Source organism: Pseudomonas sp. B111, from assembly GCF_026428275.1.
Lineage (GTDB): Bacteria > Pseudomonadota > Gammaproteobacteria > Pseudomonadales > Pseudomonadaceae > Pseudomonas > Pseudomonas aeruginosa.
Map to the genome: position 1 here is coordinate 6,467,011 of NZ_CP097857.1, position 57,355 is coordinate 6,524,365.

Annotated in this window: 48 protein-coding genes and 1 tRNA gene (2 of these 49 running past the window's edge); 18 read left to right on the top strand and 31 right to left on the bottom strand. The window is 66.1% G+C overall.

The features are described 5' to 3' along the window. The 6 genes from ispH to murJ form a co-directional block, all read right to left on the bottom strand. On the bottom strand, positions 1-886 hold the 5' portion of the coding sequence (gene ispH / locus M6E97_RS30015; RefSeq protein ID WP_003094724.1) for a 4-hydroxy-3-methylbut-2-enyl diphosphate reductase. It extends 59 nt beyond the left edge of the window; the window shows 886 of its 945 coding nt (coding positions 1-886); it begins with the start codon at positions 884-886; its stop codon lies off the left edge, out of view. 85 nt (positions 887-971) lie between these two features. Next, entirely contained in the window at positions 972-1,412 is a 441-nt protein-coding gene (fkpB, locus tag M6E97_RS30020) for an FKBP-type peptidyl-prolyl cis-trans isomerase (RefSeq protein WP_003102613.1), read from the bottom strand. After that, a complete protein-coding gene (gene lspA, locus M6E97_RS30025; protein ID WP_003110420.1) occupies positions 1,405-1,914 on the bottom strand; it encodes a signal peptidase II in 510 nt (169 codons plus the stop codon). The genes fkpB and lspA overlap by 8 nt, the downstream gene beginning before the upstream one ends. Next, the gene (gene ileS, locus M6E97_RS30030; RefSeq protein WP_003094730.1) at positions 1,907-4,738 is read right to left on the bottom strand and encodes an isoleucine--tRNA ligase; all 2,832 of its coding nucleotides are present in this window, start codon (positions 4,736-4,738) and stop codon (positions 1,907-1,909) included. The genes lspA and ileS overlap by 8 nt, the downstream gene beginning before the upstream one ends. A 23-nt stretch (positions 4,739-4,761) precedes the next feature. After that, positions 4,762-5,700, bottom strand: a complete 939-nt coding sequence (gene ribF / locus M6E97_RS30035; protein ID WP_003110419.1) for a bifunctional riboflavin kinase/FAD synthetase — start codon at positions 5,698-5,700, stop codon at positions 4,762-4,764. 96 nt (positions 5,701-5,796) lie between these two features. Further along, the gene (gene murJ, locus M6E97_RS30040; protein ID WP_003102622.1) at positions 5,797-7,335 is read right to left on the bottom strand and encodes a murein biosynthesis integral membrane protein MurJ; all 1,539 of its coding nucleotides are present in this window, start codon (positions 7,333-7,335) and stop codon (positions 5,797-5,799) included. Between the two features lie 283 nt (positions 7,336-7,618). Between murJ and rpsT the strand changes: the two genes are divergently transcribed. Further along, entirely contained in the window at positions 7,619-7,894 is a 276-nt protein-coding gene (gene rpsT, locus M6E97_RS30045) for a 30S ribosomal protein S20 (RefSeq protein WP_003094744.1), read from the top strand. Positions 7,895-7,960: 66 nt separating this feature from the next. Here the strand turns inward: rpsT and M6E97_RS30050 are convergent, their stop codons facing one another. The 5 genes from M6E97_RS30050 to rplU all read right to left on the bottom strand — a co-directional run bounded on the left by M6E97_RS30050 (position 7,961) and on the right by rplU (position 11,579). After that, positions 7,961-8,425 (bottom strand): CreA family protein, encoded by a 465-nt coding sequence (locus M6E97_RS30050; protein ID WP_003094746.1) that lies wholly within the window; start codon positions 8,423-8,425, stop codon positions 7,961-7,963. An 11-nt stretch (positions 8,426-8,436) separates the two neighbouring features. Continuing rightward, positions 8,437-9,555, bottom strand: coding sequence for a glutamate 5-kinase (gene proB, locus M6E97_RS30055; protein ID WP_003094756.1), 1,119 nt, complete (start codon positions 9,553-9,555; stop codon positions 8,437-8,439). A gap of 70 nt (positions 9,556-9,625) precedes the next feature. Beyond that, the gene (cgtA, locus tag M6E97_RS30060; protein ID WP_003094758.1) at positions 9,626-10,846 is read right to left on the bottom strand and encodes an Obg family GTPase CgtA; all 1,221 of its coding nucleotides are present in this window, start codon (positions 10,844-10,846) and stop codon (positions 9,626-9,628) included. A gap of 140 nt (positions 10,847-10,986) precedes the next feature. Next, a complete protein-coding gene (gene rpmA, locus M6E97_RS30065) occupies positions 10,987-11,244 on the bottom strand; it encodes a 50S ribosomal protein L27 (RefSeq protein WP_003094760.1) in 258 nt (85 codons plus the stop codon). A 23-nt stretch (positions 11,245-11,267) separates the two neighbouring features. Continuing rightward, positions 11,268-11,579, bottom strand: a complete 312-nt coding sequence (gene rplU, locus M6E97_RS30070) for a 50S ribosomal protein L21 (RefSeq protein WP_003094761.1) — start codon at positions 11,577-11,579, stop codon at positions 11,268-11,270. Between the two features lie 240 nt (positions 11,580-11,819). Here rplU and M6E97_RS30075 point away from each other — a divergent pair, with 240 nt between their 5' ends. From M6E97_RS30075 to M6E97_RS30085, 3 genes are all read left to right on the top strand, one after another. Continuing rightward, positions 11,820-12,788, top strand: a complete 969-nt coding sequence (locus M6E97_RS30075; protein ID WP_003094763.1) for a polyprenyl synthetase family protein — start codon at positions 11,820-11,822, stop codon at positions 12,786-12,788. Between the two features lie 137 nt (positions 12,789-12,925). Next, entirely contained in the window at positions 12,926-13,150 is a 225-nt protein-coding gene (locus M6E97_RS30080; protein WP_003094765.1) for a hypothetical protein, read from the top strand. A 342-nt stretch (positions 13,151-13,492) separates the two neighbouring features. After that, positions 13,493-15,520: a c-type cytochrome gene (locus M6E97_RS30085; protein ID WP_033938450.1), complete on the top strand. Its 2,028-nt coding sequence runs from the start codon at positions 13,493-13,495 to the stop codon at positions 15,518-15,520. Between the two features lie 69 nt (positions 15,521-15,589). On the opposite strand, the gene M6E97_RS30090 is transcribed toward M6E97_RS30085, so the two are convergent. The 6 genes from M6E97_RS30090 to M6E97_RS30115 all read right to left on the bottom strand — a co-directional run bounded on the left by M6E97_RS30090 (position 15,590) and on the right by M6E97_RS30115 (position 20,886). Beyond that, complete coding sequence (locus M6E97_RS30090) at positions 15,590-16,207, bottom strand: FKBP-type peptidyl-prolyl cis-trans isomerase (protein ID WP_033938449.1); 618 nt, start codon at positions 16,205-16,207, stop codon at positions 15,590-15,592. Positions 16,208-16,291: 84 nt separating this feature from the next. Beyond that, entirely contained in the window at positions 16,292-16,597 is a 306-nt protein-coding gene (locus tag M6E97_RS30095) for a DUF6482 family protein (protein WP_003105116.1), read from the bottom strand. Positions 16,598-16,853: 256 nt separating this feature from the next. After that, positions 16,854-17,342 (bottom strand): TIGR00645 family protein, encoded by a 489-nt coding sequence (locus M6E97_RS30100; RefSeq protein WP_003111135.1) that lies wholly within the window; start codon positions 17,340-17,342, stop codon positions 16,854-16,856. 173 nt (positions 17,343-17,515) lie between these two features. Continuing rightward, entirely contained in the window at positions 17,516-17,857 is a 342-nt protein-coding gene (locus M6E97_RS30105) for a hypothetical protein (RefSeq protein WP_003094775.1), read from the bottom strand. Between the two features lie 150 nt (positions 17,858-18,007). Continuing rightward, the gene (locus tag M6E97_RS30110; protein ID WP_003094777.1) at positions 18,008-20,461 is read right to left on the bottom strand and encodes a Lon protease family protein; all 2,454 of its coding nucleotides are present in this window, start codon (positions 20,459-20,461) and stop codon (positions 18,008-18,010) included. A 98-nt stretch (positions 20,462-20,559) separates the two neighbouring features. After that, positions 20,560-20,886 carry a TraR/DksA family transcriptional regulator gene (locus M6E97_RS30115; protein WP_003112819.1) on the bottom strand — a complete coding sequence of 109 codons (327 nt, stop codon included), beginning with the start codon at positions 20,884-20,886 and terminating at the stop codon, positions 20,560-20,562. Positions 20,887-21,120: 234 nt separating this feature from the next. Between M6E97_RS30115 and M6E97_RS30120 the strand changes: the two genes are divergently transcribed. Both M6E97_RS30120 and M6E97_RS30125 read left to right on the top strand, forming a co-directional pair. Beyond that, positions 21,121-21,609, top strand: coding sequence for a DUF3015 domain-containing protein (locus M6E97_RS30120; RefSeq protein WP_003094783.1), 489 nt, complete (start codon positions 21,121-21,123; stop codon positions 21,607-21,609). 58 nt (positions 21,610-21,667) lie between these two features. Further along, positions 21,668-23,524: a DUF4105 domain-containing protein gene (locus tag M6E97_RS30125; RefSeq protein ID WP_003094784.1), complete on the top strand. Its 1,857-nt coding sequence runs from the start codon at positions 21,668-21,670 to the stop codon at positions 23,522-23,524. Here the strand turns inward: M6E97_RS30125 and M6E97_RS30130 are convergent. Together M6E97_RS30130 and rtcR are read right to left on the bottom strand one after the other, a co-directional pair. Next, complete coding sequence (locus M6E97_RS30130; protein ID WP_003134970.1) at positions 23,518-24,072, bottom strand: NADAR family protein; 555 nt, start codon at positions 24,070-24,072, stop codon at positions 23,518-23,520. The genes M6E97_RS30125 and M6E97_RS30130 overlap by 7 nt on opposite strands. Before the next feature lie 55 nt (positions 24,073-24,127). After that, positions 24,128-25,723 (bottom strand): RNA repair transcriptional activator RtcR, encoded by a 1,596-nt coding sequence (gene rtcR, locus M6E97_RS30135; protein ID WP_003119412.1) that lies wholly within the window; start codon positions 25,721-25,723, stop codon positions 24,128-24,130. 314 nt (positions 25,724-26,037) lie between these two features. On the opposite strand from rtcR, the gene M6E97_RS30140 reads away from it, so the two are divergent. The 7 genes from M6E97_RS30140 to ccpA all read left to right on the top strand — a co-directional run bounded on the left by M6E97_RS30140 (position 26,038) and on the right by ccpA (position 32,312). Next, positions 26,038-26,111, top strand: a tRNA-Arg gene (locus tag M6E97_RS30140). A gap of 271 nt (positions 26,112-26,382) precedes the next feature. Continuing rightward, positions 26,383-27,528, top strand: a complete 1,146-nt coding sequence (locus M6E97_RS30145) for a slipin family protein (RefSeq protein ID WP_033938447.1) — start codon at positions 26,383-26,385, stop codon at positions 27,526-27,528. A gap of 55 nt (positions 27,529-27,583) precedes the next feature. Beyond that, positions 27,584-28,798: an RtcB family protein gene (locus tag M6E97_RS30150; RefSeq protein ID WP_033938445.1), complete on the top strand. Its 1,215-nt coding sequence runs from the start codon at positions 27,584-27,586 to the stop codon at positions 28,796-28,798. Between the two features lie 36 nt (positions 28,799-28,834). Continuing rightward, the gene (locus M6E97_RS30155; protein WP_021264108.1) at positions 28,835-29,647 is read left to right on the top strand and encodes a nucleotidyltransferase domain-containing protein; all 813 of its coding nucleotides are present in this window, start codon (positions 28,835-28,837) and stop codon (positions 29,645-29,647) included. Continuing rightward, positions 29,644-30,669 carry an RNA 3'-terminal phosphate cyclase gene (gene rtcA, locus M6E97_RS30160; RefSeq protein ID WP_003111141.1) on the top strand — a complete coding sequence of 342 codons (1,026 nt, stop codon included), beginning with the start codon at positions 29,644-29,646 and terminating at the stop codon, positions 30,667-30,669. The genes M6E97_RS30155 and rtcA overlap by 4 nt, the downstream gene beginning before the upstream one ends. A 101-nt stretch (positions 30,670-30,770) precedes the next feature. Continuing rightward, complete coding sequence (locus M6E97_RS30165; protein ID WP_033938443.1) at positions 30,771-31,148, top strand: hypothetical protein; 378 nt, start codon at positions 30,771-30,773, stop codon at positions 31,146-31,148. A gap of 123 nt (positions 31,149-31,271) precedes the next feature. Then, on the top strand, positions 31,272-32,312 hold the full coding sequence (gene ccpA, locus M6E97_RS30170) for a cytochrome-c peroxidase CcpA (RefSeq protein WP_004364346.1): 1,041 nt from the start codon (positions 31,272-31,274) through the stop codon (positions 32,310-32,312). A gap of 60 nt (positions 32,313-32,372) precedes the next feature. Here ccpA and gdhA read toward each other — a convergent pair whose 3' ends face one another. The 8 genes from gdhA to ettA all read right to left on the bottom strand — a co-directional run bounded on the left by gdhA (position 32,373) and on the right by ettA (position 43,527). Continuing rightward, positions 32,373-33,710: an NADP-specific glutamate dehydrogenase gene (gene gdhA / locus M6E97_RS30175; RefSeq protein ID WP_003094817.1), complete on the bottom strand. Its 1,338-nt coding sequence runs from the start codon at positions 33,708-33,710 to the stop codon at positions 32,373-32,375. Between the two features lie 295 nt (positions 33,711-34,005). After that, on the bottom strand, positions 34,006-35,397 hold the full coding sequence (locus M6E97_RS30180; protein ID WP_022580133.1) for an outer membrane protein transport protein: 1,392 nt from the start codon (positions 35,395-35,397) through the stop codon (positions 34,006-34,008). A 258-nt stretch (positions 35,398-35,655) separates the two neighbouring features. Beyond that, positions 35,656-36,144, bottom strand: a complete 489-nt coding sequence (praA, locus tag M6E97_RS30185) for an alkane oxidation protein activator PraA (RefSeq protein WP_003094820.1) — start codon at positions 36,142-36,144, stop codon at positions 35,656-35,658. 597 nt (positions 36,145-36,741) lie between these two features. Continuing rightward, positions 36,742-38,019 (bottom strand): efflux RND transporter periplasmic adaptor subunit, encoded by a 1,278-nt coding sequence (locus tag M6E97_RS30190; RefSeq protein ID WP_003141568.1) that lies wholly within the window; start codon positions 38,017-38,019, stop codon positions 36,742-36,744. Beyond that, entirely contained in the window at positions 38,009-39,490 is a 1,482-nt protein-coding gene (locus tag M6E97_RS30195) for a TolC family protein (RefSeq protein ID WP_003110719.1), read from the bottom strand. The genes M6E97_RS30190 and M6E97_RS30195 overlap by 11 nt, the downstream gene beginning before the upstream one ends. Then, positions 39,483-40,676, bottom strand: coding sequence for an ABC transporter permease (locus M6E97_RS30200; RefSeq protein ID WP_003116279.1), 1,194 nt, complete (start codon positions 40,674-40,676; stop codon positions 39,483-39,485). The genes M6E97_RS30195 and M6E97_RS30200 overlap by 8 nt, the downstream gene beginning before the upstream one ends. Then, the gene (locus M6E97_RS30205; RefSeq protein ID WP_003141570.1) at positions 40,673-41,359 is read right to left on the bottom strand and encodes an ABC transporter ATP-binding protein; all 687 of its coding nucleotides are present in this window, start codon (positions 41,357-41,359) and stop codon (positions 40,673-40,675) included. The genes M6E97_RS30200 and M6E97_RS30205 overlap by 4 nt, the downstream gene beginning before the upstream one ends. Positions 41,360-41,862: 503 nt before the next feature. Then, complete coding sequence (gene ettA / locus M6E97_RS30210; RefSeq protein ID WP_003110721.1) at positions 41,863-43,527, bottom strand: energy-dependent translational throttle protein EttA; 1,665 nt, start codon at positions 43,525-43,527, stop codon at positions 41,863-41,865. A 110-nt stretch (positions 43,528-43,637) separates the two neighbouring features. Between ettA and M6E97_RS30215 the strand changes: the two genes are divergently transcribed. Next, positions 43,638-43,823: a hypothetical protein gene (locus tag M6E97_RS30215; RefSeq protein WP_024007724.1), complete on the top strand. Its 186-nt coding sequence runs from the start codon at positions 43,638-43,640 to the stop codon at positions 43,821-43,823. A gap of 196 nt (positions 43,824-44,019) precedes the next feature. Beyond that, positions 44,020-44,538: a TetR/AcrR family transcriptional regulator EscR gene (gene escR, locus M6E97_RS30220; protein WP_003134987.1), complete on the top strand. Its 519-nt coding sequence runs from the start codon at positions 44,020-44,022 to the stop codon at positions 44,536-44,538. Between the two features lie 50 nt (positions 44,539-44,588). On the opposite strand, the gene oprJ is transcribed toward escR, so the two are convergent. Genes oprJ through mexC form a run of 3 tightly spaced genes read right to left on the bottom strand, consistent with a single transcriptional unit; the run spans position 44,589 to position 50,356 of the window. Continuing rightward, complete coding sequence (oprJ, locus tag M6E97_RS30225; protein ID WP_003112802.1) at positions 44,589-46,028, bottom strand: multidrug efflux transporter outer membrane subunit OprJ; 1,440 nt, start codon at positions 46,026-46,028, stop codon at positions 44,589-44,591. A gap of 5 nt (positions 46,029-46,033) precedes the next feature. Further along, positions 46,034-49,165 (bottom strand): multidrug efflux RND transporter permease subunit MexD, encoded by a 3,132-nt coding sequence (mexD, locus tag M6E97_RS30230; protein ID WP_003134989.1) that lies wholly within the window; start codon positions 49,163-49,165, stop codon positions 46,034-46,036. 27 nt (positions 49,166-49,192) lie between these two features. Next, positions 49,193-50,356, bottom strand: coding sequence for a multidrug efflux RND transporter periplasmic adaptor subunit MexC (gene mexC, locus M6E97_RS30235; RefSeq protein ID WP_003134990.1), 1,164 nt, complete (start codon positions 50,354-50,356; stop codon positions 49,193-49,195). 160 nt (positions 50,357-50,516) lie between these two features. Between mexC and nfxB the strand changes: the two genes are divergently transcribed. The 3 genes from nfxB (at position 50,517) to glyA (ending at position 56,947) form a co-directional block, all read left to right on the top strand. Next, positions 50,517-51,080 (top strand): efflux pump transcriptional repressor NfxB, encoded by a 564-nt coding sequence (gene nfxB / locus M6E97_RS30240; protein WP_003094842.1) that lies wholly within the window; start codon positions 50,517-50,519, stop codon positions 51,078-51,080. A gap of 243 nt (positions 51,081-51,323) precedes the next feature. After that, a complete protein-coding gene (gene morA, locus M6E97_RS30245) occupies positions 51,324-55,571 on the top strand; it encodes a cyclic di-GMP receptor MorA (protein WP_023111860.1) in 4,248 nt (1,415 codons plus the stop codon). A gap of 122 nt (positions 55,572-55,693) precedes the next feature. After that, complete coding sequence (glyA, locus tag M6E97_RS30250) at positions 55,694-56,947, top strand: serine hydroxymethyltransferase (RefSeq protein ID WP_003094846.1); 1,254 nt, start codon at positions 55,694-55,696, stop codon at positions 56,945-56,947. A gap of 77 nt (positions 56,948-57,024) precedes the next feature. Here glyA and M6E97_RS30255 read toward each other — a convergent pair whose 3' ends face one another. Continuing rightward, positions 57,025-57,355, bottom strand: the 3' portion of a protein-coding gene (locus tag M6E97_RS30255) for a hypothetical protein (RefSeq protein ID WP_077149023.1). It continues 50 nt past the right edge of the window; the window shows 331 of its 381 coding nt (coding positions 51-381); its start codon lies off the right edge, out of view; it ends in the stop codon at positions 57,025-57,027.

Genomic DNA, 57,355 nt, shown 5'->3' on the forward strand with positions numbered 1-57,355 from the left:
CCTCCAGTTCCTGCTCTTCCGACGCCCCCCACTCACGTAGCTGGGCGATCACTCCGCGCACCAGCACTTCCGGCGCGGAGGCGCCTGCGGTGATTCCGATGCGACGCACACCGTCGAACCAGCCGCGTTGCATGTCCTCGGCGCCGTCGATCAGGTAGGCCGGCGTGCCCATCCGCTCGGCGAGTTCGCGCAGGCGGTTGGAGTTGGAACTGTTGGGGCTGCCCACCACCAGGACCATGTCGCACTGGTCGGCCAGTTCCTTCACGGCATCCTGGCGGTTCTGGGTGGCATAGCAGATGTCGTTCTTGCGCGGCCCCTGGATCTGCGGGAACTTGGCGCGCAGGGCATCGATGACCTTCGAGGTGTCGTCCATCGACAGGGTGGTCTGGGTCACGTAGTGCAGGGCTTCGGGCTTGCGCACCTCCAGCGCGGCGACGTCGGCCTCGTCCTCCACCAGGTAGATGGCACCGCCGTTGCTGGCATCGTACTGGCCCATGGTGCCTTCCACCTCGGGGTGGCCTTCATGCCCGATCAGCACGCATTCGTGGCCGTCGCGGCTGTAGCGCACCACTTCCATGTGCACCTTGGTCACCAGCGGGCAGGTCGCGTCGAAAACCTTCAGGCCGCGCCCCTCGGCTTCCTTGCGGACCGCCTGGGAAACGCCGTGGGCGCTGAAGATGACGATGACGTTGTCCGGCACCTGATCGAGTTCCTCGACGAAGATGGCGCCGCGCTGGCGCAGGTTGTCCACGACGAACTTGTTGTGCACCACCTCGTGACGCACGTAGATCGGCGGGCCGAAGACATCGAGGGCACGGTTGACGATCTCGATGGCGCGATCCACGCCGGCGCAGAAGCCGCGGGGATTGGCGAGTTTGATTTGCATGGCGGTCTCGTGGGCGACGCGGTGATTGGACGAATGAACCTTGCTACCGCCCTCCCCGCTTGGGAAGGGCGCAGCGACCGACGGTTCAGGCCGGCTGGACGTCAATGATCTCGACTTCGAAGGCCAGGGTCTTGCCGGCCAGCGGATGATTGAAGTCGACGGTCACCTGCTGCTCATCGAACGCCTTGACCACGCCCGGCAGTTCGGTCTTGGCCGCGTCGTTGAAGATCACCAGCAGGCCCTCGGCCAGCTCCATGTCCTGGAACTGGTCGCGCGGCATGATCTGCACGTTCTGCGGATTCGGCTGGCCGAAGCCCTGTTCGGGAAGAATGCTCAGGGTGCGCTTGTCGCCAGCCTTCAAGCCGAACAGCGCCTGTTCGAAGCCCGGCAGCAGGTTGCCGTCGCCGACCTTGAACGAGGCCGGCTGCTTGTCGAAGGTGCTGTCGACGACGTTGCCGTCCTCCAGCTTGAGGGCGAAATGCAGGGTGACGCGGCTCTCCTGGCCAATGCGGGTCGACTCAGCCATGGGCGGCTTCTCCGGATTTCTTCGATCTGAACATGTCGAGCGCCAGCATGACGGCACCGACGGTGATGGCGCTATCGGCCAGGTTGAACGCCGGGAAGTACCAGCGGTTCTGCCAGTGCACCAGGATGAAGTCCACCACGTGGCCAAGGACCATGCGGTCGTAGAGGTTGCCCAGGGCGCCGCCGAGCACCAGCGCCAGGGCGATGGCCAACCAGGTCTCGCCTTTCTTCAGGCGTTTCAGCCAGACCACCAGGATCGCGCTGACGACGATGGCGATCAGGGCGAACAGCCAGCGCTGCCAGCCCGAGCTGTCGGCCAGGAAGCTAAAGGCGGCACCGGTGTTATAGGCCAGGGTCCAGCTGAACAGATCGGGGATCACCACGATCTGCTGGTACATGCTCAGTTCGGCCTGGAAGAACGCCTTGCTGAGCTGGTCGAGGACGAACACCAGCACGGTGATCCACAACCAGGGCAAGCGCCCGAAACGATCGACGTCAGGCATAGTGGCGAACCTCGCCGCTGCCTTCGATGTTCTCGATGCAGCGACCACACAGGTCAGGATGCGCAGCGTGCTGACCGACGTCCTCGCGATGGTGCCAGCAACGACCGCACTTGGCGTGGGTCGACTTGACCACTTTCAGCTTGAGGCCGGCGACTTCGCTGTCCACCGCGTCGGCCGGAGCCGCCGACAGCGGCGCCAGGGTCGCGGTCGAGGTGATCAGGACGAAGCGTAGCTCGTTGCCCAGCTTGGCCAATTGGGCCTGCAGCGCGTCTTCCGCATACAGGGTGACCTCGGCCTGCAGGTTGCCGCCCACGGCCTTGGCCGCGCGCTGGTTCTCCAGCTCCTTGTTGACCGCGGCCTTCACCGCCATGACCTGCTCCCAGTACTGGCGATTCAACGTCACGTCGGCCGGCAATTCGCTGAGGCCGTCGTACCAGGTGGCGAGCATTACCGACTCGGCGCGCTCGCCGGGCAGGAACTTCCAGACTTCCTCGGCGGTGAACGCCAGGATCGGGGCGATCCAGCGTACGAGGGCCTCGGCGATGTGGAACAGTGCGGTCTGACAGGAGCGCCGGGCGACGCTGTTGGCGCCGGTGGTGTACTGGCGGTCCTTGATGATGTCCAGGTAGAACCCGCCCAGCTCCTGTACGCAGAAGTTGTGCACCTTGGAATAGACGTTCCAGAAGCGGTACTCGCGGTACGCCTCTTCGATCTCGCGCTGCAAGAGCAGGGCGCGATCGACCGCCCAGCGATCCAGGGCCAGCATTTCCTGGGGCGGCAGCAGATCCGTGGCCGGATCGAAACCGTTCAGGTTGGACAGCAGGAAGCGCGTGGTATTGCGGATCCGCCGGTAGGCATCGGCGCTGCGCTGGAGAATCTGCTGGGATACCGCGATCTCGCCCGAGTAATCGGTCGAGGCTACCCACAGGCGCAGGATGTCGGCGCCCAGGGTATCGATGACGGTCTGCGGCACCACGGTATTGCCCAGTGACTTGGACATCTTGCGGCCGGACTCGTCGACGGTGAAACCGTGGGTCAGCAACTGGCGGTACGGCGCATGGTTGTCGATCGCGCAGCCGGTCAGCAGCGAGGAGTGGAACCAGCCGCGGTGCTGGTCGGAACCTTCCAGGTAGAGATCGGCGACCGGGCCGCTGGCATGGCCGATCCGGTGGGAACCACGCAGCACGTGCCAGTGGGTGGTGCCGGAGTCGAACCAGACGTCCAGGGTGTCGTTGATCTTGTCGTACTGCGCGGCCTCCTCGCCGAGCAACTCGGCGGCGTCGAGCTTGAACCAGGCTTCGATGCCTTCCTTCTCGACTCGCTGCGCGACCTCTTCCATCAGCTCCACGGTGCGTGGATGCAGTTCGCCGCTGGCCTTGTGCAGGAAGAACGGGATCGGTACGCCCCAGTTGCGCTGGCGCGAGATGCACCAGTCGGGACGCCCGGCGATCATTCCGTGCAGGCGCGCCTGGCCCCAGCCCGGGACGAATTCGGTCTGGGTGATGGCTTCCAGCGCTCGCTCGCGCAGGGAAGCACCCTGCCTGGGCTGCTTGTCCATGCCGACGAACCACTGCGCGGTGGCGCGATAGATCAGCGGCGTCTTGTGCCGCCAGCAGTGCATGTAGCTGTGATTGATGGTTTCGTGGGCCAGCAGGCTGCCGACCTCTTCCAGCTTGGCCACCACGTTGGGGTTGGCCTTCCAGATGAACTGGCCGCCGAAGAACGGCAACGAGTCGACGTAGACGCCGTTGCTCTGCACCGGGCTGAGGATGTCGTCGTTGCTCATCCCGTAGCGCTTGCAGGTATAGAAGTCGTCTTCGCCGTAGGCCGGCGACGAGTGGACGATACCGGTGCCGGCATCGAGGGCCACGTAGTCGGCCAGGTAGACCGGCGACAGGCGCTCGTAGAACGGATGGCGGAAGTTGATCAGTTCCAGCGCCTCGCCCTTGGCGGTGGCGACCACCTTGCCCTCGCGCTGGTAGCGCGCCAGGCAGGACTCGACCAGGGCCTCGGCCAGCACCAGGTAGCGATCGCCGGCATCGACCAGCGCGTAGTCGATCTCCGGATGCACGTTCAGCGCCTGGTTGGCCGGGATGGTCCAGGGCGTGGTGGTCCAGATGACGATCTGCGCCGGCTTGTCCAGGGCCGCCAGGCCGAAGGCCGCGGCCAGCTTGTCGGCATCCGCCACCGGGAAGCCGACGTCGATGGTCGGCGACTTCTTGTCGGCGTACTCGACCTCGGCCTCGGCCAGCGCCGAACCACAGTCGAAGCACCAGTTGACCGGCTTCAGGCCCTTGAACACGAAGTCCTGCTTGACCATTTCCGCGAGGGCGCGGATTTCGTTCGCCTCGTTGGCGAAATTCATGGTCTTGTAGGGGTTGTCCCACTCGCCGAGCACGCCCAGGCGGATGAAGTCGGCCTTCTGCCCTTCGATCTGCTCGGCTGCGTATTCGCGGCACAGTTCGCGGGTCTTGTCCGCCGGAAGATTCTTGCCGTGGGTGGTCTCGACCTTGTGCTCGATGGGCAGGCCGTGGCAATCCCAGCCCGGCACATAGGGCGCGTCGTAGCCCGCCAGGGTCTTGGAGCGGACAATGATGTCCTTGAGAATCTTGTTGACCGCGTGACCGATGTGAATGCTGCCGTTGGCGTACGGAGGGCCATCGTGCAGGACGAACTTCGGACGGTCGCCGCCAATGGCCCGCAGCTTCTGGTACAGACCGATGTCGTTCCAGAACTTCAGGGTTTCCGGCTCGCGCTGAGGCAGGCCGGCTTTCATTGGGAAGGCGGTTTCCGGAAGGTTTAGCGTCGCTTTGTAGTCGGTCATCTCAGGGCCTGTTCAGGATCTCTTCAATCAAGCGGTTGGCCCAGCCAGTAGGCCCGGGCGGCGGCGATATCCGCGAGAATCGCCGCCTTGAGTGCCTCCAGGGAGGCAAAACGCTGCTCGTCGCGCAGCTTCTGGTGGAAGGTCACCTGCAGATGCCGGCCGTATAGATCGCCGGCGAAATCGAGCAGGTGCACTTCCAGATGGGGACGGCCGTCGCCGTTCACCGAAGGGCGGGTGCCGATGTTCGCCACCCCCTGGCAACGCTGGCCATCGACCAGCGTACTGACCAGGTAGACCCCGTTCAACGGCGCCTTGCGCCGTTTCAGTTGAATGTTGGCCGTGGGCGAGCCCAGTTGCCGGCCGAGCTTCTGTCCATGCAGGACCCGTCCGCTCAGGCTGAAGGGACGCCCCAGAAGGCGCTCGGCGAGATGCAGGTCGCCCTCGGCCAGGGCCTGGCGGACCCGCGTGCTGCTCACCCGCACGCCGTCCAGCTCGACGGTGGCGGCCGCCTCGACGGTGAACCCCTGCTCGCGACTGGCGTTCACCAGGAAGGCGAAGTCACCGGAGCGGTCGCAGCCGAAACGGAAATCGTCGCCCACTTCAAGGTGCCGCACCGCCAGTCCATCGACCAGGACCTGGCGGACGAACTCGGCTGCCGACAGCTCGCGCAAGCGGCGGTTGAAGGCCAGGCAGAGCACCACGTCGACGCCCTGCCCACGCAGCAACTCGAGTTTCTCGCGCAGGCGGGTCAGACGCACCGGCGCCGAATCGGGGGAGAAGAACTCGCGCGGCTGCGGCTCGAAAATCACCACGCAGCTGGGTACGCCCAGCTCCAGCGAGCGCTCGCGCAGACGCGCCAGGATAGCCTGGTGCCCGAGGTGGACGCCGTCGAAGTTACCGATGGTGGCGACGCAGCCCCCGGCCAGGGGCTGCAGGTTGTGTAGTCCGCGAAGCAGCTGCATAGCACGCTTATTGCTCAGAAAGTGGTCGATTATACGCGTACCGGGCGCCGGACAACAGGCAAAACGGCATGATCCCGCCGCCAGCCCGGACGCGCTTCACAGCACCGCCCGACGGGAAAAGTCGCGCAGGCGGAAACCCAGCAGCGCGAGCATACCGAAATAGGCCAGGAGACCGGCAACCACCAGCAGGCCGAGGCGCAGGAATCGCTCCAGCATGGCGCCCTGCTCCCAGGCCGGCAGCCAGTGCATCGTGGCCAGCAGCACCGCCGACATCGCCAGCACCGCGACCACCAGCTTGACCAGGAACTTCGCCCAGCCCGGTTGCGGCAGGTACAGACGCTGCTTGCGCAGTTGCCAGTAGAGCAGGCCGGCATTCAGGCAGGCGGCCAGGCCGATGGACAGGGCCAGGCCGGCATGCTGAAGCGGGCCGATGAAGGCCAGGTTCATCAGTTGGGTGGAAACCAGGGTGAAGAGCGCGATCTTCACTGGCGTACGGATGTTCTGCTGGGCATAGAAGCCCGGCGCCAGAACCTTGACCAGGATGATGCCGAGCAGGCCAACGGAGTAGGCGACCAGCGCGCGCTGGGTCATCGCCGCGTCCACCGTGGTGAACTTGCCGTACTGGAACAGCGAGACGGTCAGAGGTTCGGCGAGGATCGCCAGGGCCAGGGAACACGGCAGCACCAGCAGGAAGCACAGGCGCAGGCCCCAGTCGAGCAGGCGCGAGTACTCATGGCGATCCTTGTTCGAATAGGTCTTCGCCAGCATCGGCAGGAGGATCGTCCCCAGCGCCACGCCCAATACGCCGGAAGGCAGCTCCATCAGGCGGTCGGCGTAGTACATCCAGGACACCGAACCGGCTGCCAGGAACGAGGCGAAGATGGTGTTGATGATCAGCGAGATCTGGCTCACCGAGACCCCCAGGATCGCCGGCAGCATCAGCTTCATCACCCGCCAGACGCCGCTGTCCCTGAGGTTCAGGCGCGGCAGCACGAGCATGCCGATCTTCCTCAGGTGCGGCAGTTGATAGAGGAGCTGCAACAGGCCGCCGGCCAGCACCGCCCAGCCCAGCACCATGACCGGCGGATCGAAATAAGGCGTGAGGAACAGCGCGAAGCCGATCATTGCGACGTTCAGCAGGGTCGGTACGAAGGCCGGCACCGAGAAGCGGTTCCAGGTGTTGAGGATCGCGCCGGCCAGGGACGACAGCGAGATCAGCAATATATAAGGAAAGGTCACCCGCAGCAGGTCGGTGGTCAGGGCGAACTTTTCCGGGGTATCGGCGAAGCCCGGCGCGGTGACCCAGATAACCCAGGGTGCGGCGAGGATGCCGAGCGCCGTGACCAGCGCCAGCACCAGCGTGAGCAAGCCGGAAACGTAGGCGATGAAGGTCCGCGTCGCCTCCTCGCCCTGCTGGTTCTTGTACTCTGCCAGGATCGGCACGAAAGCCTGGGAAAACGCCCCTTCGGCGAAGATCCGCCGCAACAGGTTGGGCAGCTTGAAGGCGACGAAAAAGGCGTCGGTGGCGAGGCCGGCACCGAAGATCCGCGCCAGGATGGTATCGCGGACGAAGCCGAGGACCCGCGACAGCATGGTGATGGAACTCACCGCCGCCAATGATTTGAGAAGATTCATGGATGTCGGGCTGCCGGCATGTCGAAATTGATCCTGTCCAAGACCGCGACCGGCCGGGCCGGTTCATCGCGCGAGTGCGCCCTCGCCGCCGAACGGCGGTCCGCAAGGGCGCGCCGAGTGTAGAATGCGCGCCGGAATAAATCACCCGCAAGAAAGCAGGCGACATCCGTCGCCGATCTTTCCGGCCGCATGCGCAGCCCCTTGACAACCCCTGGAGGCGACGGCATTATTCGCGGCCTTAATTTGTTCGCTATTTACCCAGTTTTTTTCGAGGAGCTCGACGGTGGCCAACACACCTTCCGCCAAAAAACGCGCCAAACAGGCTGAGAAGCGTCGCAGCCACAACGCCAGCCTGCGCTCCATGGTGCGCACCTACATCAAGAACGTCGTGAAAGCCATCGACGCCAAGGACCTGGAAAAAGCCCAGGCCGCCTTCACCGCCGCTGTACCGGTGATCGACCGCATGGCTGACAAAGGCATCATCCACAAGAACAAGGCTGCTCGTCACAAGAGCCGTCTGAGCGGTCACATCAAGGCCCTCAGCACTGCTGCCGCCTAAGGCACGCCTTGCTCGAATAAAAAACCGGCCAATGGCCGGTTTTTTATTGCCCGCGACTCGCTCGCCTCAGCGAGCGGTCGGCCAGGGCATGAGGGGAATCGCCGTCACCGCGTTCTGCGGACTACCTTCGATCACCCGGTCGCTGTAGACCAGATAGACCAAGGCATTGCGCTTGCGATCGAAGAAGCGCACCACCTGCATGCTTTTGAACACCAGCGAAGTGCGCTGCTTGAACACCTCTTCGCCATCCTTGAGTTCGCCACTGAACTGGATCGGCCCCACCTGGCGACAGGCGATCGACGCCTCGGCGCGATCCTCCGCCAGTCCCAGGCCGCCCTTGACCCCACCGGTCTTGGCGCGCGACAGATAGCAGGTCACGCCCTGCACCTTGGGATCGTCGAAAGCCTCGACGACAATCTTGTCGTTCGGCCCGACCCACTTGAACACCGTGGAAACCTCGCCGATTTCCTCCGCCCCGGCAAGCGCCGGCAACAGCAGCAGACCACCCAGCAACCCCGCGAGCTTGCGCATTCGCCCTCTCCTCAGACCAGAACCAGATTGTCGCGATGCACCAGCTCCGGCCCATCCACGTAGCCGAGCAAGGCCTCGATGGCATCCGTCGGCTGACCGAGGATCTTCTGCGCCTCCAGCGCACTGTAGTTGACCAGGCCGCGCGCCACTTCGCGCCCACCCTGGTCCACACAGACCACCATCTCGCCGCGACGGAAGCTGCCCTGGACCGCCTTGACCCCAACCGGCAACAGGCTCTTGTGATCCTGGCTCACCGCCTTCACCGCCCCATCGTCCAGCACCAGGGTGCCGCGCATCTGCAAGTGGCCGGCCAGCCATTGCTTGCGCGCCGCCTTGCGACTGCGGTCAGGGGTCAACAGGGTGCCGAGGCGTTCGCCGGCGCGCAGGCGGTCGAGGACACGCTCGATACGCCCACCGACGATCACCGTATGCCCGCCAGAACGCGCCGCCAGGCGCGCCGCCCGCAACTTGGTCTGCATTCCGCCGCGCCCCAGGGCGCCGGCACTGCCGCCGGCCACCGCATCGAGCTGCGGATCGTCGGCACGCGCCTCGTAGATCAGTTGGGCATCGGGATTGTTGCGCGGATCGGCGTCGAACATACCGTCGCGATCGGTAAGGATCACCAGCAGGTCGGCCTCGACCAGGTTGGCCACCAGTGCGGCCAGGGTGTCGTTGTCGCCGAAGCGGATCTCGTCGGTGACCACCGTGTCGTTCTCGTTGATCACCGGGACCACACCCAGCTCGACCAGGGTCCGCAGGGTGCTGCGGGCGTTCAGGTAGCGCTTGCGGTCGGAAAGGTCGTCATGGGTCAGCAACACCTGGGCGGTCTGCAGGCCATGCAGGGCGAAGCTGGACTCCCAGGCCTGCACCAACCCCATCTGTCCCACCGAGGCGGCGGCCTGGAGTTCGTGCATCGCGCTAGGTCGGGACACCCAGCCCAGGCGGCTCATACCGGCGGCGACGGCGCCGGACGACACCAGCACCAGCTCGATGCCGGCGCAATGCAGCGCCACCATCTGCTCGACCCAAACGGCCATGGCATTGCGATCCAGCCCACGGCCATCGGCCGTCAGCAGGGCGCTACCGATCTTCACCACCCAGCGCCGCGCGCCAGTCACCTTGTCCCGCATACCCTCAACCTTAGAAGCCCAGGCTTCGACTCTTCAGCCCCGCCGGCCCGCCCGGCGGGGTATCACGCCATCAGGGAACGTAGAAGATCTCCGGACCGTCGCCGTCGTCTTCCTCATCATCGAAATCATCGTCATCCACCGCACCGGCGTTCTTCAGACCCGAACGCCGCAGCGCGCGCGCATCGTCCAGGGCCTGCAGACGGGCCCGCGCCTCGTCCTCGATACGCCGGTCGAGTTCGGCCAGCTCCTCGGCATACTGCGGATCTTCTTCCAGGCGCAGGGTACGCTCGTCGAGATAGCGCATGATGTCCTGGCTGAGCGCCTCGGTGCCATCGCGCTCCAGGGCGGAGATCACATAGACCGGGCCTTCCCAGCCCAACCGCTCGATCACCGCCTGCTTGCGCGCCTCGCGCTCGGCCGGATCGAGGATCTGGTCCATCTTGTTCAGCACCAGCCAGCGCTCGCGCTCGGTCAGCGCCGGACTGAAGCGACCCAGCTCGCGAACGATGACCTCGGCGGCATCGGCCGGATCGCTTTCGTCCAGCGGCGCCATGTCCACCAAATGCAGGAGGATACGGGTCCGCGCCAGATGCTTGAGGAAGCGGATGCCCAGCCCGGCGCCTTCGGCGGCACCTTCGATCAAGCCGGGAATGTCGGCGACCACGAAGCTCTTGTAGCGACCGACGCTGACCACGCCGAGGTTCGGCACCAGGGTGGTGAACGGATAGTCGGCCACCTTCGGCTTGGCCGCGGACACTGCGCGGATGAAAGTGCTCTTGCCGGCATTCGGCAGTCCCAGCAGGCCGACGTCGGCCAGCACCTTCAGTTCCAGCTTGAGGTCGCGCGCCTCGCCCGGCTTGCCCGGGGTGGTCTGGCGCGGCGCCCGATTGGTACTGGATTTGAAACGGGTGTTACCGAGGCCGTGCCAGCCGCCCTGAGCGACCATCAGCCGCTGACCGGGCTCGGTCAGGTCGCCGATGATTTCCTGGGTATTGGCGTCGATCACGGTGGTACCGACCGGCACCGGCAGGATCAGGTCGTCGCCCTTGGCCCCGGTGCAGTCCTTGCTGCCGCCGTTCTCGCCGCGCTGGGCATCGAAACGGCGAGTGTAGCGATAGTCGACCAGGGTGTTCAGGTTGACGTCGGCTTCCAGGTAGATGGAACCGCCATCGCCACCGTCGCCGCCGTTGGGACCGCCCTTTTCGATGAACTTCTCGCGACGAAAGCTCATGAGGCCATTGCCGCCGTCACCGGCTTTCACGTGGATTGATACTTCATCGACGAATTTCATGGATATGCCTCCCACCACGAGGGCGGGTTAACAGAAAAAACATAGGATACAGGATGCCCCGAAAGCAGGGCATGGCCGGAAGCCGGCGCAGAAACAAAAAAGCCCCGTCGCGAGACAGGGCTTTTTCAGCGAGCTATTGCTTAGGCAGCAACGATGCTCACGTATTTGCGACCAAAGGCGCCTTTGGTCTCAAACTTGACCACGCCGTCCACTTTCGCGAACAGGGTGTGGTCCTTGCCCAGGCCAACGCCGTAACCGGCGTGGAATTTGGTGCCGCGCTGACGAACCAGGATGTTGCCAGCCTTTACAGCCTGGCCGCCGAACAGTTTCACGCCAAGGCGTTTACTTTCTGAGTCGCGGCCGTTGCGGGTAGAACCGCCAGCTTTTTTGTGTGCCATGAGTCATATCCTCCAGAAAGGAATTAGGCCTGAATGCCGGTGATCTTGATTTCAGTGAACCACTGGCGGTGGCCCTGACGCTTCATGTGGTGCTTACGACGGCGGAACTTGATGATGCGGACCTTGTCGTGACGGCCGTGGGAAACCACTTCAGCGGTAACCTTCGCACCTTCGACGACCGGCAGGCCGATTTTCACGTCTTCGCCATTGGCAACCAGCAGGACGCGGTCGAAATCGATCGCTTCGCCGGTAGCGACGTCGAGTTTCTCGACCTTGAGGAATTCGCCTTCGGTGACTTTGTGCTGCTTGCCACCGGTAACAATCACTGCGTACATGTGTATCTCCGTTAAACCTGCTCACCCGACGCTTTATAGAAGTAGGAATCGGCCGGCATGGCTGCATGGGGTCGGATCGGACGCCCGTGCAATTGCGTAAGGCAGGGTATGCCAAGGAAGTTCAGGGCCCGCGATTGTACGGAAAGGTCCAGGCCGAGGCAAGTGCCACGGGCCTTTCCTTGACAGTCCCCCCCCTGCCACCTAGCATGCCGCGCAATCTTTGTGGAGCTATTGTCACTGATGCAACCCCAGGCCTTCTACCGCGTGGTGGCGGAAGATTTCACCGCCGTCGACGGGATCATCCGTCGCCAACTCACCTCCCGCGTTCCCCTGGTGGAAAAGATCGGCGACTACATCATCTCCGCCGGCGGCAAGCGCCTGCGTCCGCTGCTGGTCCTGCTCGCCGGCAAGACCCTGGGCTACAAGGGCGACGACCTCTGCCTGCTGGCCGCCACCATCGAATTCCTGCACACCTCCACTCTGCTGCACGACGACGTCGTCGACGCCTCCGGCCTGCGCCGCGGCCGCTCCACCGCCAATGCCCTGTGGGGCAACGCGCCGAGCGTGCTGGTAGGCGACTTCCTTTATGCCCGCTCCTTCGAAATGATGGTCGAGCTGGGTTCCATGCCGGTCATGCGCATCATATCCCAGGCCACCCGGGTGATCGCCGAGGGCGAAGTGCTGCAATTGTCCAAGGTACGCGACGCCAGCACTACCGAAGAGACCTACATGGAAGTGATCCGCGGCAAGACCGCGATGCTTTTCGAGGCCTCGACCCACAGCGCCGCCGCGCTGTGCCAGGCCGGCGAGGAACAGTCCGAGGCACTGCGCCGCTTCGGCGACTACCTGGGAATCGCCTTCCAACTGGTGGACGACCTACTCGACTACCGCGGCGACGCCGCGACCCTCGGCAAGAACGTCGGCGACGACCTCGCCGAAGGCAAGCCCACCCTGCCGCTGATCGTCACCATGCGCGACGGCACCGAGGAGCAGGCCGCGCTGGTACGCAAGGCCATCCAGCAAGGTGGCAGCCAGGACCTGGAGAGCGTCTGTGCCGCCGTCGAGGCTGCCGGCGCCCTGGACTATACCGCCAACCTCGCCCGCGACTACGCCGCCCGCGCCATCGCCTGCCTGGATACGCTGCCGGACAACGAATACCGCTCCGCCCTGGTCGAACTCAGCGAATTCGCTGTCGCCCGTACCCACTGAACCGGGCTCGACTTGTGACGAACGCCGCCGTTTTCACGGCGGCGTTTTCGTTTTGCGACGAAAGGCACGATCAAGACTTGCTATTAAGATAATAAGAATTATTCTCATCTCACAGTCTTGTCACGGAGATGAGCGCCATGACTTATTTGATCGATGCCTGGCTTGATCGGCCACACCCCTACCTGCGGATCCTGCACCGGGAAACCGGGGAAATCTGCGCAGTCCTGGAAGAAGACGCGCTGGACGAACTGCGTGACCAGGGCGGCCTGGACCTGCACGAGTTGAACTCGAGCGAACCGCTGATCCTCAAGGAGCTGGTACGCAACCTGTTCCTCTTCTGCTACGCCCGCGCCCTGCGCTGAGCCTTTGCGATGACGCCAGGACGCGTCATCCGTGCGCCGCTGCCCGGGAGGCGGATCGCACGAACGGAGGCAAAGGCGCCTCCGGCCGGTTCCGGGAAGGTCACGGACGACCTTCCCGGAGTCACTTTCCTCATGTCCCGTTCTTTCCGCAACGCCTCGCCCGAGCACGCCGGCAGCCCCTCGCCGCGATAGGGATTCCTGCCTGATCCACATCAAGCCGACCTCGCCTGAAAGCCGTTACAACAGCGGCGTGACCGTCGTCCTGTCGACGGCCGCATAACGAAAAAAAGAATGGACCGTGGCCGAGGGGACCGCCCCAGGCCTACGCCTAAGGATGAGGAAATGCCTGCTTCTTTCCCGCGCCTCGGCTTGCTCGGCGCGCTGTGCTCCATCGTTCCCCTGCTCCATGCCAGCGAACCGACCACGGACGCTACGCTCATCGAAAAAGGCCGCTACGTGGCCCAGCTCGGCGACTGCATCGCCTGCCATACCGGCCCGCAGGGCGCGCCGATGGCCGGCGGCCTGGAGCTGAAGACTCCAATGGGTACCATCTATTCGACCAACATCACTCCCGACCGGGAGACCGGCATCGGCCGCTACAGCTTCGAAGAGTTCGACCGCGCCATGCGCAAGGGGGTGACCGCCGAGGGAGTGAATCTCTATCCGGCGATGCCCTACCCGTCCTACGCCAAGATCAGCGAAGAAGATATGCGTGCGCTGTACGCCTACCTGATGCACGGCGTGCAACCCGTCACCCAGGCGAATACGCCGAGCGCGATGAGCTGGCCGTTCAACCAGCGCTGGGGCCTGTCGCTGTGGAACTGGGCGTTCCTCGACGACGCGCCGTTCACCCCCTCCAGCGACGCGGACCCGGCGATCAACCGCGGCGCCTACCTGGTACAGGGACTCGGCCACTGCGGCGCCTGCCATACTCCGCGCGGCATCGCCTTCCAGGAAAAAGCCATGAGCGAAGCCGGTCGTTCCGGGCAGCTCTACCTCGCCGGCGAAACCGTCGAACAATGGCAAGCCCTGAGCCTGCGCAACCTGTGGACGGTGGAGGACACCGTGCAGTTGCTGAAGACCGGGCAGAACCGCTTTGCCACGGTGTCCGGCAGCATGACCGATGTCATCCACCACAGCACCCAGCACTTCAGCGACGACGATCTGCTGGCCATCGCCAGCTACCTGAAGTCCCTGCCGGCCGGCAAGGACGACCTGCCCATGCCCGACAGCGAACGCCCACTGGCAGCACCGGTCGACCTGTACAGCTCGCGGGGCGGTCTCGGCTACGCGCAGTTCTGCTCCGACTGCCACCGCAAGGACGGCAGCGGCGTCCCGGGTATGTTCCCGCCGCTGGCCGGCAACCCCACGGTCGCTTCGGCCAACCCGAGCACGCTACTGCATATCACCCTTACCGGCTGGAAAACCGCGGAGACCGCAACCCACTCGCGGGTCTACACCATGCCCGGCTTCGCCCAGCTGGAAGACCGCGAAATCGCCGAAATCCTCAGCTTCGTCCGCAGCAGTTGGGGCAACCAGGGTTCGTCGATCGATGCCGGCCAGGTGAAGAAACTGCGCCAGCAGATCGAGGCCGGCAACGGCCCGGCCTCGACCTTCGTCTCTCCACGCCTGGCGGACATGCTCGCGGCGCCGAACGCCGAACAGGTGGTACGCGGCATGCGCCTGCACCTGGAGACCCGAGAGCTGCTGCCGGCGAACGTCGGCAACCAGTTGAACTGCACCAGTTGCCACCTGAACGCTGGAACCGTAGCCGACGGCTCGCCCTTCGTCGGCGTCTCGGCGTTCTTCCCCAGCTACGCGCCCCGGGCGGGCAAGGTCATCGGCCTGGAGGAGCGCATCAACGGCTGCTTCCGGCGCTCGATGAACGGTAAGCCTCTGCCGCCGGACTCTGCCGACATGCAGGCGATGGTGGCCTACTTCGACTGGATGAAGAACAACACCCGGCCGCAGGACAAGGTCGCCGGCCGCGGCGTCGGCAAGGTCGACCCGGCGCTGAAGCCCGACCCGGAGAACGGCCGCAAGGTCTACGCCCGACAATGCGCGGTGTGTCACGGCGAGAATGGCGAGGGGCTGAGGAACAGCGCCGGCGAGATGCTCTTCCCACCGCTGTGGGGCGACGAGTCGTTCAATATCGGCGCCGGCATGGCGCGGACCTTCACCGCTGCCGCCTTCGTCAAGCACAACATGCCGATCGGCTTCCAGGAACGCTTCCCGCTCGGCCAGGGCGGCCTCAGCGACCAGGACGCAGTGGACGTCGCGGAGTACTTTTCGCACCAGCCGCGCCCGGACTTCCCGGACAAGATCAAGGACTGGCCGAAGGACAAGCGTCCGCTGGATGCCCGCTACTGATGCCGCAATGAAAAACGCCCCGTCGATGCGTCGACGGGGCGTTTCACTCCTTCCTGGGGCCGATGCGCCTCAGAGGACTTCCAGCAGTTCGACGTCGAACACCAGCACGCTGTGCGGAGGAATGCTGCCGACCGCCTGGCCGCCATAGGCCAGTTCGCTCGGTACGTGCAGGCGCCACTTGGAGCCGGCGTTCATCAGTTGCAGCGCTTCGACCCAGCCGGCGATCACGCCGCCCACCGGGAACTCGGCCGGCTGGCCGCGCTGGTAGGAGCTGTCGAATACGGTGCCGTCGATCAGGGTGCCGTGGTAGTGGGTGCGCACGGTATCCTCGCGGGAAGGCTTGGCGCCCTCGCCAGTACTCAGCACTTCGAATTGCAGGCCCGACGGCAGCACGGTCACGCCTTCGCGCTTGGCGTTCTCGGCCAGGTAGGCGCGGCCTTCGCCAGCGGCGGCTTCGGCCTTGGCCTGGGCTTCGGCCTGCATGCGTTCGCGGATCACCTGGAAGCTGGCCGACAGCGCCTCGCCGGAAACCCGGCTGTCGATACCTGCGAACGCATCGGACAGGCCGGCCAGGACTGCGTCCAGGGTCATGCCTGGAACCGGATTCTCGCGCAGTTGGTCGCCCAGTTGACGGCCGATGCCGTAGCTGACACGGGCTTCGTCAGTGGTCAGGTTGAGTTCGCTCATGGCGGTGCTCCGCTGTGGGGTCGAAAAAGGGCGGCCAGCCTAGCACAGAAGGCCCTTCCCCCCTACCGGCGCAGCCGCTTGTGCTCAACCCTGGCGGATCGACAGCGGCAGCCCGCCGATAAACGAACCCGACTCGGCCAGGAGTCCACACATCTCGTCATCGACATCGGCGCACACCAACTCCACCGGAACCCTGTCCAGCCCGCGCAGTACCTGGCGCGCATGCTCCACGGAGCGCAGGCTGACCGGCTGGCCGAGATCGTCCTCCACCGGATAGGCGCGGTCGCCCATCTGCGCCTCCAGGACATAGATGCCGCCCTCCAGCGACACCAGGTGCAAGGCGTCGATATGTCCGGCCTGGACCCGGCCGGCGAGATCCTGCATGTTCATCGCGAACCTCTCGAGGTTGCGCAGGCAGCGGAAGCCTCCAGGTTTCCGCCAACCGCCTCGGTCCCGACAGCGCCGGCCCGATTCCCGGCATCGTCCGGCCGCCAGGCCCCGACGATGCGAAGGACGCCCGCTCCCGGCGTCCGCCCGATATCACAGGAAAGTCTTGCCCAGGCGACAGGCAACGCAAGCCGGAAACGCCGCCGCCCGTCCGTTTTACAACGGCCGGGCGGCGCGAGCGAAACACTGGAGAGGGTCGTCAGTGACGGGTCTGCTTATCCAGGTAGCCCATGGCGAACGCCGAGAGCACGAAGGTCATGTGGATGATCACGTACCACATCAGCTTGTTGTCCGGCACATTCTTCGCGTCCATGAAGATGCGCAACAGGTGGATCGAAGAGATCGCAACGATGGAGGCGGCCACCTTGTTCTTCAGCGAGCCGGAATCCATCTTGCCCAGCCAGTTGAGCTTTTCCTTGCCTTCGTCGATGTCCAGCTGCGAAACGAAGTTCTCGTAGCCGGAGATCATCACCATGACCAGCAGGCCGCCGACCAGAGCCATGTCGATCAGCGAGAGCAGGACCAGGATCAGGTCGGCCTCGGCCATCGCGAAGATGTTCGGGATGACGTGGAATATTTCCTGGAAGAACTTGATGGTCAGCGCCAGCAGCGCCAGCGACAGGCCCATGTAGATGGGAGCCAGCAGCCAGCGCGAGGCGTACATGGCGTTTTCGAAAAAGCGTTCCATGGTCTCTTGTGTGTATGTGCAGGGGGAAATGGGGCGGCGAGTATAACGCAGCGGCCGGCGGTTTTTATCCAGAAAATCTGTGGATAAATATGTGCACCGAGCCGGGATGGATCCCGCCAGCGATGATGGCACGGGGCCTTGGCCGGATTGCTCAGGCTTTGCCCAGGCGCCGCTCAGGATTCCGGGCGAAACAGGTAGTCGCCGACATGCGGCCGTCGTTCGCCATTGAGTCGGCGCAGTTCGCCCTGCAGGTGCAGGCGCCAGATCGGCGGGTCGACGGCTTCGATATAGCCTTGCTGGGCCAGGCAGTCGGCAATCGCCTGCAACACCCCTTCGGCCACCAGCGGTCCGTGGAAGGGGCCCTGGGCCTTGATCGCCGAAGGCTGGGAGCCGGACATGCCGGCGGCGCAAAGCAGGGTCCAGAGTCCGTTCTCTCCGGCCAGCGGCCTGACCACGCATTCGATTCGCGTGGTCAGCCCCAGACAAGGGCGGATGAGGCAGAGGTTACGCGGCATGGCGGCATCCTCACGGGGGTTCCCAGTTTTGAGCCTACACCTGCCGCCAGGTTCCGCATAGCGCCGGCGGGAACTTGTCCACAGGGCTGAAACGCACGAGGGCGGGGCTTTCCAGCCCCGCCCTCGGCAGGTTCCGGCAACGCGCCGGACTCAGTCCTTCTTCGCCGCGGCCTTATCCTTCGCCGCGACGGTCTCTTTCTCCGCCGGCTTGTCCTTTTCCTTGTCGTCCTCTTCCATGCCGAGTTCGGATATCTCCTGCAAGCGCGCCACGACCAGATCGTTCACGCTGCCTTTCGGGAAGCGTCCCTTCTCGTCCTGGGCACCGACCGGCTTGCCCACCAGCAGCGCCAGCGCCTCGTCCACCTCGCGCACCGCGTAGACGTGGAACTGCCCGGCGCGCACCGCCTGCAATACGCGCTCGTCGAGCATCAGGGTGGTGACGTTGGCGCGCGGGATGATCACGCCCTGCTCGCCGGTCAAGCCGCGCGCTTCGCAGAGGCGGAAGAAGCCCTCGATCTTCTCGTTGACGCCGCCGACCGCCTGAACCTCGCCGAACTGGTTGATCGAGCCGGTAATGGCGAAGCACTGCTTCAAGGGCGTCCGCGACAGTGCTGAGATCAGCGTGCAGACCTCGCCCAGCGAGGCGCTGTCGCCGTCCACGTAGCCGTAGGATTGTTCCAGGGCGATGCTGGCGGAGATTTCCAGGGGGAACTCCTGGGCGTAGCGGCTACCCAGGTAGCCGGTGAGGATCATCACGCCCTTGGAGTGGATCGGCTGGCCGAGGTTGACCTCGCGCTCGATGTCGACGATGCCGCTGCTGCCCGGATAGACGGTCGCGGAAATCCGCGCCGGCACGCCGAACACCGAGTCGCCCACCTCCAGCACGGTCAGTCCGTTGCACTTGCCGACCGCGGCGCCAGCGGTGTCGATCAGGATGATCCCCGCCAGCATGTCGTCGAGGATCCGCGCCGACACTCGTCCGGTGCGGGTCTGCTTGGCCTTGAGGGCACGCTCGATGTGGCCGAGCTGGATCACCTCCTCGTTCGCCAGCTGACGGATGAAATCGGCTTCGCTGACCAACTGGAACAGGTCGCCGATCCGTGCCGAAAGCCGCCCCTGGTGCTCGGCCAGGCGCGCGCTGTAGGTCGCCAGTCGCGCCACCGCCGCGCCGCTGAGGGGCGCCATGCCCTCTTCCGAGGTGCGCGTCTTGAGCAACTGGGCGAACTGTTCGAGGCTGTCCTCGCCCAGCGGGATGTCCTCGTCGAAGTCCACCAGCACCCGGAACATCTCCTGGAAGTCCGGGTCGAGGTCCTGCAGGGTGTAGTAGATCTGCCGCGAGCCGATGATGATCACCTTCAGTTGCAGCGGGATCACCTGGGGGGTCAGGGAAACCGCAGCCAGGCGGCCGAGTTCGGCCAGCGGCGACTCCATCTTCAACTGGCGCGACTGCAGGGCACGCTTCAGCGCGTCCCAGACGAACGGCTCGCCCAGCATCTTTTCCGCCTCCAGGATCAGGAAGCCGCCGTTGGCCCGGTGCAGCGCCCCCGGACGCAACTGCCGGTAGCTGGTGTAGAGCGCCCCCTGGTCCGAGCTGTACTCGATGCGGCCGAACAGGTTGTCGTAGGTCGGGTGCGACTCGAACACCACCGGCGCGCCGCTGGTCGCGTGGTGGACGATGGCCTGGTTCGGCGCGTACTGCTCGATCAGCCCTTGCTTGCGCTGGGCGTCGGTGCGGCTGTCGTCGACCAGTTGGTCGACCACGGTCTTCAGCAGGTTCAGTTGCATCGCCTGCAGGTAGGCGCAGACGCCCGGGTTGTTGTTGTACTTCTCCACCAGAGGCGCCAGCAGGGGCTGCAGGGCCAGGGTGATGGTTTCCTCGTTGAGCTCGCGCAACTGGTTGCTCGACTCGCGCTTCCACTGCGGCAGGCTCGCCAGTTCCTCGTTGAGGTACTCCTCGAGGGCGGCGATATCCTTGTGGAAACGCTCGCGCTCGGCTTCGGGCAACTGGGCGAATTCGGCCTCGTCGAGGGCCTTGCCGTCCTTCATCGGGGTGAAGGCGACGTTGGCGCTGTCGCGGTACAGCGCCACGTCCTTCTCCAGGGCGCGCCGTTCCACCGAGTCCAGGGCGCGGTCGTAGCGCTGGTTGAAGGCGCGGTCGACGGCGTTCTTCTTCTGCTGGTAGGCCGGATGTTCGAAGACCGCCGGGAAGGTCGACATCAGGTTGTCGATCAGGCGGTCGATGTCGGCGCTGAATTCGGTCGCGCTGCCCGGCGGCAGCTCGATCACCCGAGGTTCGCGCGGTTCGTCGAAATTGTTCAGGTAGACCCAGTCGGAGGGCGTGGCGACGCGCTTGCCCTCGGCTTGCAGGTAGCGTTTGACGAAGGAGAAGCGTCCGGTCCCCGGCTCGCCCATGACGAATACGTTGTAACCCGGACGCGGCATCGCCACACCGAACTGCAGCGCCTCGACCGCACGCTCCTGGCCCAGCACGCCGCGGAAGGGCTCCAGGTCATCGGTGGTGTCGAAGGCGAATTGCTCGGGAGCGAACGGGCGGGTCAGTTCTTCTGGCGCCAGGCGCAGGCCGGCAGCGACGGAATCGGGCATCGGGAATCCTTGCATCGGGCGGCAGATCGCCGCGGGGTGTCGTCGCCCGCATTCTCCCCCCAGCCTCGCGCCACTGACAAGGCGCGGATGGCGCTATCTCACCGATGTACCAGGTCGGCGCAGCGCAGGCAGTATTCCGCCGCAGGCAGGGCGGCCAGGCGCGCCGGTTCGATGGCCTCGCCACAGCGCTCGCACTGGCCGTAGCGACCTTCCGCCAGGCGCAGGCGGGCCAGGCCGACCTGGCGCATCCCCGCCTCCGCCTCGGCGAGCAGGCCTTCGAGCACTTCGTCGTTCTGGCGCTGCACCGCCTGCTCGGCAAAGTCCGGCGAATGGCTGCGCGCCAGGTCCCGGCGGATCGCCGCGGCGCGTGCCGCGTACTCGGTCGCCAGGGTTTCCAGGGCGGTAGCGGGGTCGAAAGCGCTCATATCCACCTCCTGCATGAGGAACGGCTGACCAAGGCCGGTTTCGCTCAGACCGACCAGAACTTTCCCAAGTCTGGACGGTTCCAAGCGGATTGCCGCTGACGCCGGTCAATTTTCGCCCGGCATTGCGCGCTGCCACCCATTCGGTGCCTTGACACCCCGGTGGCATTCCGAAAAGCTCACGGCGTCGCTGGCCCGCTCCAGATGGCTCCGATCCACCTCAAGAGAGAACAAACGATGAAACGGATTCTGCTCGGTACCCTGTTCGCCGCCGCCTCCTTCAACGCTTTCGCCGACGCTCCCGGCGGCGCCGGCTGCGGCTGGGGCAACATGCTCTTCAAAGGCCAGCGCGGCGTGGCCACCCACGTGGTCGCGGCGACCACCAACGGCACTTCCGGCAACAACACCTTCGGCATGACCACCGGCACCAACGGCTGCCATACCAACGGCGCGCTGTCCTATGGCGGCAAGCCCCTGCTGGTGCTCGGCAGCATGATGGACGAGCTGTCCGAAGACATGGCCAAGGGCAATGGCGAAGCGCTGACCACCTATGCCGTGGTGCTGGGCGTGCAACCGCAGGACCGCGAGCACTTCGCCGCCGTCACCCACGAGCATTTCTCCGAGATCTTCAACAAGTCCGACGCCACCGCCGCCGACGTCTATGCCAACACCCAGGCGATCCTGAAACAGGACGCCCGCCTGGCCAAGTACGCCGAGCAGGCCTGAGCCTCGCCGCCTGCCCGTTCGCGGGCAGGCCCCTTTCCCCAAGCATTAAGCCTTGCCGATGCCGAAACGCCTGTTGCCCTGGATGGCGCTGTGCGCCTGCTCCCCCCTTCTGGCTGCGCCCACGGTTCCCGAGGCCCGCCTCCAGCAACTGGCCGCCGATCCCTACTGGATCGCCCTCGGCCACTACGAACGCGGCAAGCTCGGCGGTTGGCGCAGCTACGTCGACGACGAGCGGTTCTTCCTCGCCGACAACGGCGAGAGCCACCCGGACGCCGAACTGGCGGCCACGCTAAAGGCGCTCTATGCCTCGCCCAGCCTTGGCGACAAGCATGCCCAGTGCGTCTACCCGGCGCGCACCCGCTGGCTGCGCCAGCAACTGCAACTCGACGACCTGCCGCAGCCGCAGTGCGGCGAATACGACAACTGGTACCGCGACATCAACCCGCACAGCGCGGTGCTGGTGTTCCCCGCGGCCTACCTGAACAGCCCGTCGTCGATGTTCGGCCACACCCTGCTGCGCATCGACCAGGCCGACGTCACCAGCAACAACACTGCCCTGCTCAGCTACGCGCTGAACTTCGGCGCCTACATCGAAGGCATGGACAACAGCATCCTCTATGCCTGGAAAGGCCTGATGGGCGGCTATCCCGGCCTGTTCGCGCTGGTCCCGTACCGGGAGAAGCTGGCCGAGTACAGCCGCCTGGAGAACCGCGACCTCTGGGAATACAAGCTGAACCTGACGCCCGAGGAGACCGGGCGCATGGTCGAACACGTCTGGGAACTCAAGCAGGTCCGCTTCGACTACTACTTCTTCGACGAGAACTGTTCGTTCCGCCTGCTCGAACTGATGGAGATCGCCCGCCCGGGCATCGAGCTGACCGAGCAGTTCCCGCTTACCGCGATCCCCACCGACACCGTCCGCGCGGTGAAGAACGCCGGGCTGATCGAGCGCATCGACTACCGGCCGTCGCGCGAGAAGGAACTGCTCGCCCGCGCCGAACCGCTCGACCATGCCGAGCGCGACTGGGCCAAGCGCCTGGCGGACGACGACAGCCTGCTCGACGCTCCCGACTTCAAGGCCCTGCCGATGCCGCGCCAGGCGCTGATCCAGGACGCCGCCTTCCGTCTGGTGCGCTACCGCGCCACCGGTCAGGCGCGTGACAGCGGCATCGCCTCGCGCAGCTACAACCTGTTGCGTGCGATCAACCGCAACCCACCGCCGGACCTCCAGGTCGAGCGCCCCGGCCAGCCGGAAGACGGCCACGAGTCACGGACCTGGCAGTTCGGCGTCGGCAGCCGCGATGACCGCGCCTTCGCCGAGTACGGCCTGCGCATGGCCTACCATGACCTCGCCGATAACGCCTATGGCTTCCCCCTCGGCGCGCAGATCGAGATCGGCCAGCTCAAGCTGCGCCAGTACGAAGGCAACCGCTGGCAGTTGCAGAATCTCGACCTGGTCACCATCCGCTCGCTGACCCCGCGCAACCAGTTGCTCAAGCCGCTGTCCTGGCAGGTCGCCGGCGGCCTGGAGCGGGTGCCGGGCGAGGACGGCGACGAAAATCTGGTCAGCCACCTCAACGGCGGCGCCGGCGGCAGCTGGATGTTCGGCGACGACCTGCTGCTCTACGCCATGGGCACCGCGCGGATCGAGAACAACAGGGACTTCGCCGCCGCCATCGCCCCGGCGGTGGGCTTCGACAGCGGCTTGCTGTGGCGCAACCCGTTGGGCAACCTGACCCTGGAGGCCAAGGGCGACTACTTCCACAACGGCGAAGTGCGCCGCAGCCTGGGCTTCGTCCAGCAGGTGGAGCTGGGCCGCGACCTCGGCCTGCGCCTGAGCGCCGAACGCGAGTTCAGCCATGTCGGCAAGCCGATCAACGAGGTCAAGCTGGAGCTGCGCTGGTACTACTACTGAGCCAGCCTCCGGCGCACCTCCATCAGGGCGAAGCCGAGCAGGTTGAGGCCTTGCCAGGTCGCCGGCTCGGCTGCCAGGGGATCGCTCGCGGCCAGGCCGATGCCCCAGATCGCGTCCACCGGGCTGGCCTCGACCAGCACCCGGTCGGCGGTGCCCAGAAGGTATTTCTTCAGCGAAGCGTTCTGGCCGAACTTGCCGAGGTTGCCTTCGATCACGATTCCCACCCGCTCGGCGTTCCAGCGTGCCTCGTCGAAGCCGGCGACTTCGCGGCCGAGGGCCTTCGCCTCGCCTGGGCTGCGCGCCGCCAGGATGCGCTCGAGCAGCCTGGAGTCGTCGAACAAGCGTGCCTTGGCCGCCATCATGTAATGCTCGGCGCTGGCGTAGCGCACCCCGTCGAGCTTGAACGAAGCCTCGTACCACTGGCTGAAACAGCTCTTGCCGACCTTGTCATCCGTCGCCGGGCGATGTCCCCAGAAATACAGGTATTTGAAGCTTTCGCCGGCCGCGCAGCGCTGGCGCAGCCGCTCGACGTCCATTATCTCGCTCATCGGCATTCGTCCCTGGAGCCCGTGAAAAGAGGCCAAGGATATCCCGAAGTGGTGTTCAGGCGCGTATCTGCGCCCAGTCCAGGCCGAAACGCGCCAGGTACTTGCGCAGCCGGTCGGCGTCGTTGGGGTTGCGCTTGTCCTGGCGCGAAACGGCGAACAGCCGGCGTCCCGCCTCGGAAAGGGTCTTAGCCCCGCGGCACACCTCCAGCACCGCCTGCAGTTGCAGGCGGTCGAACAGATCCAGGGCCTCCACCCGCTGCCCCAGCAGATCAGCCAGTGGCTCCCGGCCCGCATCGAGCCCCCAGGCCTGGCGCAGGCGGAGGATCTCCTCCTCGACCAGCGCCTCGTCGATCCGCCCGCTGTCGGCCAGGGTCGCCATCCGTGTGATGGAAGCCGACAGCTCGCGGAAGTTGCCGGCCCAGCGCGCTTCGCTGGAACCGGCGAAGGCCAGGTAGCGACGCTTGGCCTCCAGGTTGAAACGCACCTGCCGCCCTTGCTCGCGGGCGTGCCGCTCCAGTTCGAAGTCGATGTTCGGCTCGATGTCCTCGCGGCGTCCAGCCAGGCCCGGCAACTCGAAGGTCCACAGGTTGATGCGGGCGAACAGGTCCTCGCGGAACAGGCCTTCGGCCACTCGTCCGCGCAAGTCGCGGTGGGTCCCGGCGATAAGCTGGAAGTCGCTCTCCACCTCACGGTCCGAACCCAGCGGGAAGAAGCGCTTCTCTTCGATCGCCTTGAGCAGCATCGCCTGTTCGTCGGCGCCCAGCTCGCCGATCTCGTCGAGGAACAGCATGCCACCGTCGGCTGCGCGCAGCAGGCCTTCGCGCGCATTCTGCGCGCCGGTGAAGGCGCCCTTGACGTGGCCGAACAGGGCCGACATCGCGCCGTCGCCGCGCAAGGTGGCGCAGTTGACCTCGACGAAACGCCCGTCGAGCTGGTGCCGGCTGCGCTTGAGTTCATAGATGCGCCGGGCGAGGAACGATTTGCCGGCACCGGTCGGCCCCACCAGCAGCATGGGTGCCCGCGAACGCACGGCGACCCGCTCGATCTGCTCGATGGAGCGGTTGAAAGCGGCATTGCGCGTGGCGATTCCCGACTTGAGAAAAGCCAGGCTTTCCTCCTGTTCGCGGCGGAACCGCGAGGCGATGCGGTCGTAGCGGGACAGGTCGAGGTCGATCAGCGTCGCCGAGCCCTCGGGATGGCGCGCCTCGTCCTTGCGCCGCGACGGCGAGGTCTGCACCAGCCGGGCCGGCAGGTAGCGCGCCTCGGTAAGGAGGAACCAGCAGATCTGCGCGACATGGGTCCCGGTGGTGATATGCACCAGGTAGTCCTCGCGCTCGGTGTCGAAGGGGTAGGCGCTGACGAAATCGTGCAGGGCGCCATAGACCTCCTCGAAGTCCCAGGGGTTGCGCAGTTCCATCTGCTGCAGGCGGACCTCGGTATGCGGCGACACCGCGGCGATGTCGGCGCGAATCCGCTCGGCCAGGCCGAGGTCGCGGGCGTCGTTGCCGTGGATCAGTTCGAGGCGGTCGATCAGCAGGTCCGGCTGCTGGCACAGGCCGATGCTCGGCCGCCACTTTTGCCAGCGCGCCGCGCCCTTGCCGAGACGGTCGAGGGTGGCGCCGATGAAGCCGATGGCGACCGTGCGTTTCATCACTGCTTATCCTTCAAGATAAAGATCGATATGAAACTATATAGAAATAGTCGGGCATCTCTCCATCGAATTCGCCGACGAATCGCAATAAAAAATTTATTCACCTTTAAAATCAAATAGTTAATCAAGAAATAGTCTTATCGATAAAAACCTGGCACGCCGCTCGCTATATCCATCTCGACCGCATCGCCCATGCAGGCCGACGGGTCGGGACTCCAGTCCCGCCGGTGCCCGAGCCCACCCCTGGTGTCGGCGTCGTGCATGCCGCCCGCAACAACGACGGTCATTCGCGAATGACGGCAATGCCGCTTCGCGGTTCGATAGCTCAGCCTGGTAGAGCAACCATCCACGAAATGGTCTGTCGCGGGTTCGACTCCCGCTCGAACGTTGCCTTAACGGCAATCACTCAATGGCAACACCCGCCGGTGTGGCCGAGGCGAACTGCGCAAGCGGCCAGGAAGGCCGGAGAACGCAAGGGAGCCGAAGCCGCCGCCGGCCCGTCCGGCCCGCGGTTCGGGCACGGGGCAAGGCAGGCCGGGGATCGAGGGAATCGATCGCATGGACAGGACGTCCGCCAGGCCAACCTCCTCCGCGCTCCACCCGCGACGCTCGACGGGCCGGCAACACCGGCACCACGGAAGAATGAAAGGAATGAAGAGATGAAAATGCTGAAGCGCTTTATCGTGAAGAAGAACGAACGCGGCCTGCTGTACTCCGAAGGCGACTTCCTCGCCGTGCTCGAACCGGGCACCTACCGCCGCTTCGATCCGTACGACCGCCTGAGCCTGGAAAGCTTCAGCCTGAACACCCCGCAGTTCGAACACCGCCTGGCCGGCTACCTGCGGCAGAGCGAACCGCAACTGGTGGAGCGCTATTTCACCCGGATGGACCTGGGCGACAACGAGGCCGGCCTGCGCTACGAGGACGGCGTGCTGGTGGAGCTGCTCGCACCGAGCAGCCGCCGACTGTACTGGAAAGGCCAGACCGAGCAGCGCCTGGAGCGCATCGACCTGACCCAGGACTATCGATTGTCCGCCGCGCTGGTCGCCCAGTTGCACCAGCCGAACCTGCGCGGCCGGGCCCTGGCGGGCCTGGACGCAGTGTTGCTGGTCCAGGTGCCGGCGTTCCAGGTCGGCGTGCTCAAGGTCGACGGCGCCCTTGCCGGCCTGCTGCAAGCCGGACAATACGGTTTCTGGCGCTACAACCGGCAAGTCAGCGTGGAACTGGTCGACACCCGTATCCAGGCGCTGGAGGTCAGCGGCCAGGAGATCCTTACCCGCGACAAGGTCAGCCTGCGCCTGAACCTCGCCGCCAACTGGCGCTACAACGACGTACTCACCGCCTTCTCGCGGCTGAGCAAGCCGCTGGAGTACCTGTACCGCGAGCTGCAGTTCGGCCTGCGGGCGGCAGTGGGCACCCGTACCCTCGACGAACTGCTGGAGAACAAGCAGTCGATCGACGAAGCGGTCAGCGCCCACCTGGCCGCCAAGCTGGAAGACAGCGGCCTGGAAGTGAGCGGCCTGGGCGTGCGCGACATCATCCTCCCGGGCGAAATGAAGACCCTGCTGGCGCAGGTGGTGGAGGCGGAGAAGGCGGCCCAGGCCAATGTGATCCGCCGCCGCGAGGAAACCTCGGCGACCCGCTCGCTGCTGAATACCGCGAAGGTCATGGAGGAAAACCCGACCGCGCTGCGTCTGAAAGAACTGGAAACCCTGGAGCGGGTGGCCGAGCGCATCGACCGGATTTCGGTATTCGGTGGCCTGGACCAGGTATTGAACGGACTGGTCACGCTGAAGCAGGCCTGATCACGAACGATAGCCGCGCCGTCGACGGGACGACGCGGAGCACAAGGAAAGCACGATGAAAGACATGAATATCCTCGAAGTGGCCGGCGGCAAGCCGATCAAGCTCTGGACCCAGGGCGTACCGGTGGAGGAGGAAGCGCGCCAGCAGTTGCTGAACACGGCGAAGATGCCCTTCATCTTCAAGCACCTGGCGGTGATGCCTGACGTACACCTGGGCAAGGGCTCGACCATCGGTAGCGTGATCCCTACCCTCGGCGCGATCATCCCGGCCGCGGTGGGCGTGGATATCGGCTGCGGAATGATCGCCGCGCGCACCTCGCTGGTCGCCGCCGACCTGCCGGACAACCTGCACGGCCTGCGCAGCGCCATCGAGCAGGCGGTACCCCACGGCAAGACCTTCGGCCGCCGCGACCGCGGCGCCTGGCACGAGGTACCGGAGGCCGCCGACCAGGCCTGGAAGGCGCTCGCCGATCGCTTCAAGGCGATCACCGACAAGCACCCGAGGCTGGAGAAGACCAACAACCGCCAGCACCTGGGAACCCTCGGCACCGGCAACCACTTCATCGAGGTCTGCCTGGACGAGGCCGACCGCGTCTGGTTCATGCTGCACAGCGGTTCGCGCGGGGTCGGCAACGCCATCGGCAACCTGTTCATCGAACTGGCCAAGGCGGACATGCGCCAGCACATCGCCAACCTGCCGGACAAGGACCTGGCCTACTTCGAGGAAGGCAGCCGGCACTTCGACGACTATGTGGAAGCGGTCGGCTGGGCCCAGGATTTCGCCCGGCAGAACCGCGCGCTGATGATGCACGCGGTGATCGAGGCGGCGCGCCAGGTGATCCGCAAGCCGTTCGAAACCAACCTGGAGGCGGTCGATTGCCACCACAACTACGTGCAGAAGGAGCGCCACTTCGGCCAGGAGGTACTGGTCACCCGCAAAGGCGCGGTGTCCGCGCAGAAGGGCCAGCTCGGCATCATTCCCGGCTCGATGGGGGCGAAGAGCTTCATCGTCCGCGGCCTCGGCAACCAGGAAGCGTTCTGCTCGTGCAGCCACGGCGCCGGGCGGACCATGAGCCGGACCAAGGCGAAGAAGGTCTTCAGCGTCGCCGACCAGGCGCGCGCCACCGCCCACGTCGAATGCCGCAAGGACGCCGACGTGATCGACGAGATCCCGATGGCCTACAAGGACATCGACCGGGTCATGGAAGCCCAGCGCGAGCTGGTGGAAGTGCTGCACACCCTGCGTCAGGTGGTGTGCGTGAAAGGATGACGGGCGCCCTGTGGCGCCCGCTGGGGAAGAATCGAAATGAACAGGGAAGAACGCCATCCGCTCCCCGCCGCCATGCGCGAGCGGGTACTGGATGAGCTGGAACGGATCGAACGCGAGCACGACGTAGTCGTGCTCTACGCCTGCGAGTCGGGCAGCCGGGCCTGGGGCTTCGCTTCGCCGGACAGCGACTATGACGTACGCTTCGTCTATGTGCATCAGCCCGAGTGGTATCAGCGCGTCGAGGAACCTCGCGACGTGATAGAACGCCCGCTGAGCGACGAGCTGGACATCAGCGGCTGGGAGCTGCGCAAGGCGTTGCGCCTGATGCGCAAATCCAACCCGGCCCTGCTGGAGTGGCTCGGCTCGCCGCTGGTGTATCGGGAAGAGCCTGGCGTGCGCGAGGAACTGCTCTGGCTGGGCAACGCCTTTCACTCCGTACCTGGCAGCCGCCATCACTACCTGTCGATGGCACGCAAGAACTACCGCGGCTACCTGAAGGGCGACAGCGTCCGGCTGAAGAAATACCTCTACGTCCTGCGCCCGTTGTTCGCGGTGCGTTGGCTGGATGCAGGCCTGGGCTTGCCGCCGGTGGCGTTCGAGAGGCTAGTGGAAGCCACGCTGGACGACCCGTCGCTGCGCGAAGAGCTGGATGCCCTGCTGAGCCTCAAGCGTCAGCGCGACGAATCGGCCTACGGCCCTCCGCGCCTGGCGCTGCAACGCTTCATCGAAGCGGAGTTGCTCCAGGCCGAACGAGGGGCCGCCCAACCAACCGGCGCGCGCCAGGACAGCCGACTGCTGGATCGCTACCTCCACGACAAGATATGGCAATACACAAGGGAAACCTCATGAGAAAGGACCTCATCGAACTCGACGGCAGCGAAGGCGGCGGGCAGATCCTGCGTAGCGCCCTGAGCCTGTCGATGACCAGCGGCCAGCCGCTGCGCATCCGCAACATCCGTGGCCGGCGCAGCCGTCCGGGGCTGCTGCGCCAGCACCTCACCGCGGTGCGCGCGGCGGCGGAAATCTGCGCGGCCGAGGTCGAGGGTGCCGAACTCGGCTCACGCGAGCTGGCGTTCCGGCCCGGTGCGATCCGCGCCGGCGACTACGCCTTCGCCATCGGCTCCGCCGGCAGTTGCTCGCTGGTACTGCAAACCCTGCTGCCGGCGCTGCTCGCGGCCAACGGCGAAAGCCGGGTGAGGATCAGCGGCGGCACCCACAATCCACTGGCGCCGCCGGCGGACTTTCTCCGCGACAGCTGGCTGCCGCTGCTGCGGCGGATGGGCGCGGAAGTCGACCTGGAACTGCTGCGCCACGGCTTCGTACCCGCCGGCGGTGGCGAGCTGCTGGCGCGGGTACGCCCGGCGCGCTGGCGGCCGCTGCAACTGGAGCATCCCGGCGCGGCGCTGCGGCGCCAGGCGCGGGCGCTGCTCGCCGGGATTCCCGGGCACGTCGGCGAGCGCGAGCTGGAGAGGGTCCGCCAGCGCCTCGGTTGGAGCGACGAAGAACGCCAGCTGGAGTTCCTCGCGGAGGACCAGGGGCCGGGCAACGCCCTGCTGCTGCGGATCGACTGCGAGCACATCTGCGCGACCTTCTGCGCCTTCGGCCAGGCCGGCGTCAGCGCCGAACGGGTGGCGGAACAGGTCGCGACGCAAGCCATCGGCTGGATGGAAAGCGGCTGCGCGGCGGACGAGCACCTCGCCGACCAATTGCTGCTGCCCATGGCCCTGGCCGGCGCCGGCAGCTTCACCACGCCACGGCTGAGCGCCCATCTGCAAAGCAACCGCCGGATTATCGAACGCTTCCTGCCGGTGAGGATCGGCGACCAGGCGCTGGACGGCGGCGGTCATCGCATCGTCATCACATCGGCTTGACGAATTCCTCACCAATGCCGACCTAGACTCGCGCCGGACCTGCCAGCGGGCCCGGCGCGAACCTCCGGGAGTCCCGTCCCGGCGGTCGAGGAGTCCCAGCCATGTCTTCTTCGCGTCTCGGCGTGCTTGCCCTCGCCCTGCTCCTGCTCACCGCCACCCTGCTCGGCGGCTGCGAAAACACCCACCAGCACCTGCTCGCCCAGGGCTACCCGCCCGCCTATGCCGACGGTTTCGACGACGGCTGCGGCAGCGGCCGCCAGGCGGCCGGCTCGATCAGCGGCGAATTCCGCAAGGACGTCCCCCGCTACCTGCGCGAGGCGATCTACGCCAGCGGCTGGGGCGACGGCTTCGAGCAATGCCGGTCGATGGCGCAGAGCGAAGAGCGGCGGCGCTTCGAGGAACGCCAGTGGAACGACCGCGACGACGATTGGCAGCGCGACCGCGACCGCGTGCTGGCCCGGGCCTTGCGCGAGCGCTGAAGCACGCTGCGACAACCATCCGCAGTGCCGATCCCGGTACGCTTGATCCACGTCAAGCCGGGCGCAGCGCCGCTGGCCTCTCCTCACAGGACCGGTTGTAACGCCTGATAAGGAGAAAAAAAGATGCAGTCCTCGCAACTGCTCCCGCTTGGCAGCCTGTTGCTGTCGTTCGCCACGCCCCTCGCCCTGGCCGATGCCCTGCACGACCAGGCCAGCGCGCTGTTCAAACCCATCCCCGAGCAGGTCACCGAGCTGCGCGGCCAGCCCATCAGCGAGCAACAGCGCGAACTCGGCAAGAAACTGTTCTTCGACCCGCGCCTGTCACGCAGCCATGTGCTCAGCTGCAACACCTGCCACAACGTCGGCACCGGCGGCGCCGACAACGTACCGACGTCGGTCGGTCACGGCTGGCAGAAGGGGCCACGCAATTCGCCGACGGTCTTCAACGCCGTGTTCAATGCCGCGCAGTTCTGGGATGGCCGCGCCAAGGACCTGGGGGAGCAGGCCAAGGGCCCCATCCAGAACAGCGTCGAGATGCACAGTACCCCGCAGTTGGTCGAACAGACCCTGGGCAGCATCCCGGAATACGTGGACGCCTTCCGCAAGGCCTTCCCCAAGGCCGGCAAGCCGGTCAGCTTCGACAACATGGCGCTGGCCATCGAGGCCTACGAGGCGACCCTGGTGACTCCGGACTCGCCCTTCGACCTGTATCTCAAGGGCGACGACAAGGCCCTCGACGCGCAGCAGAAGAAAGGCCTCAAGGCGTTCATGGACAGTGGCTGCAGCGCCTGCCACAACGGCATCAACCTGGGCGGCCAGGCCTACTTCCCGTTCGGCCTGGTGAAGAAGCCCGACGCCAGCGTGCTGCCCAGCGGCGACAAGGGCCGCTTCGCCGTGACCAAGACCCAGAGCGACGAGTACGTATTCCGCGCCGCGCCCCTGCGCAACGTCGCCCTCACCGCGCCGTACTTCCACAGCGGCCAGGTCTGGGAGCTCAAGGACGCGGTGGCGATCATGGGCAACGCCCAGCTCGGCAAGCAGTTGGCGCCGGACGACGTGGAGAACATCGTCGCCTTCCTGCACAGCCTGAGCGGCAAGCAGCCGCGCGTCGAATATCCGCTGCTGCCGGCCAGCACGGAGACCACGCCGCGTCCCGCGGAATAACCGGCACAAGGAAAAACGGGGCTCCCCTGGAGCCCCGTTTTTTTCCTCGATGGGACAACCTCAGACCACGCCCTGCGCCAGCATCGCATCGGCGACCTTGACGAAGCCGGCGATGTTCGCCCCCTTCACGTAGTTGACCCGCCCCTGCTCCTCGCCGTACAGCAGGCAGGCATGGTGGATCGACTGCATGATGCCGTGCAGCTTGGTATCCACCTCGCCCTCGCTCCAGCGCAGGCGCATGGCGTTCTGCGACATTTCCAGGCCGCTCACCGCCACTCCGCCGGCGTTCGACGCCTTGCCCGGCGCGTAGAGGATGCCGGCCTCGAGGAACAGGTCGACGGCTTCCAGGGTCGAGGGCATGTTGGCGCCTTCGGCGACACAGACGCAGCCGTTGGCCAGCAGGCGCCGCGCATCCTCGGCATCCAGTTCGTTCTGGGTCGCGCAGGGCAGCGCGATATCGCAGGCCAGGCCCCAGGGCCGGCGCCCTTCGAGGAACTGCAGGGAAAACTGCTCCGCCATCTCGCGGATGCGCCCGCGGCGCACGTTCTTCAGCTCCATCAGGTATTCCCACTGCTCGTCGGAGAGCCCCGCCTCGGCATACAGGGTGCCTTCGGAATCGGACAGCGAGATCACCTTGCCGCCCATTTCCATGACCTTGCGCGCCGCGTACTGGGCGACGTTGCCCGAGCCGGAGATCGCCACCCGCTGGCCGTCGAAGCCGCGGCCACGGTCCTTGAGCATTTCCTGGGCGAAGTAGACGCAGCCGAAGCCGGTCGCCTCCGGGCGGATCAGGCTGCCGCCGTAGCTCAGGCCCTTGCCGGTCAGCACCGAGGTGAACTGGTTGGACAGGCGCTTGTACTGGCCGAACAGGTAGCCGATCTCACGCGCGCCGACGCCGATGTCGCCGGCCGGCACGTCCAGGTCGGCGCCGACGTGGCGGTACAGCTCGCTCATGAACGACTGGCAGAAACGCATCACCTCGGCGTCGCTCTTGCCCTTCGGATCGAAGTCGGAGCCGCCCTTGCCGCCGCCCATGGGCAGAGTGGTCAGGGAGTTCTTGAAGACCTGCTCGAAGGCGAGGAACTTCAGCACCCCGAGGTTGACCGAGGGATGGAAGCGCAGGCCGCCCTTGTAGGGGCCGATGGCGCTGCTCATCTGCACCCGGTAGCCACGGTTGACCCGTACCCGGCCCTGGTCGTCGACCCAGGGTACGCGGAACAGGATCGCCCGCTCGGGTTCGACGATGCGTTCGATGATGCCGGCTTCCAGGTAGTGCGGGTTGGCCTCGAGGAACGGCCAGAGGGAACGCAGCACCTCTTCCACCGCCTGGTGGAATTCGGGCTGATCGGGATCGCGCCGCTTCAGGCGCTCGAGGAAAGCGTCGACGGATTGCGTCATTTTTCTCACCGGTTTCTAGTTTTGTGAACAATTTTTTGCGCGTGACTCTAACAAGCCAGGCGGCACCTAGAAAGTGCGAAATGACGCATTGATGAATCTTTATGGTGCAAAACTGAAACTTTCCGGGTCCGCCAGAACGGCTAGGGCCAGAGCGCGCGCCTGGAACCAGGTTGCCTCCCGGGGTGGCCACGCACTGTTGAAGGGCGACGAAAGCACCGTTCGCGTGCATCCCGGCGCCAGATGCGAAAGGGCCTCCCCCTGACGGGGGAGGCCCTTTCTCTGCCTACGGCCGGGTCTAGAAGTCGTAGGTCGCGGACAGGCTGAACACCTGTCCCTTGCTGGTTGCCCTGCCATCCAGGCGTCCGCCGCCGAGGCGATCCTGGTTGACCGTCTTCAACGGCACCTCCTTGACGAACTGCCGCGAGTAGGCCGCGTCGATCGACAACTCCGGCATCGACTGGAAGCGATAGCCGGCACCCAGGGAGGCGAAGTAGCGATCGCCGTCGGGAATCCGCGGGTCGCGGGTGGCATTGTGAGTCGGCGTCTGGTCGTAGGCGACCCCGGCGCGCATGGTCCACTGTTCGGTCACCTTGTAGTCGCCGCCCACCGCCAGGGTCCAGGTGTTCCGGTAGGTGTAGGGGATGGAGACGATCGTGTTGCCGTGGGACTTGAGGGTCAGGTCCTGGAATGACGACCACTCGGTCCAGGTGGCGCTGGCGCCCAGGCTCAGACGGTCGTTGAACTGGTGTACCCAGTCCAGCGAGGCGTAGGCGGGGATATCCAGGCGCGCCGAGGCGGAAGCGCCCATGCGCAGGTCCAGGCCGGGATAGGCCAGGCCCGGAGTGCCTCCCTCGATGGCGCCCTCGGTCAGCCCACCGTCGTGGTCGTAGAGGTTGTAGTGACCCTTCAGCTTGTTGCGGATCTTCGCGTGGTAGGCGAAGCCCAGGGTGTCGCGGTCGGTCGGCTTCCACACCGCGCCGGCGAAGAAGCCGGGCGAGGTGTTGTCCACCTTGACCCGCATCAGCGCGGACGAGTTCGAGGCCGGGAACGGAATCCCGCCCATGCCCGGGGAGTTGGCGGCCGAGGCATAGAGATCGAGGTTCTGGCTGACGAAGCCGGAGGTGCGCTGGATGATCACCCCGGCGCCCAGGGAGAAGTTGTCGTTGACCTTGAACGACAGGGAGCCGGTCAGGCCGATCGTCTCGATCTTGGTGTCCACCGCGAAATCGCGGCCTTTCCAGTTCGGGTCCCAGGTACTGCGCATTCCCATCGGAACGACCTGGCTCAGACCGAAGGCGAAGCGGTCGTTGATCGGTACGACCAGGAAGCCGGTCGGCAGCCACGCGCCGAATCCGGCCTGGCCGCCATCGTTGGTAGCCAGCTCGGGAGTGCCCGGCCCATCCTGGTAGCCGCCGGTCATGGGATTGCCCTGGTAGTCGTAGGCATCGCCGTTGTACTTGATGTCGATATCGGCGTAGTTGATCGTCAACTGGGCGATCCGCTTGTCGATGAAAGCCATGGCCGCCGGGTTGTTGAACGCGGCGCTCGGATCGTTGGGAAACAGCGAGCCGCCTGCCATCGCACGGCCCCAGCCCGCCGTGTTGGTGGTCGGTACCATGAAGCCGCCGGCTTGTGCCTGGGACGTGCCGAACAGTCCGCCGACGATCAGGGCGCAGAGCAATGGCAATGGTTTTCTGGCAAACAGGCAGGAAATATCGTTTTTGTTGTTCAAGGTTTCACCCCTGGTGGCTGCTAGTGCACGGGGCACGATGGTCGGCCTGCTTGAGCGTCCTGGCGGACACCCTCCCCCAGGCCGTTTTCCATGTGCGAACGAGGTTCTGCGCCGCTTCCGGCGGAAACTCCCTCGGACCTGCCGGCCCGCGAAGGACGCCTGGCAGCGGGAGCGCGAAACCGCTGGCGCCGAAGGCGCCAGCGGCAGCCCGGATTACGGGTTGACTACGAAGGCCGGGGTCGGCTGCACACTCAGACTGTTGATCTTGCAGTTCCCAGCCAGCGACTGATTGCTGGCGCTGAGGGTATTGGTGGCGTTGCTCCAGGAACCGTTGACGGTGCTCGGGCCACAGGTAGAGGAGAGAATCTTGAAGCCGACGCCATCGACCTTGCCGGCGGTGGTGCTGGAGACGGTCAGCTTCCACGGCAGGCCGGTCATCTGCGGCACGCTGCACAGGGTGTTGCTGCCGCTGACGGTGACGCTGTCGATCGAGGCATAGGAACCATCGGCGGCTGTCGTGCCCTTGAAGGTGATGTTGCAGGTCACTGGCAGATTGAGCGACGCCGGCGAGCTCACGCTGATGGTGCCAGGTGCGGTGAAGGCCGAGTTGACCGGGGTGATGGTGGCCGCGCTGGCCATGGACGAAACGCTCAGGCAGAGAGCAAGAGCAGCAAAGGACGGCAGGGACTTGATGGATTTCATTGTTTTGTATCCTTCCAGTGAGTTGGCAACGCTCGCGGTTGCCGAGCCTTGATCATGCGGCAGGATCGTCGCCGACCCGCCCCCACGACCACCTTGTGCCTTCCCGTCCGATCCACCTGCCAGGCGAACCACACCACCCGCCTTGGCCGTGCGTACCGGGATTCGGGAGAGGCTTTACCTCATGAGTCCTATCCGGTGCCGACGCTGACGGTCCCCACGACGAGCCGGGACAGACCGGATATCGGAAAGATCCGATAGGGTTTGCCAACCCGCCGCGCCTCGAGATGCCCACCTGGCCGACCTCCGCGAACGCAGGCCTGACAGGGCTGGCAATCACCACGAAGGGGCAGTGGACCAGTCAACGACGGGGGCCAGAGTACGGTCAGCGCGGCTCTGGAAAAGCCTAGCGAAAGAAGGGGGTTGACCCTCCGAAGGAAGGTCGGTGAATGCCGTGGAGGGCGGACGAAGCGTCGTCGCGAAGGAATCCTGATACCTCTGTCAACATCCGCGTCGGGAAGAAACGCACCATGACGGGGCGTACCTACCAGAATTGGCAGCTCGCGAAGCGACCCAGCCAACCCAAAGTTAGGTTGCCAACTATCGGTCGGACGATGACGGCACGCGAACGAGACCCGGCTGCAACTCGAACACCTCCACGCCCTCCGGCGTGGAGCGTCCGATCTTGACCTGTTGCGCCATCACGCTGGCGCCGGGAGCCTGGCGAAAGTCCACGAACAGCCGGTCACCCTCGTGGCGTATCGCCTCCGGCGGCACGACGATGGCCTGTTCGTTGCGATAGGTGGTGACCGTCAGCTTGGCGCTCATTCCCAGACGAATCTTCTGCAACTGGCGGGGATCGAGCGGCGCTACCGACACCGTCACCTCGAACTGCGGGCTACCTCCCTGGGCCATGCCGGGCAGAGCCTGACCACCGAGGGCGGCGATGACGCCCGCCAGCGTGGTGCCCTCGAAGCCGTCGCCACTGATTTCCACCGCCTGCCCTTCGCGTAACTGGTTGATATCCAGTTCGGAAACCTTCGCAGATACCTTCAGCCGCTCGACGCTGGCCAGGCCGAACAACGCCTGGCCCTGCCCCAGCTTGCTACCGGCCTGCACCGGTTCGCGGCTGCCCTGCTCGCCAGCCAGGCCGGGCGCCGCGACGACGATACCGGCAAAGGGCGCGCGCACCGTACGGCCATCCAGCTGGGCCTGCAGCGTCTCGTATTTCACGCTGGCGTTGGCCAGGTCCATTTCGGCGATCTGGCGATTCTCGCCCTGCCCCTTGGCGCGGGTCGACTCCACTTCCCGCCGGGCCGCCTCCAGGTCCATGCGCTGCTGGCTGGCCTGTTGTTCGAGATCGTCGAGTTCGTTGCGCGGGACGATCCCGCGCTGGAACAGCTCGCGGGTCTCGCGCAACTTGCGCTCGGTGCTGCTCTGCGCCAGCTGCGCGCTGCGCAGGGCACGACGGACCCGCGCCATGTCCTCGCCACGCTCCCAGTCGCGCAGGTCCTGCAGGGTGCGACGGGCCTTGAGCAACGCCGACTGTGCCTCGCGCACCTGCACGGCGATCTCGCGGGTGTCCATGCGCAGCAGCTCCTGTCCTTCCGCGACCCGCTGTCCCGGCTCCACCAGCAGCGCCTCGACATTGCCGGCGAAGGGCGCCGCCAGGGTCACCACGCGCCCCGGTTCCAGGCGTCCGACCAGGCCGATCTGATGCACCAGCGGGGCCGCCCGTACGGCGACCCAGCGCTCCCCTTCCGTGCGTTTCGCGGTGCCGCCGGCGAGGACCAGCCAGGCCAGCGCCGCGACAACCGCCAGGCCGGCGGCGAGCGGCAATGCGGGCCGGCGCAGGAAGGAAAACCGGTCAGTGGTCATTGAGCGAAATCTCCCAGCTATCCAGGGTCATGCCGACGATCAGGTCGAGCTGCGTCTGCGCATTGAGAAACGAGATCAGGGCATTCAATTGGGTGTTCTCGACGTTGCGCAGGTCGGTCTCGAAGCTCAGCACCTGGAAGTTGCTCGAACGCCCGACGCGCAGCTTTTCCCGCTCGATCTCCAGCTTGCGCCGCGACAAGGCGGTGGCGCGCTGGGCGATCTGGTACTGGCGCCAGCGCGTGCCGAGGTCGCGCACCGCATCGATGACGTTCTGCTCCAGGGTCTGCCGGGCATCCTCGATCAGGATCTTCTGGTTCTCCACGTCGACCTGGGCGCGCACCTCGGCCTGCCGGCGGCTGAGGTCGCCGATGGGAATTTCCACCTGTACCCCGGCGTAGCTGTCCCAGCTGCGTGAATTGTCGCCACCGCCCTCGCTGTAGCGGTCGCGGATCTGGCTGGCGCCGCCCACCAGCGAGACATCCCACAGGCGCTGGTTCTTCGCCAGCACCAGGTTGAGGTCGGCCTGGCGACTGCCGATCAGGCGTTGCAGGTATTCCGGTTGCTGCTGCAGGGCGGTCCTGATCGCCTGCTGGCGGTCGACCTCGATCGGCGTGGCGGCCAGCGCATCGCTGGCGCGGATCTGCGTCGACAGGTCCAGCGCCAGCAGTTGCAGCAGGGCCAGGCGTGCGCTGTCGACCTGGTTGGCGGACTCCTCGACGTTGAGCTCCTGGCTGGCGACGTCGGCCTCGGTCTGCACGATCTCGAATTCGGCCATTCGCCCGGCGCGGATCATCGCCCGGTTGACCTCGAGCAGCTCCTGGGTCCGCGCCAGGGCTTCGCGAGCGATGCGCGCCTGCTCCTGGGCGCGCAGCAGCTCCCGGTAGGCACCGATGACCTGGCTGATGGTCTGCGACACGCTGGCCTTGAGTTGCAGGCGATTGGCGTCTTCGGAGAGACGTGCCAGGCGCAGCGGCGCGGTGGTGACGTCCCAGCCCGCATCGCGCAGCAACGGCTGGACGACGGTCAGGTCGAGGCCATCGCTGCGGTAGCGCCCGGCCTCGTCGGCGGTGCGGAACTGCTTCACCCAGGCCAGGCTGAAACGAGTGCCATATTCGCCAAGCAGGGTCGCGGTGGGCGAGACATTGCTGGTCCTCGTGCGGTCTTCGGTGGCGCGGTTGGCGCGATAGTCGCCGCGCACCACCAGCTTCGGGTTGAAGGCGTCGGCGGCGACCCGCAGGTCGAACTTCTGCGCGATCCGTTGCAGGTAGGCGCTACGGATTCCACGGTTGTTGCGCAGGCCAAGATAGACCGCGTCGCTCAGGCTGAGGTCGATCACCTGCTCGCTGAGCAGCACCGACCTGCCCTGCTCGCGGGCCATGCTCGGTACGTCCGGACTCAGCGCCGGGTTGACGCTGGCCGCCACCGGAAGAGCGGCGACCAGCCACAGCACGCCCAGGCCCCACCTATTCATCGCGCAGCGCCTCGACCGGTTGCAGGCGAGCCGCCGAGACCGCCGGATAGAGCCCGAAGAACAGCCCCACCAGCAGGGTACTGCCCATCCCCAGCGGCAGGGCCGCGTAGGCCAGGGAGAAGGTCCAGCCGGAGAACCTGGCGTAGAGATACGCAGCCGCCACGCCGAGCACCGCGCCCGACAGCGCGCCCGCGGCGGTCAGGGTCACCGCCTCGATCAGGAACAGGTTGCGGATGTCCCGCTGGCGCGCGCCCAGCGCCATGCGCACGCCGATTTCCCGGCGGCGTTCGGCGACACTCATCAGCATCACGTTCATCACTCCGACGCCGCCGCCGAGCAGGGAGATGATCCCCAGTCCGGCCAGCAGGTAAGTGAAGGTCCGGGTCTGCCGCTTGAGTCCATCGAGCACCTGCTGCGAGACCTGGACCTGCGCCTCGTGGCCGGGCAACCGCGCCGTCAGGGCCGCGCCCAGGGCCGCGCCGACGCTATAGACGTCCGCTCCCGGCGAGACCCGCGCCACCACATGGCTGACCTCGGCGGCCGGCTGCAGGCGCGGCATGCCCGGCGCCGGCACGAACAGCGAGTCGTTGGCGGCGAACGGCAAGAGAGCGGCGCTGGCCTGCGGCTGGAGAATGCCGATCACGCGAAACAGATAGTCGTTGACCGTCAGTTGCTCGCCGAGGCGCAGCGGATCGCCGGGCGCCCCCAGGGCCTCGGCGATTGTCGCGCCCACCACCACGTAGGTGTCGTGATCGTCGAAGTGCGAGAGGAAACGTCCTTCGCGCAGCCGTAGCCTGGCGGCGGCTGCGAGCCCGGCGCTGGCGCCGACGATACTGGCGTTGCTGGTGCGTCCGTGAAAGGTCACCGGGGCCGAGTACAGGCCCAGCGCCGCCAGGTGCTCCAGACCGGCCACGTCGCGGAGCAGCGGTTCGGTGTCGAGCGACGCCGGCATCGGCATCGGCGCCTGCGGGGCGAACGGGAACTGCACCACCAGGGTGTCGGTGCCCATGTCCTTGAAGATGCTCATCGCTTCGTCGGTCGCGTTGCTGCCGATGTTCAGCATCGCGATCACCGATGAACAGCCCATGACGATACCCAGCAACGCCAGCAGCGAGCGGCGCCCCAGCCCGCGAAGACTGGCGAGGGCCTCGTGAAGCAATTGCCGGGGCGACGGGCTGGCGCTCACCGGCAGGCCTCCGCCAGGTCCTCGTGCACCTCGCCATGCCGCACTGTCAGTTGGCGCCCGAGACGGGCGGCCAGGCTGGGATCATGGGTGACCACCACCAGGGTCACCTGGCGCTCGCGGTTGAGGGTGAGGAGCAGCTCCAGCACTTCTTTCGCGGTGCTCGCGTCGAGGTTGCCGGTTGGTTCGTCGGCGAGGATCAGCGCCGGCTCGCCGACCAGCGCGCGAGCGATGGCGACGCGCTGCCGCTGGCCGCCGGAGAGGTCCGCCGGACGATGGCCGGCGCGCTCGGCCAGGCCGACCCGGGCGAGCATCGCCTCGGCCCGCTCCAGTGCCTCGCGGCGCGGCATCCCTCGATAGCTCAGGGGCAGCGCGACGTTGTCCAGCGCGTTCAGCCGCGGCAACAGGTTGAAGCTCTGGAAGACGAAGCCGATCAGGCGGTTGCGGATCGCCGCCAGTCGGTCCCCGTCGACGCTGAAGATGTCGTGCTCGGCGAAGCGGTAGGCGCCGCTGTCCGGGCGGTCGAGCAGGCCGAGAATATTCAGCAGGGTGCTCTTGCCCGAGCCCGACGCGCCGACGATCGCGCAGCTTTCTCCGGGAAAGATGTCCAGGCAGACGTCTTTCAGTATCTGCAGCGGCTGCCCCCCCAGGAGGTAGCCCTTGCCGATCCCCTGCAGGGAGATCAATGATTCGTGCTTGTTTGTTGTTGGCATTCGCACCCGACCGCTCGCATCCCTTCAAGGCCCGCCCGGTCGTACCGCCGCAAGGCCGGCGATACAGGCCGAACGGCCATACTGCTGATGATGGAGACAGCGCACAAGCCGCCACCACCGGCAACGCTACCCCGAGGCGCCAGCGCCGAGCGAAGGTAGCGGCTGGTCCGCCCGGCCAATGCCGGTACTCGATTCCGCCGGGCTTCGCCATATGGCGCGGCCTCTCCGGGCAGGCGGTATTGAGCGCACGGATCGGCTGCGCAGACCACTAGCAGAGCTGACACCATCGCGGCCGTCGATGCACCCCCATCTTTAGTTAGGTGAAGGCTCAGGCATGCTGCTTGAGAGCCCCCCGGGTACCGCCGATGGAGGTGTCCTGCGCAGTTCCCATGTTCCCCTGCGCATGGCTCGTTGAATTCCAGGCATGAAAAAACCGCCGGCCGGCAACGCCGGCGGGCGGTTTCTCGAAGGCGCGCTTACGCCAGTTTCTTGTAGCGCACGCGGTGCGGCTGGGACGCAGCATCGCCCAGGCGCTTCTTGCGGTCGGCCTCGAACTCGGTGTAGTTGCCTTCGAAGAAGGTCACCTTGCCATCGTCCTCGTAGGAGAGGATGTGGGTGGCGATCCGGTCGAGGAACCAGCGGTCGTGGGAGATCACGATGGCAGCGCCGGGGAAGTCCAGCAGCGCTTCTTCCAGCGCGCGCAAGGTTTCCACGTCGAGGTCGTTGGACGGTTCGTCGAGCAGCAGCACGTTGCCGCCCTGCTTCAGGGTCAGGGCCAGGTGCAGACGGCCACGCTCACCGCCGGAGAGGTCCTTGACGAACTTCTGCTGGTCGGCGCCCTTGAAGTTGAAGCGACCGACATAGCTGCGCGACGGGACTTCGTAGTTGCCGATCTTGATCTGCTCGAAACCGTCGGAAACCTGCTCCCACACGGTCTTGTTGCCTTCCAGGCTGTCACGGCTCTGGTCGACGCTGGCGATCTGCACGGTCTCGCCGATCTCGATGGTGCCGGAGTCCGGCTGCTCCTTGCCGGTAAGCATGCGGAACAGGGTCGACTTGCCCGCGCCGTTGCCGCCGATCACACCGACGATGGCGCCCTTGGGAATGCTCAGGGACAGGTTGTCGATCAGCACGCGGTCGCCGTAGCCCTTGGTCACGTTGTGCAGTTCGATGACCTTGTCGCCCAGGCGCGGACCGGCCGGGATGTAGATCTCGTTGGTCTCGCTGCGCTTCTGGAATTCCTGCGACTGCAGTTCCTCGAAGCGCTGCAGGCGCGCCTTGGACTTGGCCTGGCGGCCCTTGGCGCCCTGGCGCACCCACTCCAGCTCGGCCTTCATGGCCTTGGCGTGGGAGGCTTCCTGCTTGGCTTCCTGGGCCAGGCGGGCGGCCTTGGATTCCAGCCAGCCGGAGTAGTTGCCTTCGAACGGGATGCCATGGCCACGGTCGAGTTCGAGGATCCAGCCGGCGACGTTGTCGAGGAAGTAGCGGTCGTGGGTGATCGCCACCACGGTGCCGGGGAAGTCGTGCAGGAAATGCTCCAGCCAGGCCACCGAGTCGGCGTCCAGGTGGTTGGTCGGTTCGTCCAGCAGCAGCATGTCGGGAGCCGACAGCAGCAGGCGGCACAGCGCTACGCGGCGCTTTTCGCCGCCGGACAGGTGCTCGACCTTGGCATCCCACGGCGGCAGGCGCAGGGCGTCGGCGGCGACTTCCAGTTGGCGTTCCAGGTTGTGTCCGTCGGATGCCTGGAGGATCGCCTCCAGCTTGGCCTGCTCGGCGGCCAGGGCGTCGAAGTCGGCATCCGGCTCGGCATAGGCGGCATAGACCTCGTCCAGCCGCGCCTGGGCCTGCTTGATCTGGCCGACGGCCTCTTCGACGATGTCGCGCACGGTGGCCTGCGGGTCCAGCTTGGGCTCCTGCGGCAGGTAGCCGACGTTGATCCCCGGCATCGGCCGGGCCTCGCCTTCGATCTCGGTGTCGACGCCGGCCATGATCCGCAGCAGGGTGGACTTGCCCGCGCCGTTCAGGCCGAGCACGCCGATCTTGGCGCCGGGGAAGAACGACAGGGAGATGTCCTTGAGGATTTCACGCTTGGGCGGAACGATCTTGCCGACCCGATGCATGGTGTAGACGTACTGAGCCAAAACGAGCACCTCATGAAGAAAAGGAAAAAAACTCGGCCAAGTATATGACAGACCGAGAGAAAGCTGGCCAGCCACCCCGGTTTTCGTGGGTCGGGGCGCTTTGCCGGCGGATGTTCGCCGTCCGATTCCAGGCCGCTACGGTGACGCTGAGCAGCGTACTGGCCGCCCTTACTGTCTCCGCTACCCTCGTCCTGTCAAAGGCGTTCTGCCTGGGGGAGGCGGCGACCATCGCCCCGTGCGGGGTCTGGGTGGGCCTGGCACTGCTCGCGGCCATGGTGCTGCCTCTCAAGACCTGACGCGAAGCAAGGCGTGGGGAGATCCAGCCTGCTACAATTGATCCAAATCAGTCTCAAAAGAACAAAAAAAACCTCAAAAATGACACTCGCTCCCAGATCCGCCCAGCTACCCGACTCCCCGCACAAGGACAGTCTCGACCCAGCGCCAACCCCGTCGTCTCAGGACCAGCGCCTGCTCAAGGCCCTGGCCACCGCGATGGTCAATCATCCGCGCGCCACCATGGGAGAACTGGCGGAACTGGCAGGAGTGAGCAGGGCAACCCTGAACCGTCATTGCGGTACCCGCGAAGGTCTCAAGCGGCGCCTGGAAAGCCATGCCAGGAGTACCCTCGAACGCCTCACCCACAGCGCCGCCCTGCAGCGCCTGGAGCCGCGGGAAGCGCTACGCGAGCTGATCCGGGAACACCTCGCCCAGCGCGACCTGCTGGCGCTGCTGATGTTCGAGCAGAACCCGGGACGCCACGCCGGGCATGGGGACGCCAGTTGGCAGTCCTATGTCGAAGCCCTGGACGCCTTCTTCCTGCGCGGCCAGCAGAAGCGTGTGTTCCGTATCGATATCAGCGCGGCGACCTTCAGCGAACTCTTCATCGTCCTGATCTACGGCATGGTCGATGCCGAGCGCCGCGGTCGCGCGGCCAGCGCCGGGTTGTCCGCCACACTCGAGGAGCTGTTCCTGCGTGGCGCGTCGAACCCCGCACAACCTGCCAGCCCTTGAGCGGGCGGCAGTTGCCACCCGCTAGCACCGTTTCCCACACGTTTACCCGCTCAACTCCTGCCGCCTCGATGTACCACCAGGCTCCGTCCCTCGTCCCAGCCTCCGCCGAGCGCGCGGAACAGGTCGACCAGGGCGATCTGCCGCTGGGTGCTGCCGTCGATGAAGGCGATCTCGTTGAGGAAGCTGCTGCGCTGCGCATCGAGGTAGCGCAGGTGGTTGTCGACGCCACTCTCGTAGCGTGCCTTGGCCAGCTTCAGGGCTTCGTTGCTGCTGTTCGCCAGGGCGCGCAGGGCCTTCTCTTCGCGACGCAGGGTATCGCTGGCCGCCAGGGCGTCGGCGACCTCGCGGAAAGCGGTCTGGATGGTCCCCTCGTAGGCAGCCACCGCCGAATCCTTGCGCGCCTCGGCCAGGCTCAGGTTGGCACGGTTGCGCCCGCCATCGAAGATCGGCAGCGTCAGCGTCGGCAGGAAGCTCCAGGAGCGCGAGCCGCCATCGAACAGGCCGGACATTTCCGCGCTGGAGGTGCCGAAGCTGCCGGTCAGGCTGATGCGTGGGAAGAACGCCGCGCGCGCCGCGCCGATATCCGCGTTGCGCGCCCGCAAACGATGTTCGGCGGCAAGGATGTCGGGGCGTCGCTCGATCAGCTCGGACGGCGTGCCGGGAGCGATGTCCTGCAACAGCTTCGGCCGCTGCCCCGGACTCCGCGGAATCGCCTGCGCGGCATCGTCGCTGCCCAGCAGCAACACCAGCGCGTTGAATGCCTGCTGTTTCTGCCGCAGGTTGCGCTCCTGCTCGGCGCGCGCCTGCTCCACCAGGCCAAGGGCTTCCTGGTAGTCCAGCGCGGTGGCGGCGCCGGCCGCGCGGCGCTGGTCGATCAGGGCGAAGGAATACTCGCGGCTGACCAGGGTCTGACGGGTCAGCGCCAGGCGCCGCAGGGCGCCGTCGTAGCTCAGGTAGGCCTGGCTGACCTCGGCGACCAGGGCGATCCGTGCCGCGCGCGCTGCCTCCTCGCTGGCCAGGTACTGTTGCAGGGCTGCGTCGGTCAGGCTCTTGACCCGACCGAAGAGGTCCAGTTCGTACTCCGGCAGGGCCAGCCCGACCTGGTAGCTGCTGGCCACTTCCGAGCGATTGCCGGCGGACAGGTCGGCCGGCTGCCGCTGGCGGTTGCCGGTGGCAGCGGCATTCAGGCCCGGAACCCGGTCGGCGCGCTGGATTCGGTACTGCGCGCGGGCCGCCTCGATATCCAGGAGGGTCTGGCGCAGCGAGCGGTTGTTATCCAGGGCCATGTCCACCAGGCGGCGTAGTTCGGCATCGACGATGAAACTCTTCCAATCCAGCGTGTCGATCGCCGCGCCCTGGCGCTGGGCGGCGGCGCCGCTCCAGCTGTCGGCCACCGGCGCGGCGGGACGTTCGTAGGTCGGCGCCATGGAGCAGGCGCCGAGGGTCAGGGCGATCAGCAGCGCCGATACGCCGAAAGCAGGTTTGCGCATCTCGTTCACTCCCCGGCCGAAGCGGCCTGTTCGATGGGTGCCGGCTTGCTGCGCAGCAGCGACAGCAGCCAGACGAAACAGATAGGTACGAACAGCACGCCGAGGAAGGTGGCGCTGAGCATCCCGCCGATCACTCCGGTGCCGATGGCACGCTGGCTCGCCGCGCCGGCACCGCTGGCCAGGGCCAGGGGTATCACGCCGAGGATGAACGCCATGGAAGTCATGATGATCGGCCGGAAGCGCAGGCGCGCGGCCTCGATGGCGGCGTCGCGCAGGCTATGCCCCTGCTCCCAGAGTTCCTTGGCGAACTCGACGATGAGAATCGCGTTCTTCGCCGAAAGACCGATGATGGTGATCAGGCCGACCTTGAAATACACGTCGTTGGACATACCGCTGACCATCACCGCGAGCACCGCGCCGATGGCGCCGATCGGCACGATCAGCATCACCGACAGCGGGATCGACCAGCTCTCGTAGAGCGCCACCAGCAACAGGAACACCACCAGGATAGCGAGGGCGAACAGGCTGGTGGCCTGCCCGGCGGAGACCTTCTCCTGATAGGACAGGCCGGTCCACTCGTAGCCGATGCCGGCCGGCAGCTGCGCGGCCAGGCGCTCCATTTCCGCCATGGCTTCGCCGGTGCTGAAGCCGGGCGCGGCGTCACCGACGATGCGGATCGACGGGTAGCCGTTATAGCGCACCAATTGCACCGGTCCCTCTTCCCATTTCACGCTGACGAAGGCGCTGAGCGGTACCAGGTTGCCAGCAGCGTTAGGCACGTATAGCTCGAGCACGCTTTCCGGGGTCATCCGGTTGCCCTGTTCGGCCTGGATCACCACCCGCTGTTGGCGCCCCGCATTGGTGAAGTCGTTGATCACCTCCGAGCCGAAGGCAGCGGACAGCGTGCCGCTGATGGTCTCGAAGCTCACCCCCAGGGCGCGGGCCTTCTCCCGGTCGATCAACAGGCGCAGTTGCGGCGCTTCGGCCAGTCCTTCCATCATCGCGTAAAGGAATTTCGGGTTGGTCTGGATCTCACCAAGAAGAGTATCGCGAGCCTGCAGCAGCGCTTCGCGGCCGACCCCGCTACGGTCCATCAGGCGCAATGCGAAGCCGCCGGAGTTACCCAGACCGTTGATCGGTGGCGGCGACACGGCCATGACCGTGCCATCGTCGGGCAGCGCGAAATGCTCGTTCAGCGCGGCGATCTCGGCGGCGGCCGACTGCTCGGCGCCTCGCTCGGACCAGTCCTTGAAGGTCGGGAAGGCCAGCGCGGCATTGTCGCCCTGGCCGGAGAAGCTGAAGCCCGAGATCAGGAACACCGAAGCCACCGCCTCGCGGGACTTGAGGAAGCGCTCGAGTTCCTCGCCGGTGGCATCGGTGCGCACGCGCGAAGCGCCAGGCGGCAGTTGCACGTCGACCACCATGTAGCCGAGGTCTTCCGCCGGCACGAAGGCTTCCGGCAGGCGCAGGTAGAAGTAGCCGAGCATGGCCACCAGGCCGGCGTACACCAGCATGAAGCGTCCGGCGCGCGCCACCAGCTTCGAGTTGAGCAGCGAATAGCGCTCGGTGACGCGGGCGAAGCCACGGTTGAAGGCGCCGAAGAAGCCGCGCTTCTCGTGGTGCCCTTCGGGAATGGGCTTGAGCAGCGTGGCGCACAGCGCCGGGGTGAAGGTCAGGGCGAGGAAGCCGGAGAACAGGATCGAGACCGCCAGCGACACCGAGAACTGCTGGTAGATCACCCCCACCGAACCGGCCATGAAAGCCAGCGGCAGGAACACCGCCGAGAGCACCAGGGTGATGCCGACGATGGCGCCGGATACCTGCTTCATCGCCTTGACCGTGGCCTCGGCCGGGGAAATCCCCTCCTCCGCCATGATCCGCTCGACGTTCTCCACCACCACGATGGCGTCGTCCACCAGGATGCCGATCGCCAGGACCATGCCGAACATGGTCATCATGTTCACCGAGAACCCCAGCAGGTACATCACCATCAGCGTACCCAGCAGGCACACCGGCACCACGATGGACGGGATCAGGGTGTAGCGGACGTTCTGCAGGAACAGGAACATCACCAGGAACACCAGGACCATCGCTTCGATCAGGGTGTGGATCACCTTCTCGATGGCCACGTCGACGAAGCGCGAGGTGTCGTAGGGCACGCTGTACTGCATGTCCTCGGGGAAGAACGCCGACAGTTCGGCGAGACGCTGTTTCACCAGGGTAGCGGTCTGGATCGCGTTGGCCCCGGGCGACAGCTGGATAGCCCCGCCCACGGTGGGCGTGCCGTTCAGTCGCGAGGAAATGTTGTAGCTCTCCTTGCCGAGTTCCAGGCGCGCGACATCGGCGAGCCGGACCAGCGAGCCGTCCTCGTTGGCGCGCAGCACTACCTGGCCGAACTCCTGCGGATCGTCCAGGGTGCCCTTCACCGCCAGGGTCGCCGTCAGCTCCTGCGCGGAACTGCCCGGTGCGCTGCCGAAGGCGCCGGCCGGCACCTGCACGTTCTGCCCGCGGATGGCATTGCTCACGTCGTCGATGGAGAGGCCGAAGCCCACCAGCTTCTGCGGATCGATCCAGACCCGCATGGCCGCCTCGGAAGAGAAGAATTGCAGCTTGCCGACGCCCGGCAGGCGCCGCAGCTCGTTGTTGATATTGCGCGCGGCGTAGTCGCCGAGGGCGGTGGTGTCGCTGCGCTGAGCGCCTTCCTTGTAGCTGAGCGCATAGATCAGCAGGAAACCGGCGCTGGTCTGCTCGACCTGCAGGCCCTGGGTCAGCACCGCCTGCGGCATGCGCGCCTCGGCTTTCTTCAGGCGGTTCTGCACGTCCACCTGGGCCAGGTCCGGATCGGTGCCCGGCTCGAAGGTGACGACGATCTCGGCGCTGCCGTTGGAGTTGTTGGTCGACTCGAAGTAGAGCAGGCCCTTGGCGCCGTTCAGCGACTCCTCGAGCACGCTGGTGACGGAGTCCACCAGCACTTTCGCCGAGGCGCCGGGATAGGTGGCGGTGATGGTGATCTGTGGCGGCGCGACATTGGGGTACTGCGCTACCGGCAATTTGGAAATGACCAGCAGGCCGGCCAGGGAGATGAACAGGGCCACCACCCAGGCGAAGTTCGGCCGCTTGATGAAGAATTCGGACATCGGAAAATCCTCGGGGCGAACCCGCCCTTACTGTTGCGGCACGGACGACTGGGCTTGCGTCTGGGCACCATCCGGCTTCGGCACGATCTTCACCCCCGGCTGCACCGCAGCCAGGCCGCCGACTATGACCCGGTCACCCGGCTCCAGGCCCTCGGTGATCTGCCAGCGCGACCCCTGCATGACGCCGGTACCGACGCTGCGCGCCTCGGCGCGCTCGTCGGCGCCCACCACCATCACCTGGGCGCTGCCGTCGCTGGAGCGGCGCACGGCCCGTTGCGGCACCAGGATCGCCTGGTTGTCGATGCCCTGGGGCGTACGTACGCGCACGTACATGCCCGGCAGCAGGACCCCGTCGGGGTTGGTGAACTTGCCGCGCAGGGCGATCTGGCCGGTGCCGCGATCCACCTCCACGTCGGCGAACTGCAACGCGCCCTGGCGCTGGTAGGGCGTCCCTTCGACGCGCAGGGTCAGCGCCTGGCTGTCGCCTGCGGCCAAGGTGCCTTTCTTCAGGGCGTCGCGCAGGCGCAGGGCCTCGGCCGCGGTCTGGGTGAAATCCGCATAGATCGGATCGAGCTGCTGGATACGCGCCATCAGCGTCGCCTCGCCCTGCCCGACCAGCGCGCCCTCGGTCACCAGCGCGCGGCCGATGCGCCCGGAGATCGGCGCAGTGACCGAGGCGTAGCCGAGGTTCAGGCGCGCGGTCTCCAGGTCGGCCTGGGCCGAGCGGGTCGCCGCCTCGGCGCTGCGCAGGTCGGCGGTGGCGGTATCGAAGTCCTGCTGGCTGACCGCCTGGATCTTCACCAGCGGCTCGTAGCGACGCACCCGCGCCTGCGCCTCGAACAGCACCGCGCGGTTCCGCGCCAGCTCACCCTCGGCGCGCGACACCGCAGCCTTCAGCGGTGCCGGATCGATCTGGAACAGCAGGTCGCCAGCCTTGACGTCGGCGCCCTCCTCGAAGCGCTTCCGCACGACGATGCCGGCCACCCGCGCGCGCACCTCGGCGACCCGCACCGGTTCGATCCGCCCAGGCAGTTCCGAACTCAGCGCCAGGGGCTCGGCCTGCACCGTCAGGACCTCCACCGGCAACACCATTTCGGCGGCCTCCTGTCGCTCTTCCGCCGGCCCACAACCCGCCAACGCGATGGCCATAGCCAACGCCCCGATCCTTCCTATTGCACGCAAATCAGCCATGACCCACCCGACCGTTGATTGAAAACGGATCGAATGGTACTTTTTCGAGCTAATTGAGTCAATATTGTCTCAAATGATCTTTTGACAGCTAATTCCTTTGGACGCGAGGCCAGTTTTCTGCACAATGCGCACAATCAGAAAAACCAACCGGGACCCATCGATGACCCTGATTTCCCATGACGAGCGACTCATCAAGGCGCTGGCAGTCGCTATCGTCGACCGCCCGCGAGCGACGCTGAAGGAACTGGCCGAGGCGGCCGGCGTAAGCAAGGCCACCCTGCACCGCTTCTGCGGCACGCGGGACAACCTGGTGCAGATGCTCGAGGACCACGGAGAGACCGTACTGAACCAGATCATCCAGGCCTGCGACCTGGAGCATGCCGAGCCTCTGGAGGCGTTGCAGCGCCTGATCAAGGAACACCTCACCCACCGCGAGCTGCTGGTATTCCTGGTATTCCAGTACCGCCCGGACTTCCTCGACCCGCACGGCGAAGGCGCACGCTGGCAGTCCTACCTGGAAGCGCTGGACGCCTTCTTCCTGCGCGGACAGCAGAAAGGCGTGTTTCGCATCGACATCACGGCAGCCGTGTTCACCGAACTGTTCATCACCCTGGTCTACGGCATGGTCGATGCGGAACGCCGCGGACGGGCGGCCAGCTCCAATTCCGCGCATACCCTGGAGCAGATGTTCCTCCACGGCGCTTCCAATCCGGCGCGCTCCTGACCCTTGCGCCCGCGGCGGCGCCCCTCTCGTCGCCGCATGGCACGGACCGATCCGCGTGCCGTCGACTTCGGCCGCCCGGAGGCCTGCTCGACACTCGGGAAGATCAGTCGTCACCGGTCCTGCGACAAAGTGCCTCGACAGCCGGAAAGGACCGTGACGCTCGTCGGCGATACTGGCACTTGGCCTTGCTTCCGGGCATCCTAACTGTCTACCGAATCACACCTCCCCCAGGAATTCCGGTCAGTGTCGACCCCCTCGCTAACCCCGTCGCCGCCTCCCGCCGGCGACCCACTGACCGTACCCGACCGACCGGCAGCCAAGGCTGGCCTGCTGTTGCTGGTCCTGTTGATGCTCGGCCTGCTGCTCTGGCAGATGAGCCAGGAGCTGCGCCAGCAGGAACGCTTCGAACACGAGCGAGCCGCGGCCCAGCTCGATCGTCTCAACGACCGCCTGTCCCTGACCCTCGAACTCAAGGCGCGCACCGCCCTCGCCCTGCTCCCGGGCATGCCCCCCAGCGAGCGTGGCGAGATCCAGGGCAGGCTGTTGCCACGCATCAGCGATGCGCTGCCGCAGGTGCGCCAGTTGCAATGGGTGGACAGCGCCCCGCAGACGGACAGCCCGTCGCCGGAAACGACGCTGCCCGAGCAGTTGCGCCAGCACGCCGGCTCCGGCCTCTACCACTATTGCCTCGACCCGCGCGACGGCGAATCCCTCTACCTGACCCTGCGCGAACCCGGCAGCCGCCGCGACAGTGGCTTCTGGCTGTTGCACCTGGCCAGCGACAGCCTCGCCCAGTGGAGTCCCGACCTGCCCACCGGCAACCTGCTCTGGCGCCTGGAAGACCAATACGCCGGGCGGGTGCTCTGGCATACCCCAGGGAGCACGGCGCTGCTCGACGACATGCAGACCCTCGGCGTGGAACCGCTGCGCAACAGCGACTGGCAGCTTCGCGGGCTCTACGACAGCACGCGAGTGCGGCTCGGCCTGCTGCCGGGAATCGGCGGCGAGCTGGCGATCTTCCTCCTACTGGTCGGCGTCACCGTGTACATGCTGCTGCGCCTGCACCGCGAGCAGCAAGGCCTGCGCGCCATGACCCTGGCCTCGCAGCGCAGCCTGCGCCAGGCGGCCACGGCACTGGCGGCGATCGACGAGCGGGTGCTGGTGACCCGCGCCGACGGCCGCCTCAGCTACCTCAATCCCCAGGCCGAACGCCTCTTCGGCATCAGTTCGGCCCAGGCCCGCCAGCATCACCTGCTGGGCCTGCTGCCGGACCTCGAGCCAGGCTGGCTGACGGACGCCGGCGGCGACGGCGAGACCCGTAGCGAGTTGCTGCCGCTGCGGGTACGCGGCGAGCCGCGGACGTTCACCCTCAGCCGCCATCCGCTGGCCAGCTATCCGGCGCTCGCCGACCAGGCCTGGACCCTCCGCGAGCAGATCCTCCAGGGCGGGCAGGTCTGGGTGTTGCGCGACGTCACCGAGGAACAGCACGCCCTCGGCGTCCTGGAGGAAACCCGGCGGCGCTACCAGGACATCTTCGAAGGGGTCGGCGTGGCCCTCTGCGTGCTCGACCTCTCCGCCCTGCGCCAGGCTCTGGTGGAACAAGGCCTGGACAGCTGCGCCGCACTGCGCGCCTGGCTCGCCGGCGAACCCGGGCGGCAGCAGGCGCTGCTGGAGCGGATCCGCATCACCGAGATCAACGATGTCAGTCGCCGCCTGCTGCAGATCGAGTCCACCGAACAGGCCTGGCAGCGCTTGCTCGACCACGGCCCGCTACAACCGGACAGCCTGCGCCTGCAGGTGATCGAGGCGCTCATCGAACGCCGGCCGGTACTCGAACTGGAAGCCACGCTGCGCTGCGGCAAGAGCACGCCGCGGCACCTGTGGTTGCAACTGCGCCTGCCGGAAAACCCCGGCGAATGGCATGCGGTGACCCTCAGCCTGTCCGACGTCACCAGTCGCAAGGAAGTCGAACTGTCGCTGATCGAGCGCGAGAAGTTCTGGTCGGACGCGGTCCAGGCGGTGCCCGATACCCTCTACATCCACGACCTGCACGCGCGCCGGGTGATCTTCAGCAACCATCACCTGGGCCAGCAACTGGGCTACAACCAGGAAGAACTGGCGCGGATGGGCGAGAACTTCTGGGAAACCCTGCTGCACCCCGACGACCAGGAATACTACTGGCGCATCCGCAACCTGCAGCACGTGGTCGGCGACGGCCTGCTGCTCGACAGCCAGCTGCGCTGGCGCCACCGCGACGGCCGCTGGCACTGGTTCGACATCCGCGAGCAGGCCTTCAGCCGCGACCGCAGCGGTCGCGTGGCGCGCCTGATCGGCGTGGCCAAGGACATCACCTTCACCGTCGAGGCGAACAACGCGCTGCGCGAGAACGGCCGACGCTACCGCATGCTGGCGGAAAACATCAGCGACGTGATCTTCTCCACCGACGCCGAACTCAACGCCAGCTACGTCAGCCCCTCGGTACAGCACGTGTTCGGCTACAGCCCGGAATGGGCGCTGCTCAACGGCCTCCACCAGACCGCCACCAACCCGCGCCAGCTCGGCCGCCTGAACGGCCTGCTGCGCCGCGTGCGACACGCCATCGGCGACCGCCAGAAGCTCGCCGAACTGCGGGAAAACCCTGGCCAGCATCTGTTCGCTCTCGACTGCCTGCGCGCCGACGGACGCAAGATTCCCATCGAACTGCGGATCGTCCTGATGTGGGACGAACACGACCGCTTCGAAGGCCTGCTCGGCATCGCCCGCGACATCAGCCAGCAGCGCCGCGCCGAACGCGAGCTGCGGATGGCGGCGACGGTATTCGAACACTCCACGGCGGCGATCATGGTCACCGACCCGGCCGGCTACATCGTCCAGGTCAACGATTCCTTCTCGCGCCTGACCGGCTACAGCCCGGCCGACGTGCTCGACCAGCAGCCGCGCCTGCTCACCGCCGACCGCCAGGAAGCCAACCAGCTCAAGCACGTGCTCGCCAGCCTGCAGCACAGCGGCAGCTGGGAAGGCGAGATCCTGCAGAAGCGCAAGACCGGCGAGCTCTATCCATCCTGGGTCGGCATCACCGCGGTGCGCGACGAGGAAGGCGATCTGGTCAGCTTCGTCTGCTTCTTCAGCGACATCAGCGAGCGCAAGGCCAGCGAGCGGCGCATCCACCGCCTGGCCTACTACGACGCCCTCACCCACCTGCCCAACCGCACGCTGTTCCAGGACCGTCTGCATACCGCCCTGCAACAGGCCGAGCGCAACGGCCAATGGGTGGTGCTGATGTTCCTCGACCTCGACCGCTTCAAGCCGATCAACGACTCCCTCGGCCACGCCGCCGGCGACCGCATGCTGCAGGAAGTGGCGACCCGCCTGAGCGCCTGCGTCAGCCAGGACGATACCGTGGCGCGCATGGGCGGCGACGAATTCACCCTGCTGCTGCCTTCCCAGGGCGACCGCGAGATCGCCCTGAAACGGGCGATCCAGGTCGCCGAGCTGATCCTCGGCCGTCTGGCCCGGCCGTTCACCCTGGAAGGCCGTGAATTCTTCGTCACCGCCAGCATCGGTGTGGCCTTGTCGCCCCAGGACGGCGCCGAACTGAGCCTGCTGATGAAGAACGCCGACACGGCGATGTACCACGCCAAGGAGATGGGCAAGAACAACTTCCAGTTCTACCAGGCCGAGATGAACGCCCGCGCCCTGGAGCGCCTGGAACTGGAAAGCGACCTGCGCCGCGCCCTGGAACTGGGCGAGTTCGTCCTCCACTACCAGCCGCAGTTCACCGGCGACGGCCGCCGCCTGACCGGCGCCGAGGCCCTGCTGCGCTGGCAGCATCCGCGCCGCGGACTGGTTCCGCCAAGCGAGTTCATTCCGGTGCTGGAGGAGATCGGCCTGGTCGCCCAGGTCGGCGACTGGCTGCTGGCGGAAGCCTGCAAGCAGTTGCGCAGCTGGCACAAGGCCAAGGTGCGGGTGCCAAAGGTCTCGGTGAACCTCTCGGCACGGCAGTTCGCCGATGGCCAGTTGGGCGAGCGGATCGCCGCGATCCTCTACGAGACAGGCATCCCGCCGGCCTGCCTGGAGCTGGAGCTGACCGAAAGCATCCTGATGAGTGACGTCGCCGAGGCCATGCAGATCCTCTCCGGGCTCAAGCGCCTCGGCCTGGCCATCGCGGTGGACGACTTCGGCACCGGCTACTCCTCGCTGAACTACCTCAAGCAGTTCCCCATCGACGTGCTGAAGATCGACCGCAGCTTCGTCGACGGCCTGCCCCACGGCGAACAGGACGCACAGATCGCCCGGGCGATCATTGCCATGGCCCACAGCCTGAACCTGATGGTGATCGCCGAGGGCGTGGAGAGCCAGGCCCAGCTGGACTTCCTTCGCGAGCACGGCTGCGACGAGGTGCAAGGCTACCTGTTCGGCCGGCCGATGCCCGCCGAGCAGTTCGGCATGCTCTACGCCAGCGACGTGCTGTTCATGTTCAACGAGGGCTGAGCCGCCGTGCGGCGCGCTTGAGCGCCGCTTGTCCGCGACATGATGGCCTTTCATGTGCCAGCACCCGCCGCATGGGTTAGAATGCGCGCCTTTTCCCAGCACCGATCCTTATGAGGACCGCCATGTTCAGCCGTGATTTGACCCTCGCCCGCTACGATGCCGAACTCTTTGCCGCGATGGAGCAGGAAGCCCAGCGCCAGGAAGAGCACATCGAGCTGATCGCCTCCGAGAACTACACCAGCCCGGCGGTGATGGAAGCCCAGGGTTCGGTGCTGACCAACAAGTACGCCGAAGGTTATCCGCACAAGCGCTACTACGGCGGCTGCGAGTACGTCGATATCGTCGAGCAACTGGCCATCGACCGCGCCAAGCAACTGTTCGGCGCCGATTACGCCAACGTCCAGCCGCACGCCGGCTCCCAGGCCAACGCCGCGGTCTACCTGGCCCTGCTGTCGGCCGGCGACACCATCCTCGGCATGAGCCTGGCCCATGGCGGCCACCTGACCCACGGCGCCAGCGTCTCCTCCTCCGGCAAGCTGTACAACGCTGTGCAGTACGGCATCGACGCCAATGGCCTGATCGACTACGACGAAGTCGAGCGCCTGGCCGTGGAGCACAAGCCGAAGATGATCGTCGCCGGCTTCTCCGCCTATTCCCAGGTCCTCGATTTCGCCCGCTTCCGCGCCATCGCCGACAAGGTCGGCGCCTACCTGTTCGTCGACATGGCCCACGTCGCCGGCCTGGTCGCCGCTGGCGTCTACCCGAACCCGGTGCCGTTCGCCGACGTGGTCACCACCACCACCCACAAGACCCTGCGCGGTCCGCGCGGTGGCCTGATCCTGGCGCGCGCCAACGAGGAGATCGAGAAGAAGCTCAACTCCGCGGTATTCCCCGGCGCCCAGGGCGGTCCGCTGGAGCACGTAATCGCGGCCAAGGCGGTGTGCTTCAAGGAAGCCCTGCAGCCGGAGTTCAAGACCTACCAGCAGCAGGTCCTGAAGAACGCCCAGAGCATGGCCCAGGTCTTCCTCGACCGCGGTTTCGACGTGGTTTCCGGCGGCACCCAGAACCACCTGTTCCTGCTCTCCCTGATCAAGCAGGACATCACCGGCAAAGACGCCGACGCCGCCCTCGGCCGCGCGTTCATCACCGTGAACAAGAACTCGGTCCCGAACGACCCGCGCTCGCCGTTCGTCACCTCCGGCCTGCGCATCGGTACCCCGGCCGTGACCACCCGCGGCTTCAAGGAAGCCGAGTGCCGCGAGCTGGCCGGCTGGATCTGCGACATCCTCGAGAACATGGGCGACGAGTCCGTGGTCGACGGCGTACGCGAGAAGGTCAAGGCGATCTGCGCCAAGTTCCCGGTCTACGGCAACTAAGCGACAAGGCAAGACGAAAGAGCCCGGCAAATGCCGGGCTTTTTCATTTCCTCCGAGGAAGGAGGCGCCGGGTAGCGTTATCGCCGGTCCTCGACATGGATCACCGCCAAGGCCTCGGCATCCTCGCCCCGCCGGGAGCGGCCGTGCATGCCGACGAGCAGCTCGCCGGCGTCCTCCTCCAGTTCCTCGCGAGGGACGAAGGTAAGGATGTCCGGGTGATGCCCGGTCACCACCCAGCCGCGGCCGTTGTCCAGGGTGATCACGCCGAAGTCGCCCGCCGGCGTGCCGACCTGTACCGCTCCCCACTCGGCCAGCGATGCCCGCGCCTGGGCCGCGAGGTCCGGCTCCGGCTGCGTGAGGATCACGCAAGTGCCCTGGGCGAACAGCACCCAGGATTTGTCCGCGCCA

Excerpts from the sequence above, each read along its gene's own strand:
- fkpB (WP_003102613.1), bottom strand. The coding sequence starts at position 1,412 with ATGGCTGAGTCGACCCGCATTGGCCAGGAGAGCCGCGTCACCCTGCAT.
- lspA (WP_003110420.1), bottom strand. The coding sequence starts at position 1,914 with ATGCCTGACGTCGATCGTTTCGGGCGCTTGCCCTGGTTGTGGATCACC.
- ileS (WP_003094730.1), bottom strand. The coding sequence starts at position 4,738 with ATGACCGACTACAAAGCGACGCTAAACCTTCCGGAAACCGCCTTCCCA.
- ribF (WP_003110419.1), bottom strand. The coding sequence starts at position 5,700 with ATGCAGCTGCTTCGCGGACTACACAACCTGCAGCCCCTGGCCGGGGGC.
- murJ (WP_003102622.1), bottom strand. The coding sequence starts at position 7,335 with ATGAATCTTCTCAAATCATTGGCGGCGGTGAGTTCCATCACCATGCTG.
- M6E97_RS30050 (WP_003094746.1), bottom strand. The coding sequence starts at position 8,425 with ATGCGCAAGCTCGCGGGGTTGCTGGGTGGTCTGCTGCTGTTGCCGGCG.
- proB (WP_003094756.1), bottom strand. The coding sequence starts at position 9,555 with ATGCGGGACAAGGTGACTGGCGCGCGGCGCTGGGTGGTGAAGATCGGT.
- cgtA (WP_003094758.1), bottom strand. The coding sequence starts at position 10,846 with ATGAAATTCGTCGATGAAGTATCAATCCACGTGAAAGCCGGTGACGGC.
- rpmA (WP_003094760.1), bottom strand. The coding sequence starts at position 11,244 with ATGGCACACAAAAAAGCTGGCGGTTCTACCCGCAACGGCCGCGACTCA.
- rplU (WP_003094761.1), bottom strand. The coding sequence starts at position 11,579 with ATGTACGCAGTGATTGTTACCGGTGGCAAGCAGCACAAAGTCACCGAA.
- M6E97_RS30075 (WP_003094763.1), top strand. The coding sequence starts at position 11,820 with ATGCAACCCCAGGCCTTCTACCGCGTGGTGGCGGAAGATTTCACCGCC.
- M6E97_RS30080 (WP_003094765.1), top strand. The coding sequence starts at position 12,926 with ATGACTTATTTGATCGATGCCTGGCTTGATCGGCCACACCCCTACCTG.
- M6E97_RS30085 (WP_033938450.1), top strand. The coding sequence starts at position 13,493 with ATGCCTGCTTCTTTCCCGCGCCTCGGCTTGCTCGGCGCGCTGTGCTCC.
- M6E97_RS30090 (WP_033938449.1), bottom strand. The coding sequence starts at position 16,207 with ATGAGCGAACTCAACCTGACCACTGACGAAGCCCGTGTCAGCTACGGC.
- M6E97_RS30095 (WP_003105116.1), bottom strand. The coding sequence starts at position 16,597 with ATGAACATGCAGGATCTCGCCGGCCGGGTCCAGGCCGGACATATCGAC.
- M6E97_RS30100 (WP_003111135.1), bottom strand. The coding sequence starts at position 17,342 with ATGGAACGCTTTTTCGAAAACGCCATGTACGCCTCGCGCTGGCTGCTG.
- M6E97_RS30105 (WP_003094775.1), bottom strand. The coding sequence starts at position 17,857 with ATGCCGCGTAACCTCTGCCTCATCCGCCCTTGTCTGGGGCTGACCACG.
- M6E97_RS30110 (WP_003094777.1), bottom strand. The coding sequence starts at position 20,461 with ATGCCCGATTCCGTCGCTGCCGGCCTGCGCCTGGCGCCAGAAGAACTG.
- M6E97_RS30115 (WP_003112819.1), bottom strand. The coding sequence starts at position 20,886 with ATGAGCGCTTTCGACCCCGCTACCGCCCTGGAAACCCTGGCGACCGAG.
- M6E97_RS30120 (WP_003094783.1), top strand. The coding sequence starts at position 21,121 with ATGAAACGGATTCTGCTCGGTACCCTGTTCGCCGCCGCCTCCTTCAAC.
- M6E97_RS30125 (WP_003094784.1), top strand. The coding sequence starts at position 21,668 with ATGCCGAAACGCCTGTTGCCCTGGATGGCGCTGTGCGCCTGCTCCCCC.
- M6E97_RS30130 (WP_003134970.1), bottom strand. The coding sequence starts at position 24,072 with ATGAGCGAGATAATGGACGTCGAGCGGCTGCGCCAGCGCTGCGCGGCC.
- rtcR (WP_003119412.1), bottom strand. The coding sequence starts at position 25,723 with ATGAAACGCACGGTCGCCATCGGCTTCATCGGCGCCACCCTCGACCGT.
- M6E97_RS30145 (WP_033938447.1), top strand. The coding sequence starts at position 26,383 with ATGAAAATGCTGAAGCGCTTTATCGTGAAGAAGAACGAACGCGGCCTG.
- M6E97_RS30150 (WP_033938445.1), top strand. The coding sequence starts at position 27,584 with ATGAAAGACATGAATATCCTCGAAGTGGCCGGCGGCAAGCCGATCAAG.
- M6E97_RS30155 (WP_021264108.1), top strand. The coding sequence starts at position 28,835 with ATGAACAGGGAAGAACGCCATCCGCTCCCCGCCGCCATGCGCGAGCGG.
- rtcA (WP_003111141.1), top strand. The coding sequence starts at position 29,644 with ATGAGAAAGGACCTCATCGAACTCGACGGCAGCGAAGGCGGCGGGCAG.
- M6E97_RS30165 (WP_033938443.1), top strand. The coding sequence starts at position 30,771 with ATGTCTTCTTCGCGTCTCGGCGTGCTTGCCCTCGCCCTGCTCCTGCTC.
- ccpA (WP_004364346.1), top strand. The coding sequence starts at position 31,272 with ATGCAGTCCTCGCAACTGCTCCCGCTTGGCAGCCTGTTGCTGTCGTTC.
- gdhA (WP_003094817.1), bottom strand. The coding sequence starts at position 33,710 with ATGACGCAATCCGTCGACGCTTTCCTCGAGCGCCTGAAGCGGCGCGAT.
- praA (WP_003094820.1), bottom strand. The coding sequence starts at position 36,144 with ATGAAATCCATCAAGTCCCTGCCGTCCTTTGCTGCTCTTGCTCTCTGC.
- M6E97_RS30190 (WP_003141568.1), bottom strand. The coding sequence starts at position 38,019 with ATGACCACTGACCGGTTTTCCTTCCTGCGCCGGCCCGCATTGCCGCTC.
- M6E97_RS30195 (WP_003110719.1), bottom strand. The coding sequence starts at position 39,490 with ATGAATAGGTGGGGCCTGGGCGTGCTGTGGCTGGTCGCCGCTCTTCCG.
- M6E97_RS30215 (WP_024007724.1), top strand. The coding sequence starts at position 43,638 with ATGTTCGCCGTCCGATTCCAGGCCGCTACGGTGACGCTGAGCAGCGTA.
- escR (WP_003134987.1), top strand. The coding sequence starts at position 44,020 with ATGGTCAATCATCCGCGCGCCACCATGGGAGAACTGGCGGAACTGGCA.
- oprJ (WP_003112802.1), bottom strand. The coding sequence starts at position 46,028 with ATGCGCAAACCTGCTTTCGGCGTATCGGCGCTGCTGATCGCCCTGACC.
- mexD (WP_003134989.1), bottom strand. The coding sequence starts at position 49,165 with ATGTCCGAATTCTTCATCAAGCGGCCGAACTTCGCCTGGGTGGTGGCC.
- mexC (WP_003134990.1), bottom strand. The coding sequence starts at position 50,356 with ATGGCTGATTTGCGTGCAATAGGAAGGATCGGGGCGTTGGCTATGGCC.
- nfxB (WP_003094842.1), top strand. The coding sequence starts at position 50,517 with ATGACCCTGATTTCCCATGACGAGCGACTCATCAAGGCGCTGGCAGTC.
- glyA (WP_003094846.1), top strand. The coding sequence starts at position 55,694 with ATGTTCAGCCGTGATTTGACCCTCGCCCGCTACGATGCCGAACTCTTT.